General features: G+C 69.4%; 51 protein-coding genes and 4 tRNA genes (2 of these 55 cut by a window edge). 22 read left to right on the forward strand and 33 right to left on the reverse strand.

The genetic code is table 11. The annotated features are described in order from the left end of the window. The 7 genes from ACX114_RS07390 to ACX114_RS07420 form a co-directional block, all read right to left on the reverse strand. Window positions 1-531: the beginning of a PQQ-dependent sugar dehydrogenase gene (locus ACX114_RS07390; RefSeq protein ID WP_459296089.1), read on the reverse strand. 1,542 nt of this gene lie to the left of the window's left edge; the window shows 531 of its 2,073 coding nt (coding positions 1-531); its start codon is at window positions 529-531; its stop codon lies beyond the left edge, outside the window. A 110-nt stretch (window positions 532-641) separates the two neighbouring features. After that, the gene (locus tag ACX114_RS07395) at window positions 642-2,315 is read right to left on the reverse strand and encodes a serine hydrolase domain-containing protein (RefSeq protein ID WP_459296091.1); all 1,674 of its coding nucleotides are present in this window, start codon (window positions 2,313-2,315) and stop codon (window positions 642-644) included. 133 nt (window positions 2,316-2,448) lie between these two features. Next, window positions 2,449-5,733, reverse strand: a complete 3,285-nt coding sequence (locus tag ACX114_RS07400; RefSeq protein WP_459296093.1) for an Ig-like domain-containing protein — start codon at window positions 5,731-5,733, stop codon at window positions 2,449-2,451. A 96-nt stretch (window positions 5,734-5,829) separates the two neighbouring features. Further along, entirely contained in the window at window positions 5,830-6,771 is a 942-nt protein-coding gene (locus ACX114_RS07405) for a DUF808 domain-containing protein (RefSeq protein ID WP_459296095.1), read from the reverse strand. Between the two features lie 89 nt (window positions 6,772-6,860). Further along, on the reverse strand, window positions 6,861-9,923 hold the full coding sequence (locus ACX114_RS07410) for a hybrid sensor histidine kinase/response regulator (protein ID WP_459296097.1): 3,063 nt from the start codon (window positions 9,921-9,923) through the stop codon (window positions 6,861-6,863). Between the two features lie 111 nt (window positions 9,924-10,034). Beyond that, window positions 10,035-10,439 (reverse strand): DoxX family protein, encoded by a 405-nt coding sequence (locus ACX114_RS07415; RefSeq protein WP_120588420.1) that lies wholly within the window; start codon window positions 10,437-10,439, stop codon window positions 10,035-10,037. A gap of 109 nt (window positions 10,440-10,548) precedes the next feature. After that, window positions 10,549-11,586, reverse strand: coding sequence for a Gfo/Idh/MocA family protein (locus ACX114_RS07420; RefSeq protein WP_459296099.1), 1,038 nt, complete (start codon window positions 11,584-11,586; stop codon window positions 10,549-10,551). Between the two features lie 109 nt (window positions 11,587-11,695). Between ACX114_RS07420 and ACX114_RS07425 the strand changes: the two genes are divergently transcribed. Then, window positions 11,696-13,942 (forward strand): galactose oxidase-like domain-containing protein, encoded by a 2,247-nt coding sequence (locus ACX114_RS07425; RefSeq protein WP_459296101.1) that lies wholly within the window; start codon window positions 11,696-11,698, stop codon window positions 13,940-13,942. A 3-nt stretch (window positions 13,943-13,945) separates the two neighbouring features. Here the strand turns inward: ACX114_RS07425 and ACX114_RS07430 are convergent, their stop codons facing one another. The 3 genes from ACX114_RS07430 to ACX114_RS07440 form a co-directional block, all read right to left on the reverse strand. Further along, the gene (locus ACX114_RS07430; RefSeq protein ID WP_459296103.1) at window positions 13,946-14,827 is read right to left on the reverse strand and encodes an ADP-ribosylglycohydrolase family protein; all 882 of its coding nucleotides are present in this window, start codon (window positions 14,825-14,827) and stop codon (window positions 13,946-13,948) included. 16 nt (window positions 14,828-14,843) lie between these two features. Continuing rightward, window positions 14,844-15,527: a DUF72 domain-containing protein gene (locus tag ACX114_RS07435; protein ID WP_459296105.1), complete on the reverse strand. Its 684-nt coding sequence runs from the start codon at window positions 15,525-15,527 to the stop codon at window positions 14,844-14,846. A gap of 113 nt (window positions 15,528-15,640) precedes the next feature. Next, a complete protein-coding gene (locus tag ACX114_RS07440; protein WP_459296107.1) occupies window positions 15,641-16,540 on the reverse strand; it encodes an aspartyl/asparaginyl beta-hydroxylase domain-containing protein in 900 nt (299 codons plus the stop codon). Between the two features lie 104 nt (window positions 16,541-16,644). Between ACX114_RS07440 and rnhA the strand changes: the two genes are divergently transcribed. Next, the gene (gene rnhA, locus ACX114_RS07445) at window positions 16,645-17,112 is read left to right on the forward strand and encodes a ribonuclease HI (protein WP_459296109.1); all 468 of its coding nucleotides are present in this window, start codon (window positions 16,645-16,647) and stop codon (window positions 17,110-17,112) included. An 11-nt stretch (window positions 17,113-17,123) separates the two neighbouring features. Here rnhA and ACX114_RS07450 read toward each other — a convergent pair whose 3' ends face one another. From ACX114_RS07450 to ACX114_RS07460, 3 genes are all read right to left on the reverse strand, one after another. Beyond that, complete coding sequence (locus ACX114_RS07450) at window positions 17,124-17,687, reverse strand: redoxin domain-containing protein (protein WP_459296111.1); 564 nt, start codon at window positions 17,685-17,687, stop codon at window positions 17,124-17,126. Next, window positions 17,687-18,274: a protoglobin domain-containing protein gene (locus tag ACX114_RS07455; protein WP_459296113.1), complete on the reverse strand. Its 588-nt coding sequence runs from the start codon at window positions 18,272-18,274 to the stop codon at window positions 17,687-17,689. Before ACX114_RS07455 ends, ACX114_RS07450 begins: the two co-directional genes overlap by 1 nt. A gap of 94 nt (window positions 18,275-18,368) precedes the next feature. Next, on the reverse strand, window positions 18,369-19,028 hold the full coding sequence (locus ACX114_RS07460; protein WP_459296115.1) for a MarR family winged helix-turn-helix transcriptional regulator: 660 nt from the start codon (window positions 19,026-19,028) through the stop codon (window positions 18,369-18,371). A 76-nt stretch (window positions 19,029-19,104) separates the two neighbouring features. Here ACX114_RS07460 and ACX114_RS07465 point away from each other — a divergent pair, with 76 nt between their 5' ends. Continuing rightward, on the forward strand, window positions 19,105-20,589 hold the full coding sequence (locus ACX114_RS07465) for a hypothetical protein (protein WP_459296117.1): 1,485 nt from the start codon (window positions 19,105-19,107) through the stop codon (window positions 20,587-20,589). Between the two features lie 45 nt (window positions 20,590-20,634). Next, on the forward strand, window positions 20,635-21,036 hold the full coding sequence (locus tag ACX114_RS07470) for a hypothetical protein (RefSeq protein WP_459296119.1): 402 nt from the start codon (window positions 20,635-20,637) through the stop codon (window positions 21,034-21,036). Window positions 21,037-21,058: 22 nt separating this feature from the next. Here the strand turns inward: ACX114_RS07470 and ACX114_RS07475 are convergent, their stop codons facing one another. The 7 genes from ACX114_RS07475 to ACX114_RS07505 form a co-directional block, all read right to left on the reverse strand. Next, entirely contained in the window at window positions 21,059-21,538 is a 480-nt protein-coding gene (locus tag ACX114_RS07475) for a hypothetical protein (RefSeq protein ID WP_459296121.1), read from the reverse strand. Between the two features lie 293 nt (window positions 21,539-21,831). Continuing rightward, window positions 21,832-21,907 (reverse strand) — tRNA-Met (locus ACX114_RS07480). Between the two features lie 217 nt (window positions 21,908-22,124). After that, window positions 22,125-22,751 (reverse strand): NIF family HAD-type phosphatase, encoded by a 627-nt coding sequence (locus tag ACX114_RS07485; protein ID WP_459296123.1) that lies wholly within the window; start codon window positions 22,749-22,751, stop codon window positions 22,125-22,127. Window positions 22,752-22,809: 58 nt separating this feature from the next. After that, window positions 22,810-23,439: a hypothetical protein gene (locus ACX114_RS07490; protein ID WP_459296125.1), complete on the reverse strand. Its 630-nt coding sequence runs from the start codon at window positions 23,437-23,439 to the stop codon at window positions 22,810-22,812. A gap of 68 nt (window positions 23,440-23,507) precedes the next feature. Next, window positions 23,508-24,287, reverse strand: coding sequence for a hypothetical protein (locus ACX114_RS07495; RefSeq protein ID WP_459296127.1), 780 nt, complete (start codon window positions 24,285-24,287; stop codon window positions 23,508-23,510). After that, on the reverse strand, window positions 24,284-24,685 hold the full coding sequence (locus tag ACX114_RS07500) for a hypothetical protein (RefSeq protein WP_459296129.1): 402 nt from the start codon (window positions 24,683-24,685) through the stop codon (window positions 24,284-24,286). The genes ACX114_RS07495 and ACX114_RS07500 overlap by 4 nt, the downstream gene beginning before the upstream one ends. A gap of 70 nt (window positions 24,686-24,755) precedes the next feature. After that, window positions 24,756-25,994 (reverse strand): styrene monooxygenase/indole monooxygenase family protein, encoded by a 1,239-nt coding sequence (locus ACX114_RS07505; RefSeq protein WP_459296131.1) that lies wholly within the window; start codon window positions 25,992-25,994, stop codon window positions 24,756-24,758. 187 nt (window positions 25,995-26,181) lie between these two features. Here ACX114_RS07505 and ACX114_RS07510 point away from each other — a divergent pair, with 187 nt between their 5' ends. From ACX114_RS07510 to ACX114_RS07520, 3 genes are all read left to right on the forward strand, one after another. Further along, on the forward strand, window positions 26,182-27,273 hold the full coding sequence (locus ACX114_RS07510; protein ID WP_459296133.1) for a vWA domain-containing protein: 1,092 nt from the start codon (window positions 26,182-26,184) through the stop codon (window positions 27,271-27,273). Window positions 27,274-27,355: 82 nt separating this feature from the next. Further along, a complete protein-coding gene (locus ACX114_RS07515) occupies window positions 27,356-28,396 on the forward strand; it encodes a hypothetical protein (protein ID WP_459296135.1) in 1,041 nt (346 codons plus the stop codon). A gap of 264 nt (window positions 28,397-28,660) precedes the next feature. Beyond that, window positions 28,661-29,686, forward strand: a complete 1,026-nt coding sequence (locus tag ACX114_RS07520) for a lipase family protein (protein WP_459296137.1) — start codon at window positions 28,661-28,663, stop codon at window positions 29,684-29,686. 16 nt (window positions 29,687-29,702) lie between these two features. Here the strand turns inward: ACX114_RS07520 and ACX114_RS07525 are convergent, their stop codons facing one another. Continuing rightward, window positions 29,703-30,203 carry a hypothetical protein gene (locus tag ACX114_RS07525; RefSeq protein ID WP_459296139.1) on the reverse strand — a complete coding sequence of 167 codons (501 nt, stop codon included), beginning with the start codon at window positions 30,201-30,203 and terminating at the stop codon, window positions 29,703-29,705. Between the two features lie 29 nt (window positions 30,204-30,232). Next, entirely contained in the window at window positions 30,233-31,420 is a 1,188-nt protein-coding gene (locus ACX114_RS07530; protein WP_459296141.1) for a LamG domain-containing protein, read from the reverse strand. Between the two features lie 178 nt (window positions 31,421-31,598). Here ACX114_RS07530 and ACX114_RS07535 point away from each other — a divergent pair, with 178 nt between their 5' ends. From ACX114_RS07535 to ACX114_RS07565, 7 genes are all read left to right on the forward strand, one after another. After that, window positions 31,599-33,314, forward strand: a complete 1,716-nt coding sequence (locus ACX114_RS07535) for a DUF4215 domain-containing protein (protein ID WP_459300080.1) — start codon at window positions 31,599-31,601, stop codon at window positions 33,312-33,314. Window positions 33,315-33,447: 133 nt separating this feature from the next. Further along, complete coding sequence (locus ACX114_RS07540) at window positions 33,448-33,738, forward strand: autorepressor SdpR family transcription factor (protein WP_459296143.1); 291 nt, start codon at window positions 33,448-33,450, stop codon at window positions 33,736-33,738. Further along, window positions 33,735-34,418, forward strand: coding sequence for an SdpI family protein (locus ACX114_RS07545; RefSeq protein WP_459296145.1), 684 nt, complete (start codon window positions 33,735-33,737; stop codon window positions 34,416-34,418). Before ACX114_RS07540 ends, ACX114_RS07545 begins: the two co-directional genes overlap by 4 nt. Window positions 34,419-34,523: 105 nt before the next feature. Continuing rightward, window positions 34,524-35,675, forward strand: a complete 1,152-nt coding sequence (locus ACX114_RS07550; protein ID WP_459296147.1) for a hypothetical protein — start codon at window positions 34,524-34,526, stop codon at window positions 35,673-35,675. Between the two features lie 90 nt (window positions 35,676-35,765). After that, a complete protein-coding gene (locus ACX114_RS07555) occupies window positions 35,766-36,872 on the forward strand; it encodes a hypothetical protein (protein ID WP_459296149.1) in 1,107 nt (368 codons plus the stop codon). 237 nt (window positions 36,873-37,109) lie between these two features. After that, complete coding sequence (locus ACX114_RS07560) at window positions 37,110-37,937, forward strand: hypothetical protein (protein ID WP_459296150.1); 828 nt, start codon at window positions 37,110-37,112, stop codon at window positions 37,935-37,937. Between the two features lie 109 nt (window positions 37,938-38,046). After that, a complete protein-coding gene (locus ACX114_RS07565) occupies window positions 38,047-39,276 on the forward strand; it encodes an RICIN domain-containing protein (protein ID WP_459296151.1) in 1,230 nt (409 codons plus the stop codon). Between the two features lie 107 nt (window positions 39,277-39,383). Here the strand turns inward: ACX114_RS07565 and ACX114_RS07570 are convergent, their stop codons facing one another. Continuing rightward, the gene (locus ACX114_RS07570) at window positions 39,384-41,303 is read right to left on the reverse strand and encodes an FG-GAP-like repeat-containing protein (RefSeq protein WP_459296152.1); all 1,920 of its coding nucleotides are present in this window, start codon (window positions 41,301-41,303) and stop codon (window positions 39,384-39,386) included. Between the two features lie 294 nt (window positions 41,304-41,597). After that, window positions 41,598-41,672, reverse strand: a tRNA-Leu gene (locus ACX114_RS07575). 471 nt (window positions 41,673-42,143) lie between these two features. Here ACX114_RS07575 and ACX114_RS07580 point away from each other — a divergent pair. Beyond that, window positions 42,144-42,887 carry an SGNH/GDSL hydrolase family protein gene (locus ACX114_RS07580; RefSeq protein ID WP_459296153.1) on the forward strand — a complete coding sequence of 248 codons (744 nt, stop codon included), beginning with the start codon at window positions 42,144-42,146 and terminating at the stop codon, window positions 42,885-42,887. 42 nt (window positions 42,888-42,929) lie between these two features. Here the strand turns inward: ACX114_RS07580 and ACX114_RS07585 are convergent. Both ACX114_RS07585 and ACX114_RS07590 read right to left on the reverse strand, forming a co-directional pair. Beyond that, window positions 42,930-43,004: transfer RNA gene (locus ACX114_RS07585), tRNA-Leu, on the reverse strand. A gap of 26 nt (window positions 43,005-43,030) precedes the next feature. After that, a tRNA-Pro gene (locus ACX114_RS07590) sits at window positions 43,031-43,106 on the reverse strand. Between the two features lie 298 nt (window positions 43,107-43,404). Between ACX114_RS07590 and ACX114_RS07595 the strand changes: the two genes are divergently transcribed. Then, a complete protein-coding gene (locus ACX114_RS07595; protein ID WP_459296155.1) occupies window positions 43,405-44,556 on the forward strand; it encodes an LOG family protein in 1,152 nt (383 codons plus the stop codon). Window positions 44,557-44,566: 10 nt separating this feature from the next. On the opposite strand, the gene ACX114_RS07600 is transcribed toward ACX114_RS07595, so the two are convergent. The 4 genes from ACX114_RS07600 to ACX114_RS07615 all read right to left on the reverse strand — a co-directional run bounded on the left by ACX114_RS07600 (window position 44,567) and on the right by ACX114_RS07615 (window position 47,371). After that, window positions 44,567-45,151, reverse strand: coding sequence for a HesA/MoeB/ThiF family protein (locus ACX114_RS07600; RefSeq protein ID WP_459296157.1), 585 nt, complete (start codon window positions 45,149-45,151; stop codon window positions 44,567-44,569). 11 nt (window positions 45,152-45,162) lie between these two features. After that, entirely contained in the window at window positions 45,163-45,411 is a 249-nt protein-coding gene (locus tag ACX114_RS07605; protein WP_459296159.1) for a hypothetical protein, read from the reverse strand. A 73-nt stretch (window positions 45,412-45,484) separates the two neighbouring features. Next, a complete protein-coding gene (locus ACX114_RS07610; protein WP_459296161.1) occupies window positions 45,485-46,354 on the reverse strand; it encodes an oxidoreductase in 870 nt (289 codons plus the stop codon). Between the two features lie 114 nt (window positions 46,355-46,468). After that, entirely contained in the window at window positions 46,469-47,371 is a 903-nt protein-coding gene (locus ACX114_RS07615) for a LysR family transcriptional regulator (protein ID WP_459296163.1), read from the reverse strand. Window positions 47,372-47,494: 123 nt separating this feature from the next. Between ACX114_RS07615 and nfi the strand changes: the two genes are divergently transcribed. The 6 genes from nfi (at window position 47,495) to ACX114_RS07645 (ending at window position 53,203) form a co-directional block, all read left to right on the forward strand. After that, window positions 47,495-48,211, forward strand: coding sequence for a deoxyribonuclease V (gene nfi / locus ACX114_RS07620; protein ID WP_459296165.1), 717 nt, complete (start codon window positions 47,495-47,497; stop codon window positions 48,209-48,211). Continuing rightward, the gene (locus tag ACX114_RS07625; protein WP_459296167.1) at window positions 48,208-48,423 is read left to right on the forward strand and encodes a DUF2905 domain-containing protein; all 216 of its coding nucleotides are present in this window, start codon (window positions 48,208-48,210) and stop codon (window positions 48,421-48,423) included. Before nfi ends, ACX114_RS07625 begins: the two co-directional genes overlap by 4 nt. A gap of 280 nt (window positions 48,424-48,703) precedes the next feature. Then, on the forward strand, window positions 48,704-51,052 hold the full coding sequence (locus ACX114_RS07630) for a GMC family oxidoreductase N-terminal domain-containing protein (RefSeq protein WP_459296169.1): 2,349 nt from the start codon (window positions 48,704-48,706) through the stop codon (window positions 51,050-51,052). A gap of 102 nt (window positions 51,053-51,154) precedes the next feature. Next, a complete protein-coding gene (locus ACX114_RS07635) occupies window positions 51,155-51,670 on the forward strand; it encodes a DUF2267 domain-containing protein (RefSeq protein ID WP_459296171.1) in 516 nt (171 codons plus the stop codon). Between the two features lie 45 nt (window positions 51,671-51,715). Further along, window positions 51,716-51,973 (forward strand): acyl-CoA-binding protein, encoded by a 258-nt coding sequence (locus tag ACX114_RS07640; RefSeq protein ID WP_014394349.1) that lies wholly within the window; start codon window positions 51,716-51,718, stop codon window positions 51,971-51,973. Between the two features lie 12 nt (window positions 51,974-51,985). After that, window positions 51,986-53,203: a metallophosphoesterase gene (locus ACX114_RS07645; protein WP_459296173.1), complete on the forward strand. Its 1,218-nt coding sequence runs from the start codon at window positions 51,986-51,988 to the stop codon at window positions 53,201-53,203. A gap of 9 nt (window positions 53,204-53,212) precedes the next feature. Here the strand turns inward: ACX114_RS07645 and ACX114_RS07650 are convergent, their stop codons facing one another. From ACX114_RS07650 to ACX114_RS07660, 3 genes are all read right to left on the reverse strand, one after another. Next, entirely contained in the window at window positions 53,213-53,641 is a 429-nt protein-coding gene (locus ACX114_RS07650; RefSeq protein WP_459296175.1) for a hypothetical protein, read from the reverse strand. Between the two features lie 65 nt (window positions 53,642-53,706). After that, on the reverse strand, window positions 53,707-54,921 hold the full coding sequence (locus tag ACX114_RS07655; protein WP_459296177.1) for a hypothetical protein: 1,215 nt from the start codon (window positions 54,919-54,921) through the stop codon (window positions 53,707-53,709). A gap of 16 nt (window positions 54,922-54,937) precedes the next feature. Next, on the reverse strand, window positions 54,938-56,255 hold the 3' portion of the coding sequence (locus ACX114_RS07660; RefSeq protein ID WP_459296179.1) for a vWA domain-containing protein. The gene runs 449 nt beyond the window's last position; 1,318 of the gene's 1,767 nt are visible here — the last part of the coding sequence; its start codon lies off the right edge, out of view; its stop codon occupies window positions 54,938-54,940.

The raw sequence follows: 56,255 nt of genomic DNA on the forward strand, positions 1-56,255 counted from the left end.
CAGCGCGAGCCCGGTGGGCACGGTGGGCGCCTGGGTGTCCGCCGGGAACGACCACTGCTGGTTCGTCTGCGCGTTGCAGGACCAGACGATGACCTTCGAGCTGTTGGCGGTGGCCTGACCGGACACGTCCAGGCACAGCGAGGTCGCCGTGTGGATCACCGCGCCAGCGGTGTTGCGCACCCACCGTTGGTTCGCCGTCCCATTGCAGGCGGCGATGACGGCCCGGGCCCCGGAGCTGGCGGTCTCCGGCTGGACGCACCAGGAGCCACCGAACGCGCGCAGCTCGCCCTCCGGCGTGAAGAGGAACCGCTGGTTGTCCTGGCTGTGGCAGTCATAGATGTGGAGCTCCTGCCCCGCGGTCTGGCTGTTCTGCGCCACGTCGAGGCAGCGGCCGGACTGCACGCTGACGAGCCGCGAGCCGGCGACCACCGCGGCGCTCTGGGTCTGGAGTTCGGGGTCGGTCTCCGGCTTCTCTCCACAACCAACAGCGGCGACCAGGAATGCTCCTGCCACCAGGGGACGCACGTGCATTGAGACGCTCCTTTGCATTCCTCCTCTTTCAGGAAATCCATGGAAGACCTCAAGTGAACTCTCGGGAACGCACGTGCGGGTGTTGAACGGCTATCAACAGGGACGGGCGTTCAATTGCCTGCCGTCGAAGTCGCTCTCACCGCCGCTGCTCCCGGGAGCCGCTCCGCGCGGAACCGGCGCAGGCGGCGGCTGCTGATGGTCAGACCGTCGATTCCGCCAGAGGCCGCGCGCGTGAACGTGACCGCGCCGAGCGAGCCGGCGAAGTGGTCTCCGCCCACCGCATCCAGCACGACCTCCTCCCGGCGTGGCCAGTGGATGGCCAGCTTCCCGTCCGCGACGCGCACCGTGTAGGTCGTGTCGACCTCGTCGCTGCGGTACTGCCCCGCGAAGGCCGCCAATGCCGGACCCGTGGGCTTCGGCTCGGTGACGCGGATGAAGGGCCTTTCCATCGGCCAGAAGTCCCGGATGCCCAGCTCGCGCGGGCTCGAGAAACGCCAGACGTGCGTCGACTCACCGGGACGGAACGCGCCATCGCCCATGGGCACGAGGGCGGTGGGCGTGCCCACCTGTCGCAGCGCTCCGTCCTTGAGCTCCACCCGCACCACCTCACCCGTCAGGGGGCTCCAGTAGTCGCCGGCCAGCGCCGCCAGCTCCGTCTCCGCCACCTTCACGGCAGGCGGTATCTCGTCCTTCATGTGCGCGCCCAGGTACACGTCAGCCACCTTGCGGGCGAGCGCGCTGGCATCGATGAGGCCGCTGTTGCAGAGCGTGACGATGGCGACCCGGTGAGCCGGAAAGAGGAGGGACTCCGTGCGGTAGCCGCCGTCCATGCCGTCGTGGCTCACCATGTCCAGGCCGCGATACCCCGCCAGCCGGAGGCCGCCGCCGTAGCCCGTCTCGGTGCCGTCGTTCAGCCTGCCGGAGGTCCGCACCATCGAGACCAGCGCCTGCCCACCGACGCGTGCGTCGAGCAGGTTCTGCTGCCACTTCAGCAGGTCGCCTATCGTGGAGTACAGGTTGCCCGCGCCGTAGTGGTCGGAATGGGCGTCACTGAGGCGCCAGCCACCGCCGTCGCGGGAGGTGTAGCCCCAGGCTCGCCGGGGGAAGAGCTCGGTGTGGTCCTCGCGGAAGCGGGTGTCTGTCATCCCGAGCGGCTTGAAGATGCGCTCGTCGGTGAACGCTCGCAGCGACTGACCGGAGACGCGGCGCACCACGAGCCCCAGCAACGTGTACGCGGCATTGCCATACAGGACCTCCGCGCCCGGCTCGAAGTTCACGCCGCGCTGCCGGCTCAGCGCCCAGAGGACGTCCGCCTCGGTGGACACGTCATCCCCGCGCCAGCCCGCCAGGTTCAGCAACTGTCCCTGCTCCCGCAGCCCGTTGGTGTGATGCATCAGGTGCGCGAGCGTGATGACCTTGGGAAACGCGGGCAGCTCCGGCACGTGCTCGCGGATGTCGTCGTCCAGCGAGAGCTTGCCCTCCTGCGCCAGCAGCCCAATCGAGAAGGCCGTGAACTGCTTGGAGATGGAGGCGATGGAGAAGACGGAGCGCGGCGTGACCGGCACGTCGTGCTCCAGGTCCGCCATGCCGTAGCCGCGCGCGTAGTCCAGCGCGCCGTCGCGTGAGATGCCCACCGCGCAGCCGGGCACCGTCTTGCTGCTCCACTGCGAGAAGAGGGCATCCACCTGCTTGTGGCGCCCCCTGGGCAGCGTGTCCGCGGCCAGGGCGGGGGCGCACGTGAGGGCGACGAGCAGAAGCGAAGACACGGGCAGCTTGCGCGGCATGGGGTGCTTTCCAGGCAATGGGTGTGCGGGAAGCACGATGCCCACGCGGGTGCCGCGCCGGGAAAGTGTTCAGCCGGTGGGGACGGGCCCGCGGCGAACGGGCCCCCCGGTGCGGCGAACGGGCCGCGTCAGCTCATGGGTGGCAGGTCCTGTATTGCGCCACGGTGGAGGTGGTGCTCACCGAGCAGTACAAGGACTTGAAGGACGTGTTCCCCCATTTGTCCTTGGCGGTGACGGAGAACAGCAGGTCCGACTGGATGGAGCCGGTGCCAGGGATGTTCCACCACGTGGACCAGGGCGCCTGGGTGAGCGTGGCGGAGTAGGTGGGGATCAGGACCTGCGCGAGGGTGATGGACTGAATGCCGCGAGGGTCGCTCGCGGGCTCCGCGGAGATGAGGTAGGAGCGGCCCGAGCCGTAGAGCGTGAGGTTGATGGTGGGCCCGGTGTTGTCCGCCGTCACCGTCCGGGTCTCCGGCGAGCTGGAGACCCCGTTGATGTCCGTGCATTGGAACAGCAGCGAGGAGTCGCCGTCCGCGCGGCCCGTGGTGTCGACCACGAACTCATAGGGCGCGGTGGTGTCCGTCTGGGTGACGGCGCCGCCCTCGCGCAGCTCCACGTGGTGCACGCCCTCCGTGTCCGTGCACTGCACGGTGAACTTCGGCTTCTTCGGCTGGGTGTCGTCCCGGAGGATGCCCGTGATGACCGGCGGGGTGAGGTCCTTGATGAATGGCGTCACGAAGTTCGCCGTGTTGCCGCACAGGTCGCGCACGACGGCCTGGAACGTGTGCGCCCCCGCGGACATCGCATCCCCGAACTCCAGCACATAAGCCGGGGTCGTGGGCTGCGCCACCAGCGCCCCGTCCACATACAGCGCATACGGATATGCGAGGCCACAGCCATCCGTCACGCTGACGCTCAGCCGCACCAGCGAGCCCGGCTGCGTCTTGGCGAAGCTCACCGCCGGGGCCGTGCGGTCGAGCGGGGCCGCCATGGCGGTGGTCCCCTTGTTGCCAAAGGCATCCGTCACCTCCGCGGTGAGGTTGTGGGCCAGCTCATCCGGGGGCGTGTAGCTGGCCTGGTACATCGTGGCGTTGTTCGTCCGCGTGGCGAAGACAAAGCCATCCACCTTGAAGTCCACCCGCGCCACCTCGGAGCTGTCCGTCACCGAGAGGTTCACCTGGAACGGCGCCTCGGTTCCCTCCGCCGCCGTCATCGTCAGGAGGGGCGGCGTGTTGTCCGCCTTCAGGGCGAAGTGCTGGACGGAGGCGTTCAGGTGCCTGTCGTAGACCTTGATGGCCACGTCATGGGTGCCGTCGGTCCAGGTGGACGTGTCCAGCACCAGCTCGTAGGGGGGCTCGAAGATGCCGGTCTGGAACTGGCCATCCGTAACGAAGTCCACGGAGAGGATTCCGGAGGCGTCGCTCGCGGTGACGGAGTAGCGGGGCTGCTTCGGCGTCCCCGAGCGCAGGACGGAGAAGGTGGGGGCCACCTTGTCCATCGCGACCGTCACCGTCCTCGTGGCCAGGTTCCCCCAGTAATCCCAGGCCTGCAATTGGACGGTGTGATTGCCATGGGCCAGCGCGGCGCCCGGCAGCACCTGCACGAACTGCCAGCCGGACAGCGTCTGGGTTTGCGCGCCTCCGTCCACCACCAGTCGCGGCGCGGTGGTGTACTCGTCCGGCACCTCGGCGTCGGTGATGGTGCCGGTGCATTCGATGTCCTGGTTCAGCTGCCGGCAGCTCAGCGTGGTCTGCGGCGGCACCGAGTCCGGCGCGTAGCCGACGTTGACGGCCGCGAACGCCCGGGCCACGGCCTTCATCCGGGGACCGTTCAGCACGCCGTCCCGCGCGGTCGCCGCCGCGAGCGCCGCCTGGCGCGCTTGCAGGTAGTCCGCTTTCAGCGGCAGTAACTGCACCGCCTGCGCCCAGATGCGCAGCGCCTCCGTGGGGCCCAGGCCACTGAACCCCTCCGGCACCCGCTCGCAGAACCACGGGCTCGCCACCTGCGTCCTGCAACCATAGGCCAGCAGCATGAACATCCGGTCCAGGGGGCCCGAGGAGACGTGCTCGTCCGCGGTGCCGAGGGTGTCGAACCACTCCGGAAACTGGGGCTCCAGGAGGCTGCGGGACGTGACGCCCGTCTCCTCGCCCAGGGTGAGGTTCGAGGGCTTGAGCACTACCCCATCGATGTTCGTCGACGAAGACGACGCCCGCTTCGCGTCGCGCAGCAGCTCGGTGACGAAACCGAAGATGTCTCCCGTGCCCTCGTCCAGCCCGGCCTGCTCCGAACGCTCTTTCTCGATGAGCGCGGGGTCTCCTGCTACCTCCCGGCCGAAGAAGTCATGGCCCAACTCGTGCGCGACGATGTCGGTGGTCGTGAGCGGAATCCTGGGATGGCCGGTCGGGTTGCGGTAGCCGATCCGGAGCTTCGGACTGCGCAGGCTGGGGAAGTAGTAGGCGTTGTCGTCATTGCTGTGCACCCGGATGTCGAACTTCGTGCCGTCTCCCGTCGGGCCCGCGCGCCCCAGGAAGGTCGTGTAGACGGTCCACGCCAGGCCCACGGCGTGGTAGGCGTCCACCGCCGCGGTCTCTCCGTTGGTTCCGAGCGTGCTTCCTCCGCTGAAGAGGAGCCCGTCACCCAGGACCAGGTCGGAGGTGTAATACAGCTCCCAGGTGCCGCCCCTCGGCTGTTGCGGCACATAGGCGTAGTAGTCATTGCCGTACATGTCCCGCAGCCAGGTGTCCCCCCACATGGCGTCGGAGAACACGGTCAGGTTGACCGCGCCCGCGTAGACGCCCGTGCCCCGCGCCTTCTTGAACGTCCCCTGCATGCCCGTGTGTTCGAGTGGCTCCAGGTGCAGCACCTCGCCGGTGCGTGCATCCACCCGCGCGCTCCATTGCCGGGGCAGGTCCCCGCCCGTGGCCAGCTGGAGCCGGTAGATGAGCCGCAGGCCCGTCACCACCCGCTCGAAGTCCGCTGCGTTCCGGGGGCCGGTGAAGCGCGGGGGGCCCGCGTCCTTCCTCAGCTGGCGCACCTCCGTGGGCAGGAGCACCAGCCGCGCGGACTCCACCTTCGCGGTGGGGTCCTTCAGGGCCGCGAGCGCGGCGTCCCGGGCCTGCGCCTCGGTGAGCCGGGCCTCCGTCTCCACCGCGCCCGTGGGCTGGAACCGGACGTTGGAGAAGAAGGTCTGGCCCAGAGCGGACTTCGCCTCCAGGCCCCAGACCGGCACGCCCCGGAAGTGGAGCGCCTGCCGCACCCCCTTCGCGTCCGGCACCAGGGACACATCCCGGAGGTCGAAGCCGCGCTCCACCACGAGCTGCTCGGCCCGTGTCCGGACCGGAGCGTCTTCCTGTGACGTGGGACCACAGCTCAGACACAACAAGACAAGGCTGCCCCGCAGCCAGGTACGCCATTGCATGGGACTCCCCCTCTGCTGGACTCGTGAAGACATCCAGCAGCGGTGATTGCACGATTTACTGTTTTCGCGCAATCCCACCCATGCGAGGCCCTGGCGCTACGTCTTGGCGTCGCGCTTCTTGAACAGCTTCTGGCCCAGCGTGAAGAGCACCACCAGCAGGGCGCCGGCGCCCAGGCCCACCGCAGCGTTGAGCAGCATGGGGGCGAGCCCGCCCAGGACGCTGCCCACGCCCGGGACTCCGGACGCCCACTTGGTGAAGGACTCCTCGGCGTGGTGCAGGCTGGAGACGCCGTGCACGAGGATGCCGCCGCCCACCAGGAACATGGCCGCCGTGCCCGCCACGGAGAGGAACTTCATCAGCCACGGCGCCGCGCGGAGGATGCCCCGGCCCAGGCCCTGCGCGAAGCCACCGCCCTTGCGGCTGAGGTACAGGCCCGCGTCGTCCAGCTTCACGATGCCCGCCACCAGCCCGTACACGCCCACCGTCATGATGAGGGCAATGCCCACCATCACCGTGACGCGGGTGGCGAAGTCCGCCGTCGCCACGGTGCCCAGCGTGATGGCGATGATCTCCGCGGAGAGGATGAAGTCCGTGCGCACCGCGCCCTTGATCTTGCCCTTCTCCAGGGCCACCCGGTCGATGTTCGGGTCCTCCAGCGACTTGCGCAGCTCGGCGTGGTGCGCCTCGTCCTCTTCCTTGCCGTGCAGGAGCTTGTGCGCCAGCTTCTCCGCGCCCTCGAAGCAGAGGAAGGCGCCGCCAATCATCAACAGCGGGGTCACCAGCCAGGGCGCCAGCGCGCTGATGGCCAGCGCCGCCGGCACCAGGATGGCCTTGTTGACGAGCGAGCCCTTCGCCACCGCCCACACCACGGGCAGCTCGCGGTCCGCGTTCACGCCCGTCACCTGCTGCGCGTTGAGTGCCAGGTCGTCTCCCAGCACTCCCGCGGTCTTCTTCGCCGCCACCTTCGTCAGGATGGAGACGTCATCCAGGATGGTGGCGATGTCGTCGATGAGCGCAATCAGGCTGCTGCCTGCCATGGATGTCTTCCGGGCTGGGGGGTGGGGACGTCACCCTGCTGGAGCGCGAATTAGCACAGCTGGAGCAGCCATGCTCCAGCGACGGCGGGTCACCCTCCAGGGGACAACTCCCATGGCAGCACCGCGGTGAAGGTGGCCCCTCCGCCCTGGGTGGGCTCCAGGTGGATGCTCCCCCCGTGGGCCTCCGCGATGTGGCGGGCCATCCACAGCCCCAGCCCGAAGCCGCCGTGATGATTGGCGGAGCTGGCACGCTCGAAGCGCCCGAAGACGCGCTCCCGGTCCTCCGGCCCGACGCCGGCGCCATGGTCCCGCACCGCCAGGCTCACGCGGCCCTCCGCGCGCGCCACGGTGACCTCCACGGGCATGCCCGTCCCGAACTTGAGGGCGTTGTCCATGAGGCTGTCGAGCAGCTGCTCCAGCCTCGCGCGGTCGTAGCTGCCCACCACCGGCAGGGGCGCCTCCAGGGTGAGGACGCAGTTCGCGTGCTCGGCCTTCTGCCGCCACCGCGCCACGACCGTGGCCGTCAGCTCCGCCAGGTCGACCTCCCGTCGTGAGAGGTCCAGCGGCCCGGTGACGAACTCCGCCAGGTCGACCAGTTGCTCCACCAAGCGGGTCAGCCGCTGGAGGCTCTTCTCCGTCGTCAGCGCCTTCTGCCGCGTGGGCTCCAGGCGGGTGTCCGGAGGCAGCCCCTCCAGGCCGCGCACCAGGGACTGGAGGCCGAGCGACAGGGCGCTCACGGGCGTGCGCAGCTCGTGGCTGACGAGCCGCAAGAAGTCGTCCCGCGTCCGCACGGACTCGCGCAAGGAATCCTTCTCCACCTCGTTGCGGACCACCTCCCGGCGCACGCGGGCCATGTCCAGCTGGGTGCGCACCCGCACCAGCAGCTCGCGCGCGGAGAAGGGCTTCACCAGGTAGTCATCCGCGCCACTGCGCAGGCCCTCCACCGTGGCCTCGTCGCCCGCCCGCGCGGACAGCAGGATGATGGGAATGGCGCGCGTGCGTTCGTCGGCGCGCAGCTCCCGCACCAGGCCAAAGCCATCCAGCACCGGCATCATCACGTCGGAGAGGATGAGGTCCGGCGGCCGGACGCGCGCCTGCTCCAGCGCATCCTGCCCGTTCCTGGCGGCCTCCACGTGCGGGAAGACGTGCTTGAGCAGCCCCGTGACGTAGGCGCGCAGGTCGGCGTTGTCATCCACCAGGAGGATGCGGGACCGCGCGAGCTCCGCGGAGACCCCTGGCGTGAGCGACGCGGGGGCGGGCGGCGCATCGGTTTCCGCGGCGCTGACGTCCGTGGACCAGCGGCGCGCCTCCTCCACGAAGGGGGCGGCGCCCGTGGGGACCGGACCTGACCGGAAGGTGTGCTCGACGCGCTCCGGGGGCAGGTGCTCCGTCCCCCGTGGCAGCCGCAGGGTGAAGGTGGTGCCCCTGCCCAACTGGCTCGTCACCTCCACGCTGCCTCCATGCAGCTTCACCAGCTCCTGCACCAGCGCGAGCCCGATGCCCGTCCCCTCGTGGCTGCGGCCCTGGGTGACGCGGACGCGGTAGAAGCGCTCGAAGACGCGCGGGAGCTCTTCCTCGGGGATGCCCACCCCCGTGTCCTCCACGCGAAGGACGGCCTGCGCGTCCTCCCACTGGAGGCTCACGCGGATCTCCCCGTGGGAGGTGTACTTCACCGCGTTGGAGATGAGGTTGAGGACAACCTTCTCCCACATCTCCGGGTCCACGTAGAGGGGCTCGGGCAGGGGCGGACAGTCCACCACCAGCCGCAGGCCCGCGCTCTCCACCGCGGACTGGAAGGCGCTCGCCAGGTTCGTGGTGAAGACAGACAGGTCCACGGGCACGTAGCGGGCCTGGGCCCGTCCCGCCTCCATCCGGGAGAAGTCGAGCAGGGTGTTGACCATCTTGTAGAGCCGCAGGGCATTGCGGCGCACCAGCTCCAGCGGCTCTCCCTCCAGCGACCTCTGCGTCCTCGCCAGCGCGTCCTCGATGGGGCCGAGGATGAGCGTGAGCGGCGTGCGGAACTCGTGGCTGACATTGCTGAAGAACGCCGTCTTGGCCGCGTCCAGCCGGGCCAGCTCCTCCGCCCGCTGCTTCTCCTGCTCATAGGCGCGGGCGCTGGCGATGCTGGCGCTGAGCTGCCGCGCCAGCAACTGGAGGAAGCTGCGGTACTCGCCATCCAGCGCGCGCAGGGGGCTCAGGCCCGCCACGAGCACCGCCGTGGTCTCCGTCTCCACGCCCATGGACACCGGAAGGACGAGCGCCCGTGTCGTGGCCTCGGGCCAGGGCCCGCCAGGGAGGGGGCCGAAGCGCTGGTGGAGGTCCTCGAGCAGGACCTCCTGTCCGGGTCCCGTGACGCTCGCGAGCGGCCAGGAGGCCGTGTCGTCCAGCGCCAACGCGACGGGCGCGGAGGTCCCCCCACGCTCCAGGTCCGCGCAGCTGACCAGGCGTGCCTGCTCCGCCTTGACGACGTAGAGCAGCGCGAAGGGGAGGTCGTGCGCCGCCTGCGACAGCACCTCCTCCAGCGAGCGGAAGATGTCCTCGACCTTCTTGTCCAGGGCCATCCGGATGGACAGCTCCCGGAGGATTCCCAGCCGGCGGTCTCCCACCACCTGTCGCGTCGTCTCGCTCGCGATGGCGAAGAGGCCGGCGATTTCTCCCGACTCGCCGATGGTCGGGTTGTAGGACCAGGTGAAGAAGGACTCCTCGCGCAGGCCACCGGGGCGGCGCGCGAAGTTGACGTTCCCGTCTTCGATGTAGATGGGCTCGCCCGTGTCCTGGGCGCGCTGGATCAACGGCCCCAGCTGCGCCCACTCCTCGACGAGCGCCTCGTTGCCGCGCGCGCCCAGCGTATCGGGATGTTTCGCTCCCAGGATGGGTCGGAACGGGTCGTTGTAGAGCATGCGCAGCTCGGGACCCCAGAAGAGGATGATGGGGTAGGGCGAGCGCAGCATCGTGCTGACGGAGGTCCGCAGGGACTGGGGCCACTGCTCGAGCGGGCCGAGCGAGTTGCTGGACCAGTCATGGGCCCGCATCAGGGCGCCCATTTCACCGCCCTGCTGGATGAAGGGCTCCTCCCGGCCCTCGCGGCGAGGCGTGTCGCGCGCCTCGGTTTCGCTGGGAGCCGGCGCGCGCGAGTAGGTCGAGGAGCTCATCGCCCAAGGTCGTTAGCACACGGCTCCAGGGCCGGGCGGAGCGTCTGGGGGGAAGGTTGACCCCTCGACGCAGTCCCTGGAGGGCGAGCGGTCAGCCACTCCGTGTGCGGCCTACGTGCGGGAATGGCCTCGGCGCGCGGCGTCCACGCTCCAGATGCCGGAGCCGTGCGCGGCGATGTAGAAGAAGACGAAGCAGTAGAGCGCCGCGAGCTCGCCCTTGTTCAGCATGGGGTTGAGGTTGCCGCCGTTGGGGATGACGTGCCCCATGAAGAAGGCGACCGCCATCGTGCCGCTGGAGATGAACGCCGCCGGGCCGGCGAACAGCCCGAGCGCCACGAGCAGACCGCCCAAGAACTCGATGCCTCCGGCGCCGTAGACGATGAACGGCGGCGCTCCGGCGGGCATCCCGCCGAACATGCCGAAGACCTTCTGCATGCCGTGCAGCATGAACATCAGCCCCGCGGCGATGCGGAGCAGGGCGTAGATGCGTTCAGCGTGGGGCCGCAGGAATCCCATGGTGTTCTCCAAGGCGTGCGCCGGGGGATGGAGGGGCCCGGCAAGCGCCCGTGAACCATAACGGCGGCCCCGTGTCCACGCCGCTCACGGCAAGACTGGCGCTCGGGCGTCAATGATTGCCGCGCAGCTGGCTTCGCGCCGTGTCGATGGTCTCGAGCAAGGCGATGCTGCGCTCGAGCGGATGCAGGGGAGAATCCGTGTGTCCCTCGGCGATGTGCCGCGCGACCGCGGCCGCCTGCCAGGCGAGGCCCTCGCTGCCGTGGATGCCGGACGGGTCGGTCCAGCGCAGCCGCTGGTCCGACCTGGCGGCCTTCAGCGTGAAGCCGCTGGGGGTGAAGAAGCGCGAGTCGATCTGGAGGCGCGCGTGCGTCCCCGCGATGACGGCCTCCTGGGGCGTCTCCGCGAAGAGGGTGGTGTGCAGCAGCGCCTGCGCGCCCGTGGGCCAGGTGAGGACCAGGGCCGCCTGCCCGTCCACGCCTGTCTCGGTGAGCGAGCCCGTGGCGTGCACGTGCGGCGGCGGGCCGAGCACGAGGTGCGCGAGCCAGATGGGATAGATGCCGATGTCGAGCAGCGCGCCGCCGCCGAGCGCGGGGTTGAAGACGCGGCCTTCGGGGTCGAAGTCGAAGCAGCCACCAAAGTCAGCCATGACGAGCCGGACGTCACCGAGCACGCCGTCTTGCAGCAGCCGCTCGATGAGCAGGGTCTGCGGGAGGAAGCGAGACCACAGGGCCTCCATGGCGAAGACCCTCGCGGCGCGAGCGGCCCGGGCGATGTCGCGGGCCTCGGCGGCGTCGAGCGCGAGCGGCTTCTCCACGAGGACGTGCTTGCCGGCGGCGATGGCGAGCAGGGCCTGTCGCTTGTGTTCGCTGTGGGGAGACGCGACGTAGACGATGTCGACGTCGGGGTCGGCGACGAGCTGCTCGTAGGACTCGTGGACGCGCGGGACGCCATACTGCGCGGCGAAGCGCCGGGCGCGCTCCGGGTCACGCGAGGCCACGGCGTGGACGCGCTGGTCGGTGTGCCGGTGCAGGGCCCAGACGAAGCCCCCGGCGATCCGCCCCGGAGCGAGCACGCCCCAGCGCAGCACGGGCCCTCCGCGCAGGGGGATGACGTCGACGTGGGGGAGGGCGGTGGGGAAGGCGCTCACGGACCCGACTCTATGCGGATGTCCTCCACGCGTCGTTCCCCCCGCCTGGAGACGCGATGGCGCGCGTGGCGCACCTCCCTACGATGGCTCGCTTCAGAGAGGGGGCTTCATGCTCCGCACGTGGCGTTTCGCGTTCCTGGCCGCCTGGACCTTCACGGCCGTGGCCAGGGCCCAGGCCCCGGACCCCGCCGTCGTCGGGAAGTGGTCGGCCGTGCAGACCTGGCCCTACTCCGCGGTGCACACCCACCTGCTGCCCACGGGCAAGGTGATGTGGTTCTCCGAGTTCGAGGACGGTGACAACCCACATCTGTGGGACCCGCAGACGAACGTCCTCACGCGGCTGCCCAAGGCGGGCTTCAACATCTTCTGCGCGGGGCATGCCTTCCTGCCGGATGGCCGGTTGCTCGTGGCGGGAGGGCACATCGACATCGACGCGGGGCTTCGGTACGCCACGCTCTACAATCCCTTCACCAACACATGGACGCGGCTGCCGAGCATGAACGCCGGCCGCTGGTACCCCACGGTCACCACGCTCCCCAACGGAGAGATGCTCGTCACCGGGGGCGCGAAGGAGGACAAGACCAAGAACCTGGTGCCGCAGGTGTGGCAGCCGTCGAAGAACGCGTGGCGCTCGCTGAGCAACGCCAGCCTGGAGCTCATGTACTACCCGTGGAACTTCGTGGCGCCCGACGGCAGGACGTTCATGGCGGGGTACTGGAAGCCCTCGCGGTTCCTCGCCACCGGGGGCACGGGCGCGTGGACCACCGGACCGCGCACGCGATACCCGAACAGCCGCAACGCGGGCAGCGCGGCCCTGTACGAGCCGGGGAAGGTCCTCATCACCGGCGGCGACAATCCCCCCACGAACAACGTGGAGGTCATCGACCTCAACGCCGCGACGCCCGCCTGGCGCTCGGTGGCGCCCATGCGCTACGTGCGCCGTCAGCACAACAGCACGCTGCTGCCGGACGGCACGGTGCTCGTCACGGGCGGCCACAGCGGTCCCGGCACCGACAATCCCAATTACCCCCGCTACGAGACCGAGCTGTGGAACCCCGCCACGGAGACCTGGTCGCTGCTGGCCCCCATCTCCGCCTATCGCGGCTATCACTCCACGACCCTGCTCCTTCCGGATGGGCGGGTGCTCTCCGCGGGCGGCCGGGGCGTGCGCACGCAGCAGGTGTTCTCTCCGCCCTATCTCTTCAAGGGCACCCGGCCCTCCGTCTCCTCCGCGCCCGCGTCCGTGGCCTACGGACAGACGTTCCGGGTCGCCACGCCGGACGCGGCGCGCATCTCCAAGGTGTCGTGGATCAAGCTGGGGTCGGTCACGCACGCGTTCGACGAGAACCAGCGCTTCCAGTGGCTGAAGTTCACGCGAGGCACTGACGCGCTCACCCTCACCGCGCCCTCGAACGCGAACATGGCGCCCCCGGGGCACTACCTCCTGTTCCTGCTCGACACGAAGGGCGTCCCCTCGGTGGGGAAGATCGTCCGCATTGGCGGGACGTCCGCGATGCAGGAGCCGGCGAGCCCTCCGCCCGAGGCCCCTTCCGCCGGGATGTCCTCCGGCGCGCATGCGGGCCTGATGCTCGAGAGCCCCAACGGCGGAGAGACGCTGAGGCCGGGCTACGCGCAGCCGGTGCAGTGGATGATCCATGACGCGGGCATCGAAACCGTGCGGCTCCAGTTCTCACCTGACAACGGGGCGCACTGGACGACGGTGAAGACGGGCCTTCCCAACACGGGTTTCTATTCATGGACGGTGCCGTCCACGCAGACGTCGAAGGGGCTGCTGCGCATCGCGGATGCGAAGCGACCGCACGTCTCCGACCAGACCGATGCCCCGTTCACCATCTCCGCGAGCCCGAGGTTCCAGGCCGTGGCGTTCGGCGAGTACTGGAAGTTCGATGACCGGGGCGTGGATCCAGGCCGGGGCTGGATGTCGCCCGGCTTCGATGACAGCGCGTGGCGTTCAGGCCCCGGCAAGCTGGGGTATGGCATTGGGGACGAGCACACGGTGCTCACCCAGACGAACCCCCGCCAGCGGAGCCTCTACTTCCGAAAGAAGCTCACCCTCTGGGAGACCGTCCGCGCGGCCCACCTCCGGGTGCTGCACGATGATGGCGTGGCCCTGTGGGTGAATGGAAAGCTCGTCTACTCCCGCTCCATGGGCAACGGCTTCGAGCACGACGCCTGCGCGAGCGGCGCGGTGAAGCAGCCTGTCATCAGCACGGCCACCGTCGATGGCGCCCCGTTCGTGGTGGGGGAGAACATCCTCACGGTGATGCTGAAGCAGGCGAACGGGGAGTCCGATGACGCGGCGTTCGACCTGGAGCTGAACCTGGAGGCGCGGTAGCCGTCACACCCGCCGGCGGAGGGGCTCCCGCGCGGAGAGCCACGGCGCCGGAATGGAGGCGCGCCCCGCGCTCAGGGCGACGATGCCCCCCACCATGGCGCAGGTGGTGTCCCGGTCTCCGAAGCCGGCCACCGTGCACCAGAGGGCCTCCTCGAAGGAGTCGAGGTGCCTTGCCGCGCACCACACGGCGAAGGGCACGGTGTCCTCGGCGAGGACCTTCTGCCCGCTGCCCAGCGTGCGCGCCGCCGCGGAGGGGCTGGTGTCCCGCGGCCACGCCCGCGCCTTCTCCAGCCCCTGGCGCGTGGCTCCGGCGGGCGTGCAGTCCAGCACCGTGTCGAAGAGCTCCATCGCGGGGCCGTGCGTCTGTTGCCACTGGCAGGCCCACGCGGCGGCGACCGCGATGGCGATGGCGCCCGCCTGTCCCTCCGGGTGCATGTGCGTCACCTCCGCCGACGCGCGCGCTTCCGCCACCACGCGGGTCAGGTCCCCCGCGAAGTACGCCCCCAGGGGCGCCACGCGCATGGCCGCGCCATTGCCCATGGAGCCCTGGCCCTCGAAGACCTCCGAGGACACCTCACGCCAGGGCAGCCCGAGCCCCAGCTTCCACAGGATGTCGTGCGCGGTCCCGCCATAGCCGCGGTTCTTGTCGCGGCGATAGCGCTTCGCGAACAGGTGCGCGAGCGCGTCCGGATCGACGTGGCCGTGGTCCTCCAGCACCTGGACCACGGACAGCGTCATCTCCGTGTCGTCGGTGTAGCCCCAGGGCGCGCGCGGAAGGAGGCGCTCCTCCACCCAGGGCTGCACGAGCTCGTGCGGACCGAAGAACCGCTCGCCAAAGGCATCTCCCACGGACACGCCGTCCAGCGAAACGAGCGCACGCGCCATCCGTGCGGTGTTTTGTTCATTCCGGGCGTCGTGCATCGAGGTGCAGCAATGATAGTGCATTCGGCAGGGCCGCGCCTTCCGCCGTGTTGTCGAAGATGCACCACACCCGGCGGCCGGCCTGCTCGTGGCCGGCGATCTCCGTGGCCAGCGCGTCCAGGAACGTCTGGGAATATTCGGAGTAATACATCTTCGGCGAGCCGTGCAGCCGGTAGTAGACGACCTCCGCGTCCGGAGGCTGGGGCGCGCTCACCGCGGGCGGATCCGCTCTCACGTAACGGATGCGTGCGTCGTCCAGTACCTGGCGGGCCTCGTCCGTGAACCAGGTCCGGTGCCTGGGCTCGCACACGACGTCCACCGGGGTCCGCTCCCGCAGGGACTGGAAGAACGCGCGGGCCGTTTCAGGCGCGTGCTGGAGGCTGGGCGGCAGCTGCACCAACAGGCAACCCAGTTTGCCTTCCAGGTGGCCCGCCTCGCCCAGGAAGCGCTCGAGCGGCTCGCGTGCGTCGCGCAAGCGCAGCTCGTGGGTGATGACCTTGGGGACCTTCACCGCGAAGCGGAACGTCTCCGGAACGCTGTCCCGCCAGCGGGCGTAGGTGCCGGGCCGGTGCGGCCGGTAGAAGGAGGAGTTGATCTCCACCGCGGGAAGGACGCGCGCGTAGCGCTCCAGGTGGGTTCCCGTCGTGGGGAAGTGTTCACCCACCGCGCTCGACAGGCTCCAGCCGGCACAGCCGACCCGGCAGCGCTCGTGAGAGGGGTTCGAAGGTCCGTGTCGCACCCGGAGAAGCTAGGCACGGACCGGCGCGCTGCTCAGCCTCAGGCGCGCCAGAAGTGGCGCACCCGGGCATCCGTGCGTTCCTGCTCCGCGAAGCGGACGAGGAGCGGCTCGGACATGGTTTCCGGCACGCGCAGCCGGGCGAGCATCGCGCGGACCTCGAACTTGCGCGTGAGGCCGAGCAGGGCCTCGCGCTCGGGCAGGGTGAGGCCGGGGTGCCAGCAGTCGGCGATGAGCACCACGCGGCGCTCGGTGCCCCGGTTCCAGGTCTCGTGCTCGAAGGAGTCGTGGAAGGTGAGCACGCGGCCCGGCTGCCAGTGCCGCGCTTCCGGGACCACGCGGATGCCGCAGCCCTCCGGCACCTTGAGCCCCAGGTGCAGCCGCATCCGGAAGCCGTCCCACGAACAGTGCGGCGTCAGCGTGGTGCCGGGCGCGTGCGAGGAGAACAGCACGTCCGCCAGCGGGAAGTCGGTGCACTCACCGTCCAGCGACCGCACCGCGGCGGCCGTCTCCTCCATGGCGAGCTGGGGCCAGAAGAGGCGGTCGGTGCGCTCGCCGCCGAAGTAGATGGGGTGCACGGACCAGTGGCCCGTGCCGACGATGCCGGAGTCGTAGTGCAGCAGGTCCGCGTTCTCCAGCCGCTCCAGGTCGCGCGTCACCGCGGCCAGACAGCCCTCCAGCGCCTTCGCGGCCGGGGGCGGCGGGTCGCGCCACGGGTGCTCATCCAGGCCGGGGAAGGGCGGGAAGATGGTGGGGGACTGCTCGGGCCTGGCGGGAGGCGCGGGCACCTGCCCCATGAGCATGCGCAGGTAGTGCTTCAGCCGGTCCAGCTCCGGCCCCGCGCCCAGGACCGCGTCGAGGTAGCCGCCCTGCCGGGCCAGGTCGATGATGCGCTGGCGCACCTGCGCGGTGATTTCCTGGGGCGATGTCTGCGCGACCATGGTGCGGTGCCTCCGGGTGGGGAGTCGCAAGCCATAGCCCGGCGGCGAAGGCAGCGTCCAGGGCGGGCCCGGTGCCTTCAGGGATGGAGTAGGGTGCGCGCTCGATGTCGCTCCCCCTGGTCCACATCTACTGTGACGGCGCCTGTTCACCGAACCCCGGCCTGGGAGGCTGGGGGGCCATCCTCATCGCCCCCGAGCGCAAGGATTACCGCAAGGAACTCCAGGGCGCGGAGGCGGACTCCACCAACAACCGGATGGAGTTGACCGCGGCGCTCGTCGCGCTGAAGGCCCTGAAGATGCCGTGCCGCGTCCAGGTGTTCACCGATTCGAAGTACGTGTGCAACGCCTTCGCGGAGAAGTGGCTGGACACGTGGCAGGGCAATGGCTGGCGCACGTCGGGCAAGAAGCCCGTGTCCAACGCGGACCTGTGGCGTGAGCTGCTGGAGGCGGTCCGCGTCCATCAGGTGACCTGGCACTGGGTGCGGGGGCACGCGGATGACGTGGAGAACAACCGCGCGGATGCACTGGCCGTGGCGGCCCGGCTCGAACTGGCGGCCCGGCTCGGACGGTAGTCCGGCGGCGGTCAGTCCGGTGCGGGCAGGGCGCAGCCCGTGTCGTCACAGGTGGCAGCGGCCCCCTGGATCGCGGGCCGCTGCACGCCGGACACAGGAGCCGCCTGGGCCTCGAGCAGGAGGGTCTGGAGCTCGGCGCCCAGCAGCAGGTCGTCGTGCATGCCGAAGACCTGCCGGCGAAGACGCCCCTCTGCGTCGATGAGGACCGTCGTCGGCGTTCCCCGCATGGCGTACGCGCTCATGGTCCGTGGAATGGGGTCGCCGCGCTCGCCCGGTGCGTCCACGCCCACCGGGAACTTCACCCGGTACTCGTGGAGGAACGCCCGGAGGGACTCGAGCTTCATGGCCTCGTGGTGCTCGAAGACCGTGTGCAGCCCGACCACGACGAGCGGCGCGCCCGCGAAGACCTCCGCGACGCGCTGTGCCTGCGGAATGCCCCGGGCGACGCAGCCCGGGCAGAGCATCTGGAAGGCGTGGAGGAGGATGACCTTGCCGCGGAGCTTCTCGAGCGTGAGCGGCTCTGGCGTATTGAGCCAGTCGGTGGTCCGCCAGGCCGGTGCGGGGCGCGGTGTCATCAAAAGTCCCCGTCCTTGACGTAGGGGTGGGCCCAGAGCGTCACCTGCAAGAGGCAGGACTTCACCCACGCCGCGTGCATCTTCTCGACGTCCTCCGCGGAGTGGCCCTGCTCGGCCAGGAAGGGGCGCAGGGTGAAGGTCACCGGGAAGATGAGCGCGAACAGGTTCCGGAAGGGCACGATGTCCGTCGAAGGGGCTCCGTCGGTCTTGTTCTTCCCGACCCGGTGGTGACGCAGGCCAATCTCGTGCTGGTAGTCGAGCCAGGCCTGGTCGTACCTGGCGCTCGACGTATCGAGGATCCACTGGCCGAAGCGCTTGCGGACGGAGGTGAGGTAGTCCCCCAGGGGCTTGCCGTCCGTCTTCCCGCTGAACGAGGCGAGCAGGTGCGGCTGGCTCCCGACAAACCCATACCAGACGTCGAGGATGGCCTCGACCCGTCCCTTCACGATGTCATGAGACATGCGGAGGGCCTTCACGTCCTCTTCGCCGAACAGGACGCTGGCCTTCATCTGTTCGAAGTCGTTGAGGGAGACCGGCGAGCGCGAAACGGACGCGGTGCCGTGGGTGTAGCCGGGGATGTTGTTCATGGTGTCTTCTCCTTCGGGGAGCAGAGCTCCGCCGTTGCCGTCGGCCGGAAGGGCCGCGGATGCCGTGTTCAGTTGTGTCCGAAGCGCTGGGACGTCAGCCGCGACGCATGAACTGCTCCCAGACCTCGCGTCGCGCGGACTCCGCCGCGAGCTCGTGTTCCGGGCAGTCGATGCGCAGTTGTTCGCTCGACAGGGGCGCGTCCACGAAGGCGCAGTGATGCGGAGACGCGCCCGGGCGCACGTTCGGACGGAAGTGCGTGCAGGTCACGCACATGCCGGTGACCGGGACGAGCCCCTGCTCCTGAAGCATCCGGATCATCTTGACGATGCCGGCGAAGAACGCGCGCTGCTCATCCGGAGAGAGGTCCGCGACCGCGTCCGCCATGAACTCCGGCCACGAACGCGCGCGGGCTCCGAGTGACGCGCCCGTGGCCGTGGGGGTCAGGAGGCTGGCGCGTGGGTGCCTCGGGTCCGCGGAGCGGGTGACGAGCGCCTTCTCGACGAGGACGCGGACGGAATCGCTGATGGTGGGAAGCGTCACGCCGAGGCGCTCACTCAACTCCTTGCCGGTGAGCGGGCCGCTCGCGACCAGCGTGGCGAGGATCTGCCCCTGCGTCGCGGAAAGGCCCGCGCCATTGGCCTGCTGCCATGACTGCTGCTTCATCGCGAGCCCGATCTTGTGGAGCCCGGTCGCGATGCGCGCGGAGATGGGTTCGCTGTTCTCGTCGAAGTATCCCGGTCGCTTCCCAGTCATGCACTTGATCTAAGTTAGGACTCCTAAGTTGTCAAGGCGACCGGGCGGAGCGTTCGTGTGGCAGAGTCCCCCCGCTTTGCATCCCATCGCGTTCGCCCGCCGGTTCCGGGCCTGGCACTTCGTGCTCGGAGCCTTGTTCATCTACACCGTGGTCTGCGTCTGGAGCGCCTTCCGGGGAGGGGTGTTCGCGTTCCACGACCTCGCGCTCCTGAACGACCTGTTCTCGAACGCGGTGCACCGGGGCCGGCCCTTCTGGGTGACGGACATGGACCTCAACCACCTCACGGTCCACTTCACCCCGACGCTGCTGTTGCTCACGCCGCTGTTCCTGCTGAGCGATTCGCAGTTCCTCTTCATCCTGCTGGGGCTGGTGGCGCTGTACGCGGCGGTCGCGCTCCAGGTCTGGTTCTTCGAGCGCATGGTCGAGGAGCGGGAACTCATCCCCGCCGCCTGGAGGCCGTGGGTCTCCGTCGCCTTCACGCTGTACCTGGCGCTCAACCCGTTCGTGAAGACGGTCGCGCTCTCCGCGCACTTCGAGGTGTTCTTCCAGCTGGGCTCCACGGCGGTGCTCGTGATGCTCCTGCGGGGGGCGCGGATGCGGTGGGTCCTGCCCACGGCGCTGCTCGCGTTGGGCGTGCGGCCGGATGGAGGCCTGTTCCTCGCCTTCCAGTCGGCGGCGTTGCTGCTGCTGCCGGCGGTGGCGCGTCCGCCGCGTGCGGTGCTCACGCGCAGGGCGCTCGGGGTGTCCGCGCTGGCGTTGGGCTATCTCGCGCTCTGTGTCGCGGTGGTGCTGCCGGCGCTCGGGACACCTTCGGGCACGCGGTTCTGGTCGCACTACGGCAACACGTGGGGGCAGGTCGCCTTCACCGCGCTGGGCGACCCCGGACGGGTGGTGCACGACGTGGCCACCAGTGGGCTGGTGGTCTTCCAGCGCAGCTTCTGGTGGATCCAGTTGCTCTCGCCCGCAGCCACGCTGGTCAGCACGATTCCGGGCACCTTCTTCTTCATGGCGGATGCTCCGGACAAGCGCCTCCTCTGGTTCTACAACTCCGCCTTCCTGCTGCCCGGGCTGGGCGTGTGCGCGGCGGCGGGGTTCGGACGGCTCGCGGAGGCGTGGAAGGGCGTGCTCGCGCGCGGGAAGGTCCCCGGCCGGGCCGCGATGGTGCCGGCGCTGCTGCTCGCCGTGCTCGCGATTCTCCAGGTCGCGCGCTTCGACCGGACCATCGGGTCGCCGCCGCTGCGCCCCATGCCCCCGGTGGATGGAGACTTCCGCCAGGCCTTCGAGCGCCAGGTCCAGGCCTGTGCCTCATGGCGCGCGGTGGCCACGGACTTCCGCTCCATCGTCTTCGTGCCCAACGGCTACGACCGCTTCCTCCTGCACCACTATGAGCGGGCGCAGGTCGTGCTCGTTCCCCCGCGGGTGGACACGCTCCTCCTGGGAGCGGACTCACGCGAGGCGTTGCTCGACAGGCTCCAGGGGGATGCCCGGTTCGAGGAGGTGGCGGACCCGGGGCCGGTCCGCGTCTTCGTGCGGAAGGATGCGCGCGGCTGCGGTTCGTGACGCGGTGGACGGAGGGGGCACATTCGAGGTCCAATCCCGGCCCTCATGACCCCAGACGAAGTGCAGAGAACCCTGGCCGACGCGGAGCTGGTGCCGTGCGCGGAGTTGTCACTCGCGGATGCCCGGAGGATGGTGGAGGGCTTCCTGGACGCGGACGTCCCGGCCCTCGTCCACCGTGAGGCGTGCGGCAAGGTCGGCTGCTCTCCGAAGTTCCAGGTGCTGGTGCGGCCCGAGGATGGGCCCCGGGTGGCCGCCCTGCTTCAGCAGGGATGGCTGGAGTCAGTGCGCCGCGAGGGGTTGGTGCCAGAGGGGGCCACTCCCCGCCTGGTGTCCGCCGTCCCGTCAGAAGCCATCGAGGAAGAGGGAGAGCCTCCCTGCCCGGCCTGCGGAACGGCCGCCCCGCTGGTGGCGGGCGCCTGTAGCGACTGCGGCCTTCAACTTGAGTAATCCGCCGCGTTGGTCTGACGGCTCAGCCCGTTAGCTTGCACAGGGATTTCAGATCGGCATCGTAGAAGCCCTCGCCCGCGACGTAGATGAGGCCCTTCCACTCGCGCGCGATCCAGCCCTCCAGATTGTCGATCATCTCCCAGCAGTCTTCAGTCGCGCCTTTGGAGTCTATCTCCAACATGATGAGTTGCCGGGTGTCTTCGAGGCGTGAAATCAATGCCGCGTGCTTCTTGGCCAGCGCCGCGTGCTGGAGCGCCTCGATGGCTTCCTGCTTGTCTTCCGCGAACTCCTTCGCGTCGTCCTCGCGATGGATGAGGACAGGGCGCTTGCGCGCCTGGTATTCGATCTTCAACTCCGTCCATGGCGTGTCGCCCGCTTGCGAGGATGGAGGAGACACGGTGAGTTTCGGCGGATTGTCAAAGTAGGCCCCCTCCTCGATGAAGTGGGCGATTTCTCGAGACCGGATGGGTTTGTCCGCCTGGCAGAAGATGTGGATGAACAAGCGTGTCCTCGTGTTGTCTCAGTCTTTCCAGGTCCTGGCGTCAACGACGCTGGGGCTTTCACCGTATTCGTAGAGGATACGCTTCCCGGGGAGTAGGTGCTCGGGGGAGGACCAGATGCGCTCGGCGGCGACATAGCCCTTGCGGCCGTCGCGGGTAGACACATACAGCCATCCGCCAGGGATGCGGCTCACCACCTGGACTGGTGGGATTCGAATCCGCGGCCTGCGTGTTTTTGAGCGGGGCGCATCTGCCAGGTTGGGTCATTCCGGCGCGCGCTGTCTTGGATGTGAAGTCGGGATGACTGGATTCGAACCAGTGACCTCGCGCGTATGAGGCGCATGCTCTTGGCCAGACTGAGCCACATCCCGCTGGGTTGGATTCCTCGAGGGAGGACCCGGACATGACCGAGGCCGGGTCCCCCCTCGGGAGCCCGGCCTCTGGCCATGCCCGCCCCGGTGTTACCGGGTGGCGGCGTGGGTCAGGTGCCGGGCGGACAGCTGTGGAACGAGGCGATGGCCAGGTCCATGCTGTCGGGAGTGGGCTCCATGTCGGTGGGGCTCGGCTTGTCGCTCTTCGTCATGGGCATCACACTCCTTTCGCGGGGAGCAGGGACGCAGCGGAGAATCCGTCCTGACAGAGCTGCTTCCGCCAGCTCCGCTTCTCGATGCACCGGACGTTGTCCACGTCCGCGAGCGTCTTCAGATACCGGCCCAGGTCGAGCAGCTCCGTGTCGTGCGCCTCGCCCTCGTATTCGCGGACGTAGATGGCGTTGCCGTGGTTGTGGATGCACTTGGCGGGCGTGTCATCGACAATCAGGACGCGCTCCAGCCGGTAGCCCCGCCGCTTCAGCTTGCGCAGCTTCTTGACCCAGCCGTAGTGCACATCCGGATCGAGAAACCCGTCCCGCTGGACGCCGGCCCGGTCGAGCCCATACGTGCACCGGCTCCGCCCCCAGACGAAGTCCAGCTCCAGCTCCGGCGGGATGATCCGCTTCACGAGCTCCGCCACGTACTTGTCGGCCCCCGCCGACCAGATGGCCAGCCGGAAACGGGTGGCGCACTCCCGCAGGAAGGGCTCCAGGTGCGGGCGCACGTAGACGAAGAAGCCCAGGGCCTGGAAGTCCGCCTCCCGGGCCAGGGGCTTCTCGCTTGCGTGGACCAGGGTCTCATCCAGGTCCAGGATCAACAGGATGCTGTCCGTGGGCGCCGTCACCGGTGGGCCTCCCTCCTGGTGACGACGCCAGACGGCTCCCGGAAATGACGACGGGGCGTCACTGCACGCCGGGCGCTCGGAACACCTGGCCGTTGCGGCCTTCCAGCACGAGGCTGGCCTCGTCCGAGCTGCCCACGCGCAGCTCCACGCGGGGCTGGCCTCGGCGGTCCACCAGGAGCAGGCCGGGCGAGCCCTCTTCATCCGCGCCCAGGATGGCGCGGGGCCTTCCCGTCACGTCCGCCAGCTCCAGCCTCGACGAGCCGTCCACCTGGAGCCCCACGGAGAACAGCTCCGCGCCTCCGGACTTGGACAGCGTCAGGCGCGGCGCCTCGTCCGAGAACACCATCAGCTCCGCCAGCGACTCGCCTTCCGCGGTGGAGAAGCGCAGGCGGGGCGAGTCGTCCTCGCCTACGCCCAGCAGTGCCCGGGGGCGGCCTTCGCTGTCGTTCAACACCAGCGCCGCGCCGCCATGGCGGTTGGCATCAAGGCTGGCCCGTGTGCGGCCCCTGGCGTCCTTGAGCACCAGCCGCGACGCGACCAGCTCTCCCGACTGCGGCCGCGGCGCTTCATCCCGCAGGGCCGCGCTCCCCAGTCCCACGCCGGCCAGCACGAAGGCCGCGAGGGTGAGGCCCTGCCACCGTCGGAGCCGGCCTTCCAGCCGCTCCATGCGCGCGTCCAGTGAGTCCATCCCGGCGTCGCCTCCTGTCCCACCCTGGTGGGACGGCAGGAGGCTAGCAGAGGCCGACGGGTCTCCGCTCAGCGGGGCAGGAAGAGGAGCAGGAACGTGGGCAGCGCGGCGACAAGGACGCCCACGCCGAGCGTGAGCACCATCTGGAGGAAGAACAGGTCCTCCAGCGTCTCCTCCAACACGCCCTCCAGCCGGTCGATGGCCAACATCTCCAGCTCCCGCACCGCGGAAGGCACGTCCGGCGACGTCAGCACCGCGCGCAGGGCGATGAGCCCCAGCACCCGGCGGGACTGGTCCATGAGGAAGCCCTCCAGCCATCCGGCGCGGGAGGCCGTGGACTCACGCTCCTCCTCGGGCTCCCGCATGCGCTCCGCCACCGACTCCTCGATGGCCCGGGTGAGCTCCGCGCGGCTGGGCGTCCCGGCCCCGCGCAACCGCCGGGCGACCTGCAACGTCGCGGGCTTGAGGATGGCGTACGCATAGCCCATCAACCCTCGCGCGCGGACCTCGCTCGCGAGCCGTGAGCTGACCCCGTGGAGCATCCAGACGTAGCCTCCGGCCAGGGCCAGGGGCAGGGGCGTGAGCACGAAGCTCATGTAGTTCAGCCAGGAGGGCGTCGGGGCCGCGCCCGTCCAGCGCGGCGCGAGCACGAAGACGCCCGCCAGCGCCAGGCCGAAGCACCCGAAGAGGAAGAAGCCCTTCAACGCACCCGCCACGCCGGAGCCCAGCAGGGCGGGCACCATGGCGAGGAGGCTCCGCAAGCCCGAGCGGGCCATGCCTCCCATCGACTCACGCGGAGGCGCTTCGAGCGGCGCCGGATCCCGCTGCTTCAATGCCGCGTGGCTCATGACGCGCGCTCCAACTCGGCCGTGGCCCACGCATCCACCTGCTCCGCGGAGGGCGGCGATACAGGCGTGCTGTCCTTCAGTTCGCGCCGGCGCCGCGACCACATCAGGAGCGCGGCGGCACCGAAGAGCACGGCCCCCACGGCCAGCCGGGGCAGCAGCCACGGGATGGGGCCGGACCGGGAGCCCTGGCGTTCCTTCCACCACGCGGTGCCCGTCCCAATCAGCGCGAGCACACCCGGAATGGCGGCGATGCGCCACAGCGTCCCGCTATCAGGGCCCGGTACGAGCGCCAGCAGCCCCAGGAACACCGTCGTGGTCCACAGCAGGATGCGGCCCAGCCGGAAGTTCGTCAGCCCCACCAGCACCGCCGCGACGGGCTTCGAGCCCTCACCACTCATGATGCGTCCCCCATGGGGACGTCATCCTAAAGGGGGACGGGCCCGCGCCCCAAGTCGGCCCCGAGGACGGCTACGCGGCGGACGCCTGCTGGATGCGGGCCTCGGTCTCGGTGGGGCTGACAATCCAGGGCCAGAAGCGCTGCGGCTCTCCGAAGTTGTCGAAGAACGTGTCGGCCAGGGGTGACACCGCCGAGGCGGCTCCCAGGTAGCGCAGCACGTGCGGCGGTGGGGGCTGGAGCAGCATGTTGGTGAACGCGGTGATGAACTGGCCCTCCGTCCGCCAGAAGTGCTCGAAGGTCTGCTCCATCCAGTCCGGCGTGAAGGGCTGGTCGCCGTGCGCGAGGATGGCCTGCGTCATCGCGTGCGCCTGCTTCGACGCGCTGTTGAGCCCCTGGCCCGCGATGGGGTCGTTGAGCATGACGACATCCCCCATGCCCATCACCGTGCGTCCCGAGGGCAGCCGCCCCACCGGCTTGCGCACCGTGGGCGTGAACGCGCCGGTGAGCCAGGAGGACTCGTCCACGACGCTGGCGCCCTCCAGCCGCTCCGCCACCCACGGCGAGAAGTCCCGCAGCACCTGCTTCATCCGCTCCATCGCCTCCCGCGCGGTGCTCACTCCGCCGAAGCGGTCCAGCCCCTGGCCGGGGATGGCCTCCAGCAGGAGGCAGTTCAGCGGGCCCCGGATGCGGTCGAAGTACGGCATGGCGAAGTACTCGCCGTGGCCCGCCGTCAGGATGAACTTGAGCGCGGGGTAGGGCGTCTCGTTCAACGGCTTCATGCCGGTGACAATCATTGCCGTGAGGTTGCGCTGCGGCTGCGTGTGGACGCTGCGCTCGGCGTCCCGCTCGAACAGCCGGGTGAAGCTGTTGCGGCCCGTCGTCACGACCACCAGGTCATGCCCGGTCGCGAGCACCTCCAGCGCGTCCACGTCCACGTCCCGCACCACCACGATGCCGCCGCGCCGCTCGAACTCCGCGAGCCAGCGGGAGTACTTCGCCCGCAGGTCCAGGGCCTTGCCCGGATTCTGGATGCGCCCCTGGACGCGGAGCGCCCGCTGACCCGGCGCCGGGCAGACGTCCAGGTCCCCACCCCGGGCGTACTCCCCAGGGCCCTTCCAGAAGTCGAGCCCCAGCTCCTGCTCGTACTGGTAGGCGCGGCCGAAGAGGTAGGTGGTCGCGGCGAGCCGGGCGTTGAAGAGCTGCTCGGGCGTGCGGTCCGAATAGACGGTGACCGTGTAGCCCTTCTCCAACAGGCCGAAGCCGAGCTGCAGACCCGCCTGGCCCGCTCCGATGATGCCGATGTTCCTCATGGTCCCCCCTGGGTGGTGTCCGGGCGTCACGCCCTCCCAGGACACTACGAAACGAGGGGGCCTTCCTGGCAACGCACGTCGGTACGAGGACGCCCGGAAACCGACGCCCGAAGCCCCCTTCCATGTCAGACCCCGCGAGTACTGTTCTTCCTGTCGCAGCGAGAAACGCACGAGGGGGAAACACGTCATGGCGAAGTCTGTGATTGATAACCGCGTCGAGGTCGTCTTCAGCTTTGACACCACGGGCAGCATGTATCCGTGTCTCGCGCAGGTGCGGAAGAAGCTGGGGGCCGCCGTGGCCCGGCTGACGAAGGAGATTCCTGGCATCCGCATCGGCATCATCGCGCACGGTGATTACTGTGACGCGAAGTCCACCTACGTCACCAAGGCGTTGGACCTCACGGACGACGCGAAGGCCATCACCCGCTTCGTGGAGAAGGTGGAACAGACGGGCGGCGGAGACGCGCCGGAGTGCTACGAGCTGGTGCTGCACGAGGCCCGGAGCCTGTCCTGGACGGAGGGCTACACGAAGGCGTTCGTGCTCATTGGCGACGACGTGCCGCACCCGCCCCAGCACAACCCCAAGAAGCTGGACTGGCGCAAGGAGGTGGCCGCGCTGGGGGAGAAGGGCGTGCCTGTGTATGGCGTCCAGGCGCTGAACCGCCGTCACGCGACGTCGTTCTACAAGGAGCTGGCGGAGAAGTCGGGCGGCTTCCACCTGAGCCTGGATCAGTTCTCTCACGTCACCGACATGCTGCTGGCCGTCTGCTACAAGCAGTCCTCGGACGCGCAACTCCAGGCATACGAAGCGGAGGTGTCCCGCGAGGGCCGCATGAACCGTGGCCTGAACGCGATGTTCAACACGATGCTCAAGCGGGCCGCGTCCACGCTCTTCGGTGAGACGGACCTGCGCGCGGTGCCGCCGGGCCGCTTCCAGGTGCTGGAGGTGGAGGCGGACAGCGCCATCAAGGAGTTCGTGACGGAGAACGGCCTGGGCTTCAAGACGGGCCGGGGCTTCTACGAGTTCACCAAGACGGAGACCATCCAGGGCCGCAAGGAGGTGGTGCTGATGGACCGCAAGTCCGGCGACCTCTACAGCGGCGAGCGCGCGCGGGAGATGCTCGGCCTGCCGCCGGGGGAGACGGTGCGCATCCGTCCCGCGAGCCTGGAGAAGTACGTCGTCTTCGTCCAGAGCACGTCCGCCAATCGCAAGCTCAAGGGCGGCACGAAGTTCCTCTACGAGGTGGAGGACTGGGACGGCGCTCGCGCCGCGGCCTGAGCCGGGGTGGCGCTAACCCCCTTGCGGCCGTGCGTGCGACACCACTACAAGCACGCCGTTGCCTACCCGAGGGGGTTTTCGCGTGTATCGAAAGAATGTCCTCAGCGCCGTGCTCGCGCTGGGGTTGCTGACGGCGATGGGGGCCCAGGCCGAGGTGCTGTACGCCCAGGCCAACTTCCTTCTGAACAAGAACCAGCTCTCCGCGGTGAACTACCGCGGCAAGGGCGTGACCATCCCCGTGGGGGCGAAGGTCGCGGTCCTCGAGCGGGACAACGACGAGGTCCGCTGCAAGGTCATCGACTCCGGCGCCGAGTTCCGGTTCGTGACGCACCGGAGCCTGGGCAAGCCCATCAACGTGCTGTTCGCCGGCTTCTTCGCCGAGCAGGACCCGGCCCCGCGCATCGCCGCGCTGACGCCCGAGGAGCAGAAGCAGGTCCGCGCCGGAGAGCTGGCCCGGGGCATGTCGCGCGAGGCCGTGCTGCTGACGGCCGGTCCGCCGCCGCCGCACCGCACGCCGTCGCTCCAGGGCACCCGCTGGACGTACTGGGCTTCGAAGTTCTCCACGTTCGAGGTCGAGTTCGGCCCGGATGGCAAGGTCGTGCGCGTGGGTGACGAGCCCGTGGCCGCGCCCACGCCTCCGCCCGCGCCGCCGCCGGTGGAGAAGACCTACTACCACGCGACCGCGAACTTCCATTTCGAGGACGGCACCGTGTCCTGGGTGAACTACCTCAAGGGCCCCATCATCCCGTTCAACGCGAAGGTGGAGGTGCTGGACAAGGGCTCGTCCTCCGTGAAGTTCAAGGTCGTGGACACCGGCGCGGAGCTCGAGTTCGAGAACGACTCGCGCTCGGGTTCGGAGACCTGGAAGCTGTTCCAGGCCTCGTTCGCGCCGGAGGACCAGGCCGCGAAGCTGGAGGCGCTGTCGGCGGATGACCGCAAGAAGGTCTCCGCGTCGGAAGTGGAGCCGGGCATGAGCCGCGAGGCCGTGCGCATGGCGTGGGGCCCGCCGCCCGCGCATGAGACGCCGTCGTTCCACTCCAGCACCTGGACCTACTGGAAGTCGAAGACGTCCAAGGTGCGCGTGAAGTTCGGCAAGGACGACAAGGTCGCCGCCATCGAGTAGCGCGGCGGCTGCACGTCCGTGAGGAGATGAGAAAGGCGTGACGGCTCATCGCCGTCACGCCTTTTTTCATCACCGCGGTCATCAGGGGCGGGTTCGCGTCGGGCGTCGTGTCGACCGACGCGTCGAAGGCACGTGTGAAACCCCTCGCCGCGAGGGCCTCCGAGGAGCGGCGCGTGCGGCATGGGCGCTGCAATCGGTGCCTGGCAACGGATGGCGGCCTGCGCGTCGCCCCGTTCCACCCGCCACACCTTCCTGGAGCCGCCCATGACGACCTCGACCGTTGCCGCCCTCCGTCCGCAGCCGAGCCTGCGTGCCACGCCACCCGAGCCCGTGCTGGACGCGACCCAGGTGCTGAGCATGGGGCAGGGCGTGGTCGCGGCCTACGCCGCCTTCAATGGCAAGGAGTACGCCGTGCCCTCGGGCTGGACGCAGGCGGGCAGCCTGACGGCGTGGGTGCCGCAGAAGGGCGGCGTCGCGGAGGCGTTCGGCCTGTGGTTCACCTCCGACGCGGATTCGACCACGGCGATGCTGGCGCTGCGCGGGACCGTGACGTCCGCGGACACGAGCGCGGACGAGCAGTACGCCACCACGTCCTTCGCGCCGTACTCGGGGACGTCCCTGTCGCCGGTGCCGCAGGTGCACGGCGGGTTCTGGGGCATCTACACCGGCACGAGCAGCTCCGTGCCGCGGTCGATGCAGGCGCAGGTGTTCGCGTGGGTGAAGGCGAACAACATCCAGACGCTCTACGTGACGGGCCACAGCCTGGGCGGAGGCCTGGCGGAGCTTCTGGCCTTGGACCTGGCGGTGAGCCAGCCGTCGCTGAGCGTGACGACCGTCACGTTCGCGGCGCCGAAGGCGGGGCTCGCGGATTCGTGGGGGACGGCCTACGCCCAATACGTCACGAGTCCGGCGACGGTGCGCGTGGTCAACCAGTACGACGTGGTGCCCACCCTGCCGCCGTCGTGGCTGGCGCCCAACTACACGCAGGTCGGTGTGGAGTTCGACGTGCTCTTCTACAACAAGCTGGGGGACACCAGCACGCAGGAGGCGACCATCCGGCACGAGATGGACAACTACCTCGCCGTGCTCACCCAGGCGCTGCCCGCCACGCCTCAAATCTACGTGGGGTCCTTCCCGGACGGCGTCTACACGGACAGCCACGGCGACCCGCTCCAGGACACCAGCGTGGCGCCCACCGCGGACGCCGTGGCGAGTGCACAGGCGTCCGCGAAGGCCCTGCCGCCGCACCCGGTGGCCCAGCCGCAGGGCCACCGGGTGGCGACGAAATAGCGCCGAGGGTCCTTGCCTACTTCGTCGCGCGGATGACCGACAGCTCGACGTCGCCGAGCACCTGCTGGTCGCGGCCCAGGCCGAGCAGCAGGTCCTCGAGCGCCGCGGCGTCGCGGGACACCGTGGCCTGCGCGGGAGCGAGGGCCTCCTGCTCCGGGGCCGCCTTCTCACGCAGGACCGCGCCCCGCAGCACCATCGGGGCGCTGCCGCGGCTCGCGTCGCCCAGCCGCTCGATCTGGATGCCCGTGTAGCCCAGCACGGCCGGGGACCCGGCCACCGAGGTGCGCTGACCGTTCGCGAGCGAGCGGGCGAGTTGCTCCTCGATGGCGCGCACCTGCGCGGGGTCGGTCACGAGCACGCTCGGGTTGGGCCGGCCCGAGTACAGCAGGTACGTCACGCGCAGCCCCTGCTGGGGCTGCTCGGCCTGGAGGTCCGACGCGGAGGCCGTCAGGGACCCCGCCACACCCAACCCCAGCACTCCGCAGAGGACGAACGCACGAAACGAAGGACGAGACATGGTGGATTCTCCGTGAAAGGGGTGGGGGCCTAGTTGATGGACTCGTGGCCGTAGCCTTCGGCGATGTCCGACCAGAGCCTGAAGAAGCCGCAGAACTGGGTGTACACGCCGCGGTTGGCGGTGCGCGGATCCGTGATGACCTGACCGGCGTTGTCCAGGTTCGTCGCGCGCGTGCTGCCCGGCTTGTGGCTCCAGGTGCCGTTCTCGTCGAGCCGGTACCAGTGGTAGTCGTAGCCCGGAGCCACCACCAGCGCGACGCCGGTCTTGAAGTTCAGGATCGTGCTCGGATAGTCGGAGAGGGGCTCCAGGCCGTCATTGATGGCGGCCTGACGCACCACCGAGCAGTCCATGTACGTGGCCTGCGAACCGGAGGCCCGGCCCGGCTGGGCGAACGTGTTGGTGGCCTTGTTGTTGGCGTAGTTGTAGCAGTTGTTCTGCCCCTGCCGACTGTTGTCGTTCCAGTACGACGGCGTGTAGCTGGGCCGCCCCGGGTTGAGCACGTTCCAGATCTCGTAGTTGGGCAGGGCGCGGTTGAAGACGAACACCTCGTCGATCCGGTCTGAGAACCGGTACGAGGCAGTGTCCTTGTGTCCGCCGATGTAGAACGGGTTGTTGGTGTTGTTGATGTTGCCCATCTTGGGCGTGGCCAGGCCGGCGTCGTACCCGTCGATGTAGAAGGCGATGTGCACCGGCCAGGAGGTGCGGCTGACACTCACCGCGACGTGATGCCAGCGATTGGGCGTCAGGTAGGGTTCCGAGATGAAGTTGAGCCAACCCGTCTCGTCCGCCATCTGGAGCAGCAGCTTGTTGCCTTCAGTGACCACGAACGAATAGCCGCGTCCGTCGGTGCCGCGGTTGTCGATGATGGTCTTGTTGTAGCGGCTGGTATCCGACATGCGGATCCACGCCGTGAGCGTGAAGCTGCCGGTGCCGAAGTTCAGGTTCGGCGAGTTGGGCACCTGGATGTACTTGTCCCCCACCAGGTTCATGCCGTTGTCCCACCAGCCCCAGGACTGCGTCGACGTGCCCACGACCGTGCCGGTCTGGTTCAGGCCGCTCGTATCGGGAGCCCGGTCGGGGAGCCCGAACGGCATCTTGGTGATGGTCTTCCATTCTCCCACCAGGCCATTGGTGACCCGGTTGGGCACGGCCTCGCTCGTCATGACAGGCGCGATGACCGCGAGCGCCGCGGTCATCATCCACTTGAATCCTTTCACACTGCCTCCTTTGCCGGGGAAAAGGGCGGCTGCGGATATACCGGAAGCCTCTGACATGCCGGCGAAACCTCCGTTTGTATCGACAATCCATTGACACCTGCTTTGGGGGCTCACAGCATGCGCGCCCCGTATGACAAACAAGACCCGGACCCGCTCCCGTCAATCCCTGTTGTTGCGGATGTTTTGCGCCACCCTCCTGCTCTCACTCGCGGCCTGTGGAGATGACACCCCCACGGATTCCGACGCGGGGACCCGGCCCGATGCCTCGACCGGGACCCAGGACGCCGGTTCCGATGTGGACGCCGGCACGGATGCCGGGACGCAGCCTGAAGGCGACGCCGGCACGGATGCCGGGACGCAGCCTGATGCGGATGCAGGCACGGACGCGGGCCTCGATGACGCCGGGACGATGGACGCGGGGACTGAAGACGCGGGGACCGAGGACGCGGGCACCGAGCCTGCCGACGCCGGTTCCCCGACCGTCTGTGGCGATGGAAAGAAGGAGGGCGGCGAGGGATGTGACGACGGCAACACCACGAGCGGCGATGGCTGCAACGCCAGCTGCCAGGTCGAGCCGGGGTGGAACTGTGGCGCCAGCGGCCTGAGGTGCCACGCCGCGCGCTGTGGCGACGGCATCGTCGCGGCCCCGGAGGAGTGCGAGGACGGCAACGCCGCCAGCGGCGATGGCTGCAATGCTTCATGCCGGCTGGAGCCGGGCTTCAAGTGCCACGCCGTGGGCCAGGCGTGCGCGAAGACGACCTGCGGCGACGGCAGGGTGGAAGGCACCGAGCAGTGCGACGACGGCAACCACAACCTGGGCGATGGCTGTTCGCCGCTGTGCCAGCGGGAGCCCCGCTGCGTGAACGGGGTCTGTGAATCCCGCTGTGGCGACGGCGTCCTCGCTTCCAGCGAGCAGTGCGACGATGGCAACTCGCGCGACGACGACGGCTGCTCCGCGACCTGTCAGCTCGAGGACGGCTTCGCCTGCTACCCCGCCGCACCCCCTCCGTCCCCGCTGACGCTTCCCATCGTCTATCGCGACTTCCGGGGGAAGGACCTGCCCGGTGGCCACATCGACTTCGAGAACGCGAACGGGGCGGAGTCCGGCATCGTCCAGATCCCCCTGGGCGCGGACGGCAAACCCGTCTATGCCAAGACAGGCGTGTCCTCCGCCACGACGCATGGACAGGCGAACTTCGACCAGTGGTTTCGCGACGTGAGCAACGTCAATACGCCCGTCGTCTCCACGCTGCCCCTGACGCGGACGTCTCCTGACCTGGCCCACTACGCGTTCGAGGACCTGGACTTCTTCCCGCTCGATGGCGCGGGCTGGGTGGCCTACGGACAGGAAACGACGCGTCCGGACAGCCAGGGCGTGCCGCACAACTTCAGCTTCACCAGCGAGACGCGGCTCTGGTTCAAGTTCTCGGGCCGGGGGCGGATCGACTTCTCGGGGGACGATGATGTCTGGATCTTCGTCAACGGGCGGCTCGTCCTCGACATGGGAGGGGTTCACGCCCCGATGTCCGGAGGCGTGGAGCTCGAGGTCCTCGCCTCCTCACTCGGCCTCGAGCCGGGCGGCATCTATGAGGTCGCCGTGTTCCAGGCGGAACGCCATACGACGGGCTCGAGCTACGGGCTGAGGCTGTCCTCGCTGCTGCCGGCCAATCAGGGACTGCCCTGCACCGCGCTCTGCGGCAATGGCAGGCTGGACTCGGAAGAGGAATGCGACGACGACCTGAACCAGGGAAGCTATGGGCAATGCGCCCCGGGCTGCCTGCTCGGTGCCCGCTGCGGCGACGGGGTCGTGCAATCCGACCAGGGCGAGCAATGCGACGACGGAAACACCGTCAGCCGCGACGGCTGCGCCGCCACCTGCAAGCTGGAGTTGTAGCCAGCCCCTGAAGCACCGGGGGCCCGCGAAGGGCCCTCGGTCACGCGGGCGGAAGCCCCGTAACCCCCCTGCATTCCACTTGACCTGGCTCCCCTGATCGTTATTTTGAAGTTATTCAAAATATCAAAAGGTCATGATGCGAACGCAGGAGGTCTTCAAGGCAATTTCCGACCCGACCCGGCGCAGGGTGCTCAAGCTCCTGCAGGGCGGCTCGAAGTCCGCGGGGGAGCTCGCTGAGGCGTTCGACATCACCAAGGGGTCGCTGTCGCATCACTTCAACGTGCTCAAGGCCGCGGACCTGGTGCGCTGTGAGCGCCGCGGGCAGCAAATCGTCTACTCCCTCAACACGACCGTGTTCGAGGACGTAGCGGCAGTCCTTCTTGACCTCTTCAAGGTCGAAAAGGGGAATGGGGAGCAGTCATGAGAATCCGCCGAGCCAATGGGTTGAGTCTGGGATTCGTCGCCATGGCGTTCGCGATGGCCTTCCTGCTCTACGGCCAGTTGCCGGAGTCGATTCCCACACATTGGAATGCCGAGGGAGTGGTGGACGGGTACACGCCCAAGCCCTGGGGGCCCTTCGTCCTGCCGCTGGTGATGGCTGCCGTGTATCTGGTCCTGGTGGCCGTGCCGCGGATTTCGCCCAGGGGCTACCGCATGGAGCGATTCCAGAACGTCTTCGAGGGCATCCAGACGGTGCTGGTCGCGTTCCTCTTCCTGCTCAACGCCCTGGTCCTGCTCTCGGGCATTGGCGTGTCCGTGCCGATGGCGCGCGTGGTTCCCGCGGGCACGGGCGTGGTCCTGATGGTCCTGGGCAACTACATGGGGAAGTTCACGAAGAACTTCTTCTGTGGAATCCGGACGCCCTGGACGCTCGCGAGCGACGAGGTCTGGCTGCGCACGCATCGCCTGGGAGGAAGGCTCTTCGTCCTCGCGGGACTCATCGTCCTCGTCGCGGGGCTTCTGGGCGGTGGTCCGGTCCCCGTGCTCGCGGCTGTCGCCGTGGCGGCGGTGACTCCCATGCTCTACTCGTACGTCCTCTATCGCCGCATCGAAGGGGACAAGCACGGGCCGATGGGCGATGCGGGGTCGAAGCGCTCCGCGTGAGCTTGCCTCCGTGGAAACCCCCATCCCGTCGCAACGCCAGACATGGCATGGTACGGCCATGGGGCAGCCCATGGCCGGGTGGGCTGTGATGGGGAAGCGCGGACCATGCATTCAAGTCTGGAAGTGAAGTCCCGAGGGGGCTGGACGTCTGGCGTCCTGCTGGGCGTGCTGCTGGTCCTGGGAGCCTGCGGCAAGGATTCGGATGACATCCCGGAGTTGCGGCCCGGCGCCCAGGGGGAGTCCGCGGTCACGGCGCCCGAGGGAGCCCGTTTCGAGCTGGTCGTGCGGGAGGGTCAACGTTACCGGTTCGACTGCACGCCCATCACCCTGACAGGGTGCCGGGTCCAGTTGCGCGACGCGAAGTCGATGGCGCCCGTGGGCGACGCGCGGGCCTCCAGCCTGAGGAATGTGCTGTCCTTCTTCTGGACGGCGGACGCGGAGGAGCGCGTCGTGGTGGAGGTGCAGTCCGCCCCGGAGGGCAAGACGGGGCAGTTCCTGTATGCGTTCACGGAAGCCGTCGATGACGCGGGCGACTCCCCGGACACGGCCGTCTCGCGGCCGGTGGACACGGTGCAGACCGTATTCACTGGCTTCCTGGAGTCCCGGGACGACGTGGATGCCTGGCGTCTCTCCCTCCCCGCGAACCACGTCCTGCGCGCGGTCTGCAGGGATGAAGACAACACCCAGCCCGCCCCCGACATGGAGGTCGTCCTCCCGGACGGCACGTCCCTGGGCCAGTTCAACGCCACCGACTCCGCCCGGCTCGCCTTTTGGATGGGCGCCAAGAGCCCCAACGGGGGCGACCTGATCCTGCTCGTCCGAGCCAGCCCCGCCATGCGTGCCGACTCGGCCCGCTACACGTGCCAGGTCCAGGACACCGGACCGGACGACCATCCGGATGCGCCGCCCGCCACCACCCTGTTGAGGATGCCCGGGGCCGTGACCGTCTCTCTCTACTCCGAGAAGGACATCGACGTGGTGGCGGCGGACCTCCTGGAGGGCCACCAGTATCTCCTGCGGGAGATCAGTCCGCGGTCGGACCCCTACTACTGTGCCACCACGGTGACGAATGCACAGGGGGTGGTGCTGGCCACGAACCTGCGCAGCGACCGCACCGGCGTCGTCTTCACCGCGCCCGCCACCGGCCGGTATCAGCTCTCGCTCCAACGTGCTCGCGGCGAAGCGCCGGAGACGTGGTTCATTCCCGGCGGCTTCACCTATGCCATCTCGGACATCACGCCTCCAGAGGCGCCCTGACGGCGCCGGATGTGGCATTCTTTGACGGTGCCAGCCCATGGCCGGGTGGGTTGGTTTTGGGGAAAGACATCCATGCATTCAAGTCTGGAAATGAAGTCCCAGGGGGGCTGGACGCTCTGCGTCCTGTTGGGGCTGGCGCTGGCGCTGGGAGCGTGTGGCAAGGACGACGCACCCGGGTTGAAACCGGGGGCGCATGGAGAGGCGCAGGTCACCGGGGCCGAGGGCGTCCGCTTGGAGCTCGCCGTACGGGCCGGCCAGCTCTACCGGTTCGTCTGCACGGCCACCACGCTGTCGGGGTGCCGGGTCCAGCGGCTCGACGCGACGTCGCTGGAGCCCATGGGGGAGGCCCTGGCCTCCGATGCGACGAAGCAGGCCGACCTCTTCTGGACGGCGGACGCGGACGGCCTCGTCGTGATGGAGGTGCGCCCCGTCGCGGACGGCGAGACAGGTGGCTTCCTCTACATCTTCACGGAGGCCAGCGATGACGCGGGCGACTCCCCGGACACGGCCGTCTCGCAGCCGGTGACGGAGACGGAGTACACCTTCGAGGGCTTCCTGGAGACCCCCGACGACGTGGACGCCTGGCGGATCTCCATTCCCACGAACCACGTCCTGCGCGCGTACTGCAGCGGGACCCGTGACGACCCCAACATGGAAGCGATCCGCCCGGATGGCACGGTGTTGGGCAGGTTCAGGACGTCCTACTTCAGTGGCGGCATCGCGGAGCTGGGGGTCAAGAATGCCGTGGGCGGTGACCTCATCCTGCTCATCCGGACCGGCCTCCCCCGCGCTCCGGTGGCGACCCGCTACCTCTGCCGGGTCCGTGACATCGGGCCGGATGACCATCCGGATGCGCCGCCTGACGCCACGGCGGTGACGGTGCCCGCGCGAGTGAACGTCGGCTTCAGGTCCGTCGACGACGTCGACGTGCTGGCGGTGGACCTCGTCGGGGGCCGTGATTACCTGCTGAAGGATGAGAGCGGCTCCAGCAGCCCCTACTACTGCGCGACCACGGTGATGGATGCCCAGGGCCAGGTGCTGAAGACAGACCTGCCCAGCGACAGGGATGGCGTCACCTACACGGCGCCCGCCACCGGCCGGTATTTCCTCTCGCTCAAGCGGGCCCGCGGCGATGGCCTCTGGAAATGGTTGATTCCGGAGGGGTTCCTCTTCGGCATCACCGAGGTCACTCCGTAGCGACCCGGGGTGGGGGCGTGTGACACGTCCTGCTATTGCCGCGAGCCTTTGTGACCTGGAGTGCTACAGCGGCCAGACACGGCGGTGACCTGTTGCCCGGACTTGCTGGGTGGGCCTGGATTTCATGTCCTGGCGCGCGTGATGCAGGGTGGGCTCCCTGTCGCTGGGGCCTGCGTCCCACGACAAGGCTTCCCGCTGGCGGGAAGCGCCCCCACTCCCGAGGTCGAACACATGCGGATGATGAAGACAGGTTACGTGGTCGCGGCGGCGTTCCTTTCCCTGGTGGGTTGCCAGGGCCAGGACGAAGGCACGAAGGCCGTGGGCACCGAGCAGGCCCAGGCCCAGGCGGCGTGCGTCGAGCGGTTCAATGGCATCCAGAGCTGTGCGACCGGTGGGGCGTCACTTGAGTTCACCGACGAAGGGCTCCGGGTCACCGGGCTCTCCGACCCCAAGACGGATGGCCTCTCCAGCCACTTCGGCGGCGCGGTCGCCTGGCGGCAGAATGCCACGGCGAACATCGGCGGCGGGCAGGGCCGCTTCGCGTTCGCGGCGCGGGATGGCGACCAGGTGGTGAGCACGCTGGGCATCGCGCCGGACGAGGAGGGGACGGGGGTGACCTTCACGCCCGCCTTCACCGGCACGGCGGGCGGCTCCGAGTTCCAGGTGCGCGTCTTCCAGGGCGGCGTCTTGCAGGGCGAAGGTACGGGCGGCCCGGGGCCCGCGGCCCGCTGGCACGTGTACACCAACTGGATGGGAGACGTGGTGATGGTCTCCGACTTCTACCTGCGGGAGCACGGCCCCTTCCTGCCGTTCCCGTTCCGCAACGCGCCCGATGCGGCGCAGGAGCAGGGCGCCTGCGTCTGGCGCTTCCAGTTCCCCGGGAGGACCTTCACGGTGGAGGTGGACGGCGCCGAGCTCACGGGCGACGCCATCGAGTTCACGGAGACGATTGGCCAGGGTGCCTATCCCTACCGCCACTTCTCCGGCATCGACGTGAAGGGCTCCGCGGACGCCTACACGGTCCACGGTGAGCTCGCGTTGAACGCGGACGGACAGGCGCGGTAGGCCTCCCCGGACCGGATGCTGTTCGCAGCGTCAGCGGGCCGGTCCGCCGGGCGGCGGAGGCAATGCCGCCCGGCCTTCGCTGTCTGCCGCACGGAGAGTACGATAAGGCATGCGCTCTCCCAGATGGCTCTTCCTGGCCGCCCTGGCATTCGCTTGCGTCGCCTCCGCGGCCAGCCCCGTTCCCACCTATCAAACCCAGACGGTCGAGGGCTGGACGGTTCGCATCGATGACCGCCTGCTGACGGCGGCGAACAAGCCCCTGACGGACAAGGCCCTGGTGCTCCTGGCGGCGCAGCTCAAGGAGGTTGTCCGTATCGTCCCCGCGGGCCCCGTGGCTCAGCTCCGCAAGGTGACGCTGTGGCTGTCGCCGCCCTATCCCAACGAGCCGCAGGCAGCCCGGTACCATGCTGGCGATGTCTTACTGCGCCAGAGTGGTCGCAGCCTGGCGATGTTGAAGAGCATCGAGTTCTCGAACGTCCTCATCTTCGAGAAGGAAACCAGGCGGATGCCCGTGTTCGTGCTCCACGAGCTCAGTCACGCCTATCATGACCAGGTGCTCGGCTGGGAGCATGCCGGCCTCGCGGCTGTCTATGCGCGCGCAATGGCAAGCAAGAGCTACGAATGCGTGGAGCGCTCGCGTGGGCCCAATGGGCCCCAGACGTTCGAGCCTTCCTATGCCATGGTCGACGTGGGGGAGTACTTCGCGGAGAACTCGGAGGCGCTCTTCGGCCGCAACGACTTCTATCCCTTCACCCGCGAAGAGTTGGGCAAGCATGACCCGGACATGCTCGCGCTGCTCCAGCAGGTGTGGAAGGTGCCCGCGCCCACGACACCCACCCCGCCCACGGCGCCCAACCCGCCGCCGGTATCCGCCGCCCTCGATGCCCGCTGCTATTACCAGTTGACGACCCTGTGGCAGGGCGAAGGCATGTCGCTGGACATCCTCTATGACGGCAAAGCCAACAACGCGCCCATCCTCGCCAGGACGGGCAAATACTCGGGGCAGCGGTGGAAGCTGACTCCGGAGGCCAACGGCTTCTACCGACTGACGACCCAGTGGCGTGGGACCAGCCTGTCCCTGGCCAGCGCCGGCGGCAATCGCCCCCTCCTCGTCAAATCGGCGGCTGTTCCGGAGCAGCGATGGAAGCTGAATCCGGAGCCCAACGGCATCTACCGGCTGACAACCCAGGCGCAGGGCGACGCGCTGTCATTGGACATCGTCAATGACAGCAAGGCCAACAACATCCCCATCCTCGACAAGACAGGCTGCAATGACTCGGGGCAACTGTGGAAGCTGACCTCCGTCCCCCCGGCTCTTGATTCGGAGGATTCGCCGTGAGCCAGGAGCGGTAGGCCGAGGCGGGCGAGCTGGGGCGCGGATTCGCGCGGGTGCGCCGCGCACGAAGCACGCGGCGCACCGCCCCATCGCGGTCTCGCGGACAGCCATCAGAGTCCGTTGGGGACCACGGTCACGGTGCCGGAGCCCCTGTTGGTCAGGATGAGATCAGCGTACCCATCCGCATCCATGTCCGCGGTGGCGATGGCGTTGAGGCCAGGCGAGGCGCCGGTCGTGACGACGGTGCCCGAGGTGAAGCCGCCATTGCCGTTGCCGGTCATCGGGCGGACGCCGCCCGAGGCCGTTGTCACGAGGATGTAGGCGTCGAGCTTGCCATCGCCGTTGAAGTCATTGGCTACGACGCCCAGCGCCGAGTTGGCGACCGCAGTGGCCGCGGCGGTGGACGGAACGCCGCTCGCGAAGGTGCCGTTGCCGTTCCCCTGGAAGAAGAAGAGGTACCGGCCCGCCGCGCCGTTCGAGAGGATGTCGAGCGTGCCGTCGCCGTTGGCGTCGCCGAAGGCGATGCCCGCCGTCTGGCCGCTGACGGCGTTGCTGTAGGAGACGGGGGCGGCGAACGAGCCGTCGCCCTGGTTGATGAGGACCGACAGGCGTGCGCTGGCGGGGCTCGTCACCACGAGATCGGAGAAGCCATCGCTGTTCAGGTCACGGCAGGCGATCGTCGACTGCACGCCGCCGGTGTTGGGGATGCCGATGAACGTGGGCGCGCCGAAGCTGCCCGCGCCGGTGCCGAAGAGCACACTCACCTGGCTCAGGGTCACGCTTGTCGTGGCGATGTCAGCCACCCCGTCGTCATTGAAGTCACCGGTGCAGAGGTGGACGGAGCCCGGGCTGCCAGTGGTGAAGCTCGTCGGCGCGCCGAAGGTCCCGGCCGCGCTCGGGCCCAGGTTCTTGTAGACGCTGATGCTTCCGTTGATGAGGAGCAGGTTGGTCTGGCCGTTGACGGTGACGGCGTCGAGCCACCCGTCGCCGTCCACGTCCACGGCCACGACCGCGTTGCTGGAGAGCGAGGCGCTCCCGTAGTTGACCTCCGACTGGACGCTGGCGTCGCCGTTCCCCAGGAAAACGGAGAGAGAGCCAGAGGGGAGCAGGATCGACCCGGATTCGGCGTTGGCCACCAGGATGTCGAGCTTGCCGTCGCCATTCACATCGGCGACCGCCGGGGCCAGCGGGTTGTGGTTCGCGGGGGAGCTGACCGGCGTGCCGGGGACCTGGCCGGTGGGGGCGGGCTGGCAGGTGCCGTTCGAGCAGATCTGGCCCGTCGAGCACACGATGCCGCAGGCGCCGCAGTGATGGGCGTTGCTCTGGAGGTTCACCTCACAGCCGTCGGACGAGCTCCCGTTGCAGTCCCCGAGGGGGCCGGAGCAAGCCTGGCAGTGGGTCCCCTCGTAGGTGGGCGCGCACTGGCAGGTGTAGCTCCCCACGCCGTCGATGCAGGTGCCACCGTTCAGGCAGGGGCTTGCGGCGCACTCGTCGATGTTGGTGCAGGTCACGCCATCGCCCTCGTACCCCGCGTTGCAGGCGCAGGTGAAGGAGCCCACGGTGTTGGTGCAGGTGGCGTTTTCGCTGCAATTGTCGGTACCGGCGGCGCACTCGTTGACGTCAATGCAGGTGCCGCTCTGGCACGTGAGGCCGTCACAACAGGGGACCGAGGCGTCGCACGGCGCGTTCACGGACAGGCAGCCCTGTCCGCTGCACGTCGGGTCGTAGAGCGGCGAGGTCGGGTCGATGCTGGTGACGTAGTCGCCGTTGTGAGCACTGTGCGCGTTGATACACGCCTGCTCGCTGACACGGACGATCGTGTAGGGATGAATCGTCGAGCTGGTCTTGTGGCAGATCTGGACCTTCCCGTTGACCTCGAAGTAATCGCACTGCTCGGCGGTGAGGGCGGAGTCGGCCGAACCGGCGTACGCGTCATTGTCTCCAACGGAGATCGGGCTGCAACCGCAGATGAGGCCGAGCAAACCGGCCCCCATGAACATGACGAGGAATGAGATTGATTTGTGTTTCATTGGGATTCCCCCCTGAATGGACGCATCCTGGCCCCACGACGGCTTGCGCGGAGTGTCTTGTTCACCCGCAGTGAATGCATAGGGCGCCCGCAGGCGACCCATCAATTGCCAACGCATGGCCGCGGTCGGATTCCCGACGATTCGGAACAATGCCATTTGTGAGTGAAGTCAATGGAGCGGCGGGGCTCAGCGCGCTCTGGGGGGAGCGCTTCGAAGGGCGTCTTGTATTCGACGCTGAATCGCCCGCCAGACGCGGTTCACAGCAATCCGTTGAGATTGCTGGGCTTGAAGATGTGCCGAAGGCGGGATTCGAACCCGCAACCTCCGCGTTCTGAGCGCGGCGCCTCTACCAGGTTGGGCTACCCCGGCGGGTGTGTCTTTGATTGTGTTTGAGCGGGTCGGGCACCATCACTGAGGGGGCCGCTCCCGGCGGCCAGGGGACGGCCCGCGAACCGCTCACCCGCCTGTAGGATCGCGCGGAAAACGGCCATCCGCAGCGGACCTCGCGAAGATCAGCGGGCTTCTCTTCAACAACGCCCAGGTCACGGGCAACGCGAGCACCAACCTCGACTCTTCACGGGGGGGCCCGGCGGTCGCGTCTCCGGGCTCCTGACGCAGCGCGCGGCCCCGCAACGCCGCCGTACGCGAGGGCGTGCACCGCGATACGAGCGCAATGCGCAGGACCAACGCCGAGGGAATCAGGGGCCTGCGGAGTGGCTTCCATTCCACACCCCTGTCCGGGGCGTGGATGGCGGTCTTCCAATGAAACAGGCCCGGTTGCGATCACGGAGGTGATGGGATTCCTGAACAGGATTTCCCGGGGGGCTTCTGATGCATTGGATGAGGACTCAGGTGTGGGCCGTGCTGGCCGTGGCGCTGCTGGATGTGCCCGGCTACAGCGGGCCCCTGGATGGCGAAGCGCACGAGGAATGGGGCGCGGCGCAGGCGGGGGGCGCTGCGCTGTCGGCGAAGAAGGTGATGCCGCTGGGCGACTCCATCACCCAGGGGGCGGCAGGGCACGGCAGCTACCGGTGCCAGCTCTGGCGGAAGCTGACGTCGAGGGGCTACAGGGCGGACTTCGTGGGCACCCTGTCGACGGGCTACCTGGGGGCGAACACCTGCTCCTCCATCTGGTTCGACCGCGACCATGAGGGCCACTGGAGTTGGCGGGCGGATCAGGTGCTCGCGAACATCTCCAACTGGGCTGCGAGCACGCATCCCGACTTGGTGCTCATCCACCTGGGCACCAACGACACGTACTATAACCAGACAGAGGACAGCACTGTGTCGGAGTTGGAGCAGATCATCGACCGGCTGCGCGTGGTGAACCCTCGGGTGAAGGTGTTCCTGGCCCAGATCATCCCCACCTCGGGCGCCATGCTGTCGCTGAAGCTCCAGTCCCTCAACCAGCGCATGCCCTCACTGGCCGCGGCCAAGAGCACGGAGGAGTCGCCTGTCTACGTGGTGGACCAGTGGACCGACTTCAACCCCGCCACGGACACGTATGACGGGATCCATCCGAATCTCCTCGGTGAGGAGAAGATGGCGGAGCGCTGGTACCAGGCCATCCGCGAGCACCTCTGACGTTGCCTGCCATCCAGGTTGGGATTGCCAGGCCTGAAGGTGTGCCGAAGGCGGGATTCGAACCCGCAACCTCCGCGTTCTGAGCGCGGCGCCTCTACCAAGTTGGGCTACCCCGGCGGGTGTGTCTTTGATTGTGTTTGAAGTCGGGATGACTGGATTCGAACCAGCGACCTTGCGCGCCCGAGGCGCACGCTCTCAACCAGGCTGAGCTACATCCCGATGCTTGGGGAAACCTTCGAGGGAGGATCCGGACGCGACAAGGGCCGGGTCCCCCTTCGGGAACCCGGCCCTCGTCACCGCCGTCCCGGGTTACCGGGGGCGGGTGCGAGCGTCAGGTCCCGGGCGCACTGCCACGGAAGGATGCGGTGGCCAGCTCCAGCTTCTCCAGAGAGGTCACCTTCGTGGCGGGGCGCTGCGGGTTCAGCTCATTGGGGTTCTGCATGGGGCATCCCTCCTTTCTGGAGGAAAATGACGGAGCGATAATCCCGTTCCTGACGCGCACCTCGCGGAGACACCCATGACGGAACTCGAGACCCTGGCCGCATTCGAGCAGCACCTTCGCGAGGGCCGCGGCCTCGCCAACGTCATCCTCCAGGGGCTGGACCTGCGCGCGTGGAGCGACGCGCTGCTGAAGGCGGACCTCACCGGCACCATCTTCCTGGGCTGTCTGCTGGAGCCCTCGACCCTGCAGCAGGTCATCACGCGGGGCGCCATGGTGTTCCCGCCGTTCTCCGGGCTGCCCTACTGCCCGTACCGCGGCAGCCTCTACACGCCGGAGGAGCTGTACGCGGGCTTCGACCCGACCCAGCCGGACACCTACGCGGACACGCTGGATGCGCGCATCTACGCGCACTGGAACTCGCGCGGTGGGGCGCACCCTCCCTCCATCCTGGAGACCCTGGCGCAGCGGCTTCACGACCACGCCATCAGTGACGCGCTGGAGGAGGCGCTGCTCGACCAGGGCAAGCCCCGCCGGGTGGTGGCCATCATGGGAGGCCATTCCATGCTGCGAGGCCAGGAGGCCTACCGCTCCGTGGCGGAGCTGGCCCGCTCGCTGGCGCGCCTGGGCTTCTTCCTGGTGAGCGGTGGCGGCCCGGGCGCCATGGAGGCCACGCACCTGGGCGCGTGGTTCGCGGCGCGGCCGGATGAAGACCTGGACGCGGCGCTCGCGGTGCTGGCGCGGGCTCCGTCCTACAAGGACCGGGACTGGCTCGCGCGCGCCTTCGAGGTGCGCGCCATGTGGCCCCTGCTCGACGCGTCGGCGATGGGCGACAGCCTGGGCATCCCCACCTGGCTCTATGGCCACGAGCCGCCCAACCCCTTCGCCACGCGCATCGCGAAGTACTTCGCCAACAGCGTGCGCGAGGAGGGCCTGCTCACCATCGCCCGGGGTGGCGTCGTCTATTCACCCGGCAGCGCGGGCACCGTGCAGGAGATCTTCCAGGACGCCTGCCAGAACCACTACAACACCGTGGGCGTCATCAGCCCCATGCTCTTCCTGGGGCGTGAGTTCTGGACCCAGACGCGGCCCGTGTACCCGCTGCTGGAGCACCTTGCCCGGGGGCAGGAGTACGCGCGGCACCTGCTCCTCACGGACTCGAAGGAGGACATCATCCAGGCGCTCGTGCGCTTCGACCAGGAGCGCGAGGCCCTGGCGCGGGCGGGCTGACCGTGACGGCTCAGCCCTGACCCGCGACCGGAGTGACGGAGTTCAGGTTCACGAACGCGTCCCGCTTCACGCCGTGCTTGAGGAAGTCCTGCACCGCCCGCGCGAGCGTCGCGGCCAGCAGGCCCAGGAGGGGCAGGTGCTCGCCGCCCTCGCAGGTGGCCTGGCCCTGCGTGTCCTCGGCGTCGGGCGTGAAGCGTTCATCCCAGCGCACCAGGCCGAACATGCCGTCCGCGGACACCGCGCCGTGTACCAGCGGCGTGCCCGTCTTCCGGGCGTGGTCGCTGAGCAACTGGCGGCTGTCCTGGTTGTCGAAGGCGTCCACCAGCAGGTCCGCGCCCTTGCACAGCGCCTCCACGTTGTCGCGCGTGAGGCGCACGCCGAAGGCTTCCGCCTTCACGCCGTGCAGGTTGTGCAGCTGGAGCTTCAGCGCCTCCGCCTTGTTCTTTCCGACGGACGGCTTCACGTAGGCCTGCGACAGCAGGTTCTTCGACTCCACGCGGTCGAAGTCGATGAACACCCGCGTCGCGTCCAGGTTGCGGCACAGCAGCACAGTCGCGGACCCGATGGCCCCCACGCCACAGAAGACGATGCGCATGGTGGCCGTCCTCAGCACGCCCCGAAGGGCACCTTCGGACGCAGGTAGATGCGCTCCTCGCCGTGCGCGCCCCGGAAGCGGTCCACGACGTAGTGCTGGAAGGCCTCGTCCCCCAGCCGGAAGCGGTGCAGGCCCGGCACTCCGCCCGAGCGCACCAGCTCCACCGCGATGCGGCGCACGTCCGCGTCGCTGATGTGCCGCTCCAGCTCCACCGGCACATCCGCCGAGTGTCCGTCATAGGTGATGTTGAGCGTCGCCATGGTCGCGTGCCTCCAGGGAAGAGAACCCTGGCCCGGGACGAGGCCCCAAGGTGTTTCCTGACAACCCCGCCCGTCAGCCTGGCCGCAGCGTGCCCGCGGCCTCCGGGCCGGTGTGGTCCGTGCTCTTCGTGACGGCCTCCCACCGGTCCAGCTCGCCGTTCAGGATGCCCATCCGCTCGCGTGTGCGGCGCAGCGCGTCCGTGCCCAGCACCAGGTGCAGCGGCGGCGCTTCCGTCAGCACCGCGTCCACGATGGCCTTCGCGCCCAGGGCTGGGTCGCCCAGCTGCTTGCCGGAGATGTTCCCCAGGTACCGCACCACCGCGCCGGCCGTCTTCGCGTAGTCCTCGATGTGGCCCCGCGTCTCCCGCCGCGAGTGCTGGGACAGGAAGTCCGTGCGGAACGCGCCCGGCTCCACCAGCGTCACCTTCAGGCCCAGCGGCGCCACCTCCTGCGCCAGGCTCAGCGACAGGCCCTCCAGCGCGCACTTCGCCGCCGCGTACAGCCCCGAGCCCGCCATGGGCGCCAGGCCCGCGATGGAGGTGATGTTCACGATGTGTCCCCGGCGCTGTGCGCGCAGGAACGGCAGCGCGGCCTGCACCACGTGCAGCGGCCCGAAGAAGTTCACGTCGAAGACGTGGCGCGACTCCTCGGGCGTCGCCTCCTCGATGGCGCCCAGCAGGCCGTAGCCCGCGTTGTTCACCACCACGTCCAGCCGCCCGTGCAGCGCGTGTGCCTTTGCCACCACCTGGGGAATCCGCGCCGCGTCGGTCAGCTCCAGCGGCAGCACGTGCAGCGCGCCCCCGGGGGCCTCCAGGTCCGACTTCCCGTCGCGCGTCGTCCCGATGACCCTGTCACCCCGGGCCAGCGCGGCCTTCGCGAGCTCCCTGCCCAGTCCCCGCGAGATGCCCGTGATGAACCACACCTTCGAATCGTTCGTTGCCATGGCGCCGCGTCCTCTCTTGCAGCCGTGTGTCCGTGGATGGCTTCAAGATAGCGGCGCGGATTCTGTTGAGAATGCGCGGCAGTCCTCATGGCTTGTGAAGAAAGCCGTACAGAATCAGGAGGACCACGCCTGACGCAGGAACTGGACGAAGGCGCGCACCGGCGGCGCCGTGTGCTTCTGCTTCGGGTAGTAGAGGAAGAAGCCGGGGAAGGGCGCGCACCAGTCCTCCATCAGCGCCACCAGCTTTCCGGACTGCACGAAGGGGCGCACCCGCTCCTCCGCCCAGAACGCGATGCCCACATCCTGGAGCGCGGCGGACAGCGCGAGCGCGCGGTCGGTGACGACGAGCGGCCCCTTCACCGCGATGGAGAACCAGTCGCCGCCGCCCTTCTTGAACTCCCACGCGTAGATGCCGCTGGAGCCCGGCTGGCGCCAGTTGATGCACCGGTGCTTGAGCAGGTCGCGCGGATGCCTGGGCGTGCCGTGCTTCGCGAGGTAGCGCGGCGAGGCGACGGGCACCTGGCGCAGGTGGCCGCCCAGTTTCACCGCCACCATGTCGTGGTCCAGCCACTCGCCCAGCCGGATGCCCACGTCGAAGCCTCCGGCCACCAGGTCGGTGAGGGCATCGTCCACCGAGACGTCCAGCACGATGTCCGGATGGGCCGCGTGGAACCTCCCGAACAGCGGCTCCAGGAAGGAGATGGCCCCGAAGCGGGCCGCCTGGATCCGCACCGTGCCGGCGGGCGTGTCCCGGAGGTCCTTCACGTCCGCCACCGCGGCCTCCAGCTCCTCCATGGCCGGCTTCAGCCGCGTGAGCAGCCTCGCCCCAGCCTCCGTCACCGCGACGCTCCGGGTGGTGCGGTTGAGCAGGCGGACTCCCAGGCGCTCCTCCAGCGCCCGCAGCGTCTGGCTGAGCGCGGAAGGGGAGACGCGCAGGTGCGCCGCGGCGCGCGTGAAGTTGCCGTGCTCCACGATGGCCGCGAAGGCCTTCAGGTCCGCGAAGTCATTCCCACGCATTCTGTACGCACTCCTTCACAATCCGCCCAGTCTATGTCCGTCGCCTCCTGGACGTGGGGAAGGGGAGCGGCCGTCACCTTCCGGCCAGAGGATGCACAGTGTAGGGCTCACGGGAGGAGACGCATGGAGTCACCACGAGCACCGCACCCCTGGAACGTCACGCCCTCGGAGGCCGTGGCGGTGCAGAAGCGGCTGCGGGAGCAGCTCATCCTCGAACCGCCTCCGGGCCTGCGCATCACCCGCGTGGCGGGCGCGGACATCTCCACGGAGAAGGGCAACGACACGGGCTATGGCGGCATGGTGGTGCTCGACGCCCAGACGCTTCAGCCCGTGGCCCGCGCCGTGGCCACGGCGACGCTGACGTTCCCGTACGTCCCCGGCCTGCTCTCCTTCCGCGAGCTGCCGGTGCTGGCCGCCGTCTGGGAGCGGCTCACGGTCCGCCCGGACGTGCTCATCTTCGATGGCCAGGGCACCGCGCACCCGCGACGCCTGGGCATCGCCTGTCATGGAGGGCTGCTGTTCGACATCCCCTCCATCGGCTGCGCCAAGTCGCTGCTGGTGGGCACGCCCGGGAAGCTCGCGGAGCGGCGGGGCGCCACGTCCCCCATCACCCACAAGGGCGAGGTGGTGGGCATGGCGGTCCGCACCCGCGCGGGCGTCAGCCCCGTGTTCGTCTCTCCCGGCCATCGCATGGACCTGGACACCGCCGTGGAGTGGGTGTTGAAGGCCAGCCCCCGCTACCGCGAGCCGGAGACGACGCGCCACGCGCACCGGCTGGTGAACGCCTTCCGCCGCGCGGGGGGCGAGGCCGCGGAGATGGAGGAGGGGAGTCCCGGATGAAACCCGTGGGGTTGATGCTGGTGGTGGCGGGCCTGGGGCTCGCCGTCGTGGGCCTGCTGGTGTGGGCCGGTGCCTTCTCCTGGTTCGGCCGGCTGCCCGGGGACATCCGCGTGGAGAGCGGGAACACGCGCGTCTACGCGCCGCTGGCGTCCATGTTCCTCCTCTCCGTGCTGCTGAGCCTGGGCGCCTGGGTGGTGCGCCGCTTCTTCTAGGCCCCTGAAGCGCTCCGGCGAAGCGCTCCGGCGGATTTCCTCTCAAGAATGCGCGCCCCGCGCGTCTGACCGGCAGGAACGACCCGCCCGGTTGTCCGGCTGCTGTCCGGGCGGTCAGGAGGGGGCCTGTCCAGGGGGACAGGCAGGGGAACGGGACGGACGGGGAGTGGATCCGCGCCGTTGAACCGCGCAGCATGCGGCCCGCCGTCCCTGGCGTCAGCGGTGGGGAATAAAAGGCGGCATCAGGAAGAAGGCGGCGAGCGGTCCGCCAGAGGTGAGCATGCGCAGGCTGTCATCCCCGTGGAGTGAGCTGGCATCCCACTACCCCGTGGTCGTCGTGGGGTCGGGCTACGGCGGAGGCATCACCGCCAGCCGGCTGTCGCGCGCGGGGCAGCAGGTGTGCGTGCTGGAGCGCGGCCGGGAGATGCACCCGGGGGAGATGCCTCGCACGCCCGCGCAGGCGGTGGCCGAGTTCCAGCTCCACTGCGCCCCGGGCCAGGGCGACCTGGACGTGGGCAGCCCCACCGGCCTCATCGAGGTCCACCGCAACGGTGACGTGTCCGTCATCGACGGCTGCGGCCTGGGCGGCACGTCGCTCATCAACGCCGGCGTGACGATGCGGCCCGACCCTCGCGTGTTCGAGGATCCGCGCTGGCCCCAGGCCCTGCGCGCCGACGTGCACGGCCTGCTGGAGGATGGCTTCACGCAAGCGGAGCTGATGCTGCGGCCCCTGCCGTACCCGGAGGACCACCCGCCGCTGCAGAAGCTCAAGACGTTCGGCATCTCCGCGGAGAAGCTGGGCGGACGGCTGACGCGGCCTCCGGTGGCGGTGACGTTCGAGGCGGGCGTCAACGCCGCGGGCGTGCGGCAGCCGGGGTGCTCGCTGTGCGGTGACTGCGCCACGGGCTGCAACACCGGCGCGAAGAACACCGTGCTGATGAACTACCTGCCGGACGCGCACGCGCACGGGGCCCGCATCTTCACCGAGGTGGCGGTGCGCGCGGTGGTGCCGGACGGCGCGAAGTGGCGCGTCTACTACCGCCCCCTCAACACCGGCCGCGAGCGCTTCGACGCGCCCGATGCCTGGCTCACCGCGGACCGCGTCGTCCTGGCGGCCGGCACCATGGGCACCGCGGAGATCTTGCTGCGCTCGCGCGAGCTCGGCCTGTCCGTGTCCTCGAAGCTGGGCCACCGCTTCAGCAGCAACGGCGACGTGCTGGCCTTCGGCTACAACCTGGACATGCCCGTCCACGGCGTGGGCCACGGCGACCAGGACCATGAGACGCGCGACCCGGTGGGCCCCTGCATCGCGGGCGTCATCGACCAGCGTGACACGGCCAGGCTGGACGAGGGGATGATCATCGAGGAGGGCGCCATCCCCGGCGCGCTCGCGTCGCTGATGCCCGCGGCGCTCGCGGGGGCCGCGGCGCTGGTGGGCGAGGACACCGACGAGGGCATCCTGGACTGGGTCCAGGAGCGGCTGCGCCAGGCGGACAGCTTCGTGCGCGGACCGGACCACGGCGCGGTGGAGCACACGCAGACGCTGATGGTGATGTCGCACGACGAGGGCAAGGGCGAGCTGCGGCTGGAGCACGACCGCGTGCGCCTGCACTGGCCGGACGCCGGCCGCGACCCGCAGCTCACCCGCATCGAGGAGCGCCTGCGCCGCGCCACCGCCGCGCTGGGCGGCACCTTCGTGCGCTACCCGCTCTGGTCCGAGGCCTTTGGCAAGGAGCTCCTGTGCACGCACCCGCTGGGCGGCTGTGTCATGGCCGAACGGGCGGAGGACGGCGTGGTGGACCACGAGGGGCGCGTCTTCTCCGGGAGGTCCGGCCACGCGGTGCACGAAGGGCTGTACGTGTCCGACGGCTCCGTGGTGCCGCGCTCGCTGGGCATCAACCCGCTGCTCACCATCTCCGCCGTCGCCGAGCGCGCCTGCGCCCTGATGGCCCGGCGATACGGGTGGACCATCGACTACGCGCCGCTGCCGGAGGCCTCGGCGCCCCAGGCCCCCGGGCCCGTGGGCGTGCGCTTCACGGAGACGATGCACGGCTTCCTGTCCGGTGACGTGAAGGCCCCGCACCTGGAGGCCGGAGACCCGGAGCGCGACGACGCCACGCCCCTGCGCTTCGTGCTCACCGTGACGGCCGAGGACCTGGACGCGACGCTGCGCGACGAGCGCCACCCCCTGAAGCTGATGGGCACGGTGACGGCGCCGGTGCTGTCGTCCCGTCCGCTGGTGGTGACGCGCGGCGAGCTGCGCCTGATGACCCGCGAGCATGCCCGGCCGGGCGGCCAGCGGATGGAGTACCTGCTGCACCTGCTCAGCGAGGCCGGCGAGGCGTACTACCTGGAGGGCTACAAGGACCTCTACGACGACCCGGGCCTGGACCTGTGGAAGGACACCACGACGCTGTTCGTGTCCCTGCACCGGGGCGACGGCCCGGAGGCGCCGTGCATGGGCCGGGGCTTCCTGCGGCTGACCGCGGAGGAGTTCGCGCGCCAGCTCACCACCCTGCGCGTGCTCAACGCCCGGGACGGCAAGCAGCGCGCGGAGGCCCTGGCCCGCTTCGGCGGCTTCTTCTTCGGCGCCCTCTGGGATACGTACATCCGGCGCGTGGCCGCCTAGCAGTCAGGCAGCCGGCGGACAGTGCAACAGTCCGCGATGACGTGCCCTCCGGGGCGGGCATGGGCACCCTGTTACCCACCGGGACCGACAGGGAGGACCCCCATGGCTGAAGACCGTGATCCGCAGCGCCGCTCGGGCGCACCCCAGGACGAGGAGCATGCGGAGGAGCGGCGCGAGCTGTCCATCGAGGAGCGGCGTGCGCGGCGCAGTGCGATGCGGGCCAGTCAGACGTATGCCCGCTTCATCGACCACCTCTGCGACCGGGGCGGCATGTCCCCGAGTGTCGCCCAGCAGGCGGCCGTCTCCGTGCTCTGCGGCCTGGAGCAACGCATCCAGGCGGAGGAGTCCTCCGACCTGGAGGCGCAGCTGCCGCGCAAGCTCACGGAGCTGCTGCACCGCTGCGAGCGCCACGACGCCGACCCCCGTCCGTCGAAGTTCGGCCGCGACGAGCTGCTGAAGCTGGTGGGCGAGGACCTGGCCCTGAATCCGGACGCCGTGGAGCCCGTGGTGCGCGCGGTGATGGATGCCGTCCGTCACCAAATCAGCGAAGGCGAGGCGGAGGACGTGAGCGCCCAACTGCCCGAGGACATCCGCCACCTTTGGCTGCCGACGATGTGAGGCCGGCTGTTAAGGTCTCCGGCACACGCTTGCCGGAGACCGCGCATGGCCCTCGATGATGACTTCAGCGCCGCACAGAGCCGGGTGAAGACGCTGTCCAAGGCTCCCTCGAACGACACGCTGCTGGAGCTGTACTCCCTCTACAAGCAGGGCACGGAAGGGGACGTGCAGGGCAAGCGCCCCGGCATGCTCGATATCAAGGGGCGCGCGAAGTACGACGCGTGGGCCGGCCGCAAGGGGCTCGCGAAGGACGCCGCGAAGCAGCAGTACGTGGCGCTCGTGGACAAGCTCCTGCGCGGGTAGACACGGCCCCTCATGTCGCCCCAGCTCCGGATGGTGTTGTTCCTCGTGCCGGTCACCACGCTGCTCGCGTTGGCGCACGTCTATCTGTACCGCCGCCTGGTGCGAGACGTGACCGCGAGCAAGGCTCGGCGCCGCGCGGGGATGGTGCTCTTCGCCGGGGGGCTGGTGGGTTCGCTGGGCGCCCGGATGGTGGGGGGGATGTTCTCCTCCGAGGTGGCGTGGTGGACGAGCATCGCGCTGCTGGTGTGGATGGGGCTGGTGCTCTACCTGCTCATGTTCACCCTGGGGCTGGACGTGGTCCGGGGCGTGCTCACCCTGCTCATGTTCACCCTGGGGCTGGACGTGGTCCGGGGCGTGCTCACCCGGGCGCGCAAGCTTCCGGAGCCGCCGTCGCCCGAGCGCCGGGCCTTCCTGGCCAAGGGGCTCGCGGCGGGGGCCACCGTGGCGGGCGCGGCGGTGAGCACCTACGGCACCTGGCGCGCGTTCCATCCTCCGGACGTGCGCGACATCCCGGTGCGGCTGCCCGGACTGCCCAAGGCGCTGGAGGGCTTCACGCTGGTGCAGCTCACCGACATCCACATTGGCGGCGTGTTGCAGCGCCGCTTCGTGGACGAGCTGGTGGCGCGCACCAACGCGCTCAAGCCAGACCTCATCGCGGTGACGGGCGACCTGGTGGACGGCACGGTGCCGGAGCTGGGGCGCTACGTGGGCGGCTTCGGCGCGCTCAAGGCCCGGCACGGCGCGTACTTCGTCACCGGCAACCACGACTACTACTCTGGCGTGGAGGCGTGGACGGAGTTCGTCCGCGGGCTGGGCATCACCGTGCTGCGCAACCGCGCCGTGTCCATCGGGGACGCGGGCGCGTCCTTCGACCTCATCGGCGTGGACGACTGGAGCGCGAGCCGCTTCGGTGAGGCCGGGTATGACCTGGACGCGGCGATGAAGGGCTTGAGGCCGGACCGCGCGTCGGTGCTGCTGGCGCACCAGCCCTCCAACTTCGAGGCGGTGGCCCAGCGCGGCGTGGGGCTCCAGGTCTCAGGCCACACGCACGGCGGACAGATGTTCCCGGGCAACGTGCTGGGCCATCTCATCTGGGGCGAGCAGAACGCCGGCCTGAGCCAGTTGGGCGGCTCGCATCTCTACGTCAGCCGTGGGTGCGGCTTCGTGGGTCCGCCCATGCGCGTCGCCGCGCCGCCGGAGATTGCCCGCATCATCCTGCTGCCGGGCTGAAGCAGAGGCCTACGGTTTGCGGTGGGCCCGCTCCAGGAGCAGGCCGTCCTCCTGGAGGATGGTGGGACCGGGACGGGGCCGCCCGTACAGGAGCCCCGAGGCGATGCGCAGCGGCGCGGCCCACGCGGGCTCGTCGCGCACCAGCACGTCCTCGCCGCCGATGCGGACCACCATGCCGTCGGGGGCCACCACGGAGAACCTCAGCGGCCGGCCCAGCGCGGCTTCGAGCGCGGCCATGGTCGTCTCGTCCTCCTGGGAGAAGCCCAGCGGGCCCTCCGGGTGGCTGTGGGTGATCTCCACCAGCGTGTCCCGCAGGCTCCAGATGGCTTCCCACCGAGGGCGGGAGTCCGGCAGCGACAGGGGGTCGTCGAAGGAATCGCCCCACAACACCTGATCCTCCGGCCCGATGAGCAGGCACACCTCGCGCGTCGTCGACATTGAAGTTCGTCCTCCCGAATGGCCCGTACCGACGTGGGGGACGGGCCCGGTCGGACACGCGGGTTTCATGCGTGCCGGGTGATGACCAGCGCGTCCGTGTCGATGGCTTCCTTGAGCACCGACGGCAGGCTCTCCAGGGTGACGCGGTTGTCCGCGCCCGCCAGGCACACGCCCGCGTCGCGCACGCGCAGCGTCGCGGCTTCCACCACCGTGACGAAGCGCTCGCCCATGAACGCGTAGACGACCTCGAGCAGGCCGTCCCCCAGCCGGCGGTGGTCCAGCAGCCGCGCGCCGGCCTTGTCCAGCGCGCGCTCCACCCGCGTGCCGACCTCCGGCTCCGCGTGCCAGCGTTCCGGGCGCGCGTGGCCCCGTCCGTCCCGCACGCCCGGCGTCCGGCCTGAAGCGCGCGCGGAGGCATCCCGCCGTGCTTCCCACGCCTCACGGCCGTTCGCGACCTGCCCCGAGCCGGTCCACGTGGACCCCGCGGTGCCGGGCTCCGGGCGCATCCGCGTACGGGCTCCCTCTGCGTGAAGGGCCTCCCAGCGTTCGCGCTCACGCCCCGACAACACCCGTCCGAGCTCACGCCCCTCCGCGTCCCGCCAGACCTCCGACGTGCCGGTCTCATGCATCCGCGCACGGGCCGCCGCTTCGTGACGGGCCTCCTGCTCGGCCTGCATCCGGATGAAGCGCGCACGCTCCTCCGCCAGCCGCCGCAGGCAGCGCTCCGCCTCCACGCGTCCCTCGCGCGCCACGTCGAGCACCCGCGCGCGGACCTCCACGGGCGCGAACGGGATGCCCGTGCCTCGCGAGACCGCCTCCAGCACCGCGAAGCCGAACGCCGCGCGCAGCGATGCGCTCACGCCACGCGCGTCCCCCAGAGGACGGCCGTCCTCCAGCGCGCGGCGCGCCGTCTCCTCTGCTTCGCTTTCGAATTCCACGCCATCGAAGAGCAGCGTGCCGTCATGCCAGCGGCGCGCCGTCACCGGCGACAGGCGCGGCGGCTCCTCCTCCGGCATCAACGCCAGCGGCTCCGCCACCGCGCCCTCGCGCACCAGCCGCGTCCCCCAGACATGGCCCCGCACGCGCGGCAGCGCCTCCATCCCCTCGGGAGACGCCGGCTCTCGCGCGGTGGCCTCGCGGCCCTTCACCTCGAAACGCCACCAGCCCGGGGCGACGGGCTGGGTGACGCGCAGGCGGCGTGAAGGCGCGTCCACGGTCCCGCCGCCGAAATACGGCAGCACCGCCGACTCCTCCTTTCCGAGCAGCTTCCGGTAGTCCACGCCCCTGCCTCCTTCTTCACGCCACCTTCAACAGCGGCGTGCTCATCACCCGGTCCACCCAGCCGGACTGGCTGGCGCCCACCGTGCGCGGGGCGTCCATCAGCGCCTGGAGCACGCGCGGCACCTGGTAGGGGTCCGCGAACTGCCCCACGCTCACTTCGCTGAAGGGCACGCCCAGCTGCTTCGCCCCCGAGCGCACCGTGTTGCCGCGCGCCCCCATCCCCGACACGCTCACCAGCAGCGCCACGGCCGCCACGCTGTAGCCACACGCGTGGAAGGCCTTGGCGAACTGGTCGCCTGCCTCGCCCGCCTCGTCACCCACCACCATCACCACCAGCTTCGCCTCCGCCGGGATGCGCACCCCGGAGCGGTGCAGCGCGTGGACACCGGCCGCGTGCACCGTGCCGCCGGACGCCTTCAGCCCGGACAGCATGTGCTGCACCGCCGTGCGGTTCGCCGCCTTGGGCTGGAGCACCGTGCCCATGGTGTCGAACGCCGCCACGTGCAGCTTGTCCATCGGGAAGCCCGCGAGGATGCGCGACAGCGCCTCCTTGGACTGCTCGATGGCGCCCTCCATGGACCCCGACTTGTCGATGAGGAACATCACCCGCACGTCCGTCTCCGCCGTCGCCTCCGCCACCGCCTTCTTCACCGCGTTGTCGCTCGCCTCCTCCAGCTTGCGACGCACGTGCTCGCCGCGGACGTTCTTCGCGATGTTCAGCGAGCGCTGATCCGTGGCGCTCGCCACCGCCCGCTCCCAGCGCGCCTTCACGGACGGCTCCTGCAACAGGCCCAGCTCCTCCAGCGTGGGCGTCATCAGCCGCAGGTCGCGGTCCGACAACGACGGCAGCAGCGTGGCCAGGATGGCGGGCGTGAGGCCCACGTCCTTCGGCAGCCGGCCCACGACCTCCTTGTAGGAGAGCCGCTCCAGTTCAATCCACTCGCAGATTTCCGCCTCGGAGAGGCCGTCGAAGCGCTCGCGCTTCACCAGCGTGAGCCCCTGCAACCCCACCTGCCGGTGGCCGCCGTCCGCCTGCTTCTGCTTCCAGCCGAGCACCTCGAAGAAGCCCTGCGACTGGGGCTTGTAGCCGGCCTTGCGCGCCAGCTTCTTCAGCGTCTCCTTGTAGCCCGCCTTCACCAGGCCCTGGAGCATGGGCAGGTTCGCCTCACGCGCGGCCAGCCACTTCTGGGCCACGCGCTTCCAGCGGCCCAGCGGCGGCTTGCGCGACGCCGGGTCACCGAAGCCCGCGGCGCGGTTGAGGCGCGCGATCTCCGGCGTCTCCAGCAGCTCCGCCACGCGCAGCACGGCCTTGGGCGTGAGCATCCGCGTGGAG

It is taken from the genome of Corallococcus sp. M7 (assembly GCF_054512695.1).

What these genes read in the sequence shown, in the direction of transcription:
- ACX114_RS07395 (WP_459296091.1), bottom strand. Translation starts at nt 2,315, where the DNA reads ATGCCGCGCAAGCTGCCCGTGTCTTCGCTTCTGCTCGTCGCCCTCACG.
- ACX114_RS07400 (WP_459296093.1), bottom strand. Translation starts at nt 5,733, where the DNA reads ATGCAATGGCGTACCTGGCTGCGGGGCAGCCTTGTCTTGTTGTGTCTG.
- ACX114_RS07405 (WP_459296095.1), bottom strand. Translation starts at nt 6,771, where the DNA reads ATGGCAGGCAGCAGCCTGATTGCGCTCATCGACGACATCGCCACCATC.
- ACX114_RS07410 (WP_459296097.1), bottom strand. Translation starts at nt 9,923, where the DNA reads ATGAGCTCCTCGACCTACTCGCGCGCGCCGGCTCCCAGCGAAACCGAG.
- ACX114_RS07415 (WP_120588420.1), bottom strand. Translation starts at nt 10,439, where the DNA reads ATGGGATTCCTGCGGCCCCACGCTGAACGCATCTACGCCCTGCTCCGC.
- ACX114_RS07425 (WP_459296101.1), top strand. Translation starts at nt 11,696, where the DNA reads ATGCTCCGCACGTGGCGTTTCGCGTTCCTGGCCGCCTGGACCTTCACG.
- ACX114_RS07430 (WP_459296103.1), bottom strand. Translation starts at nt 14,827, where the DNA reads ATGGCGCGTGCGCTCGTTTCGCTGGACGGCGTGTCCGTGGGAGATGCC.
- ACX114_RS07440 (WP_459296107.1), bottom strand. Translation starts at nt 16,540, where the DNA reads ATGGTCGCGCAGACATCGCCCCAGGAAATCACCGCGCAGGTGCGCCAG.
- rnhA (WP_459296109.1), top strand. Translation starts at nt 16,645, where the DNA reads ATGTCGCTCCCCCTGGTCCACATCTACTGTGACGGCGCCTGTTCACCG.
- ACX114_RS07450 (WP_459296111.1), bottom strand. Translation starts at nt 17,687, where the DNA reads ATGACACCGCGCCCCGCACCGGCCTGGCGGACCACCGACTGGCTCAAT.
- ACX114_RS07455 (WP_459296113.1), bottom strand. Translation starts at nt 18,274, where the DNA reads ATGAACAACATCCCCGGCTACACCCACGGCACCGCGTCCGTTTCGCGC.
- ACX114_RS07460 (WP_459296115.1), bottom strand. Translation starts at nt 19,028, where the DNA reads ATGACTGGGAAGCGACCGGGATACTTCGACGAGAACAGCGAACCCATC.
- ACX114_RS07470 (WP_459296119.1), top strand. Translation starts at nt 20,635, where the DNA reads ATGACCCCAGACGAAGTGCAGAGAACCCTGGCCGACGCGGAGCTGGTG.
- ACX114_RS07490 (WP_459296125.1), bottom strand. Translation starts at nt 23,439, where the DNA reads ATGGACTCACTGGACGCGCGCATGGAGCGGCTGGAAGGCCGGCTCCGA.
- ACX114_RS07495 (WP_459296127.1), bottom strand. Translation starts at nt 24,287, where the DNA reads ATGAGCCACGCGGCATTGAAGCAGCGGGATCCGGCGCCGCTCGAAGCG.
- ACX114_RS07500 (WP_459296129.1), bottom strand. Translation starts at nt 24,685, where the DNA reads ATGAGTGGTGAGGGCTCGAAGCCCGTCGCGGCGGTGCTGGTGGGGCTG.
- ACX114_RS07505 (WP_459296131.1), bottom strand. Translation starts at nt 25,994, where the DNA reads ATGAGGAACATCGGCATCATCGGAGCGGGCCAGGCGGGTCTGCAGCTC.
- ACX114_RS07510 (WP_459296133.1), top strand. Translation starts at nt 26,182, where the DNA reads ATGGCGAAGTCTGTGATTGATAACCGCGTCGAGGTCGTCTTCAGCTTT.
- ACX114_RS07520 (WP_459296137.1), top strand. Translation starts at nt 28,661, where the DNA reads ATGACGACCTCGACCGTTGCCGCCCTCCGTCCGCAGCCGAGCCTGCGT.
- ACX114_RS07525 (WP_459296139.1), bottom strand. Translation starts at nt 30,203, where the DNA reads ATGTCTCGTCCTTCGTTTCGTGCGTTCGTCCTCTGCGGAGTGCTGGGG.
- ACX114_RS07535 (WP_459300080.1), top strand. Translation starts at nt 31,599, where the DNA reads ATGTTTTGCGCCACCCTCCTGCTCTCACTCGCGGCCTGTGGAGATGAC.
- ACX114_RS07540 (WP_459296143.1), top strand. Translation starts at nt 33,448, where the DNA reads ATGATGCGAACGCAGGAGGTCTTCAAGGCAATTTCCGACCCGACCCGG.
- ACX114_RS07545 (WP_459296145.1), top strand. Translation starts at nt 33,735, where the DNA reads ATGAGAATCCGCCGAGCCAATGGGTTGAGTCTGGGATTCGTCGCCATG.
- ACX114_RS07550 (WP_459296147.1), top strand. Translation starts at nt 34,524, where the DNA reads ATGCATTCAAGTCTGGAAGTGAAGTCCCGAGGGGGCTGGACGTCTGGC.
- ACX114_RS07555 (WP_459296149.1), top strand. Translation starts at nt 35,766, where the DNA reads ATGAAGTCCCAGGGGGGCTGGACGCTCTGCGTCCTGTTGGGGCTGGCG.
- ACX114_RS07560 (WP_459296150.1), top strand. Translation starts at nt 37,110, where the DNA reads ATGATGAAGACAGGTTACGTGGTCGCGGCGGCGTTCCTTTCCCTGGTG.
- ACX114_RS07565 (WP_459296151.1), top strand. Translation starts at nt 38,047, where the DNA reads ATGCGCTCTCCCAGATGGCTCTTCCTGGCCGCCCTGGCATTCGCTTGC.
- ACX114_RS07570 (WP_459296152.1), bottom strand. Translation starts at nt 41,303, where the DNA reads ATGAAACACAAATCAATCTCATTCCTCGTCATGTTCATGGGGGCCGGT.
- ACX114_RS07580 (WP_459296153.1), top strand. Translation starts at nt 42,144, where the DNA reads ATGAGGACTCAGGTGTGGGCCGTGCTGGCCGTGGCGCTGCTGGATGTG.
- ACX114_RS07595 (WP_459296155.1), top strand. Translation starts at nt 43,405, where the DNA reads ATGACGGAACTCGAGACCCTGGCCGCATTCGAGCAGCACCTTCGCGAG.
- ACX114_RS07600 (WP_459296157.1), bottom strand. Translation starts at nt 45,151, where the DNA reads ATGCGCATCGTCTTCTGTGGCGTGGGGGCCATCGGGTCCGCGACTGTG.
- ACX114_RS07605 (WP_459296159.1), bottom strand. Translation starts at nt 45,411, where the DNA reads ATGGCGACGCTCAACATCACCTATGACGGACACTCGGCGGATGTGCCG.
- ACX114_RS07610 (WP_459296161.1), bottom strand. Translation starts at nt 46,354, where the DNA reads ATGGCAACGAACGATTCGAAGGTGTGGTTCATCACGGGCATCTCGCGG.
- ACX114_RS07615 (WP_459296163.1), bottom strand. Translation starts at nt 47,371, where the DNA reads ATGCGTGGGAATGACTTCGCGGACCTGAAGGCCTTCGCGGCCATCGTG.
- nfi (WP_459296165.1), top strand. Translation starts at nt 47,495, where the DNA reads ATGGAGTCACCACGAGCACCGCACCCCTGGAACGTCACGCCCTCGGAG.
- ACX114_RS07625 (WP_459296167.1), top strand. Translation starts at nt 48,208, where the DNA reads ATGAAACCCGTGGGGTTGATGCTGGTGGTGGCGGGCCTGGGGCTCGCC.
- ACX114_RS07630 (WP_459296169.1), top strand. Translation starts at nt 48,704, where the DNA reads ATGCGCAGGCTGTCATCCCCGTGGAGTGAGCTGGCATCCCACTACCCC.
- ACX114_RS07635 (WP_459296171.1), top strand. Translation starts at nt 51,155, where the DNA reads ATGGCTGAAGACCGTGATCCGCAGCGCCGCTCGGGCGCACCCCAGGAC.
- ACX114_RS07640 (WP_014394349.1), top strand. Translation starts at nt 51,716, where the DNA reads ATGGCCCTCGATGATGACTTCAGCGCCGCACAGAGCCGGGTGAAGACG.
- ACX114_RS07645 (WP_459296173.1), top strand. Translation starts at nt 51,986, where the DNA reads ATGTCGCCCCAGCTCCGGATGGTGTTGTTCCTCGTGCCGGTCACCACG.
- ACX114_RS07650 (WP_459296175.1), bottom strand. Translation starts at nt 53,641, where the DNA reads ATGTCGACGACGCGCGAGGTGTGCCTGCTCATCGGGCCGGAGGATCAG.